Here is a 41,698-nt window from a genome sequence, read left to right on the forward strand (position 1 = left end):
CGTTTTTAACAAATAGCGATTAGTGAACCGCGAATAGCGAACCGCGAATAGCGAATAGCGAACCGCGATTTAGTTTGAATTTAAGAGGGGTTTCCATCCATGTTCCCCTATCACAGCGTTTTTAACAAATAGCGATTAGTGAACCGCGAATAGCGAACCGCGAATAGCGAATAGCGAACCGCGATTTAGTTTGAATTTAAGAGGTATATTTTTTCATGAAAAACTTAATGACACGAAAAGTCGTCCTCGGCGTGCTGATGACGCTGGTGCTGGGGTTTGGGGGGCAGGGGGTTGTAGAGGCACTAAGTGATCTTAGTCAAGATGGCCTCCCAGATGATCTTACTAATCAAAATGTTGAACTAACTTTGACAACCATTACCGCGCCGCTTAATCAACCTACTATCAGGGAATCTGTGAATGTGAACGTTAATGGGGGTGGCGCGAATTTCGTAGTTGGTGATAGCACGAGGACTTCGTATACTTGGACAGAAGATGATTCGGACCTGTCAGATGGAACGGACGGAAGCCTAACTATTCCATCGTTGACAATTTCCATTCGGAGCCCTGGTGAAATAACTGTTAGAATCAGCGATACCAGCTCAGTATCTTCAGCAGATCGGCAACCAGAAATAGTTCGGACTTATTACGCAGTGAAAAATCCGCTGGATGTTTCTTTGTCAGATAATATTCGATTCCGTGGCGTAACCAACGGTGTTGGATATCCCTACGATCACCGACAAGATATACAGATTTATGGTGGAGACAGCAGACACAACTTGGTTACTTATACACTCGACAGCAGTTTTAATACAGGTGCTCTCTATGTAAAAGAGGGTAACAACCGTGCAAGATTTGGTGACGACTCTCTTGAAACTTCCAGTGCTGCTCAAGTATGGCTGAGTATGGGTGCCAGAACTGATCTAAATACTGCCCTAACTGCTGGGGGTACTAACTTGGTTACTGTCAGGGTTGAGGGCAACGGGAACGAAACAACCGCTGTCTATATCTATGGGCGTCCTCGATTGTCCGTGATAGTAAACGAGTCTATTGATGAGGACAGTCCTGATCAGTCCGGTGGTGTGACCGTCCCAAGTGCCTTTACTGCTACGGTGAGGGATGAGTCAAGTGACGAAGGGGCAGCAGTCCCGAACGTTCCAGTCAAGTTCGAGGTCAAGGATAAAACCATAACCGGTGGGAGGCTATTCCAGACGACTGGGACGACTATCGTTGACTCTTTGAATAGGGAAATATCTGAACCAATGCAGGGCGTTAGTACGCTGTACGTGCGAACTGCTCGTGCAGCATCTCCTAGTGCCATAGTTGATTTCCAACTTGGAACTGCCGGCAGAAAACAGGTAGTTAGTGTGAGTGCTGTAGGTAAGAGCGAAGATGTTCCTGCGTATGCTAATATCAATGCTGATCGGACGTTAAGGCTAACTGGTCGGCAACGACGAGGCACCACGAACTTATATGATCTGAGGATTGTTGTAGAAGACGATGGAGAACCCGCGCCGAACGTAGAAGTAAGTTTCTCTGTGGTTAAAGGGAGTATTCCGTCTCAGGTAGCTGCTGACCGTACTGGTGTTGTTCGGGTCGTTTATGATTCAATGGGTAAGTCAGATCCTTTGACGATTGTTGCGCGTGCCCCCAAAACAGGTACAGACGTTGATGCCACTGATGTTGAGAAAGTTGAGTTAACCATTAACGTCAGCGGGGGCAGCGTAACACCACGGGATAACCAGAATGACAACAACCAAGGCACCGGCAGGGATGCCCTCTCCTTCAACTTGGGAACTTCTATCACGGGTAACGAGGGAGACCAGATTACCCTTGAGGCACGGGCAATTGATCGAGATGGACAACGGGCACCGCAAGTGCCGGTCACGTTTACCATCAGCGATTCTGATGTAGGTACCCTCTCTGCGACTTCTGTGAATACCAATAGCAACGGTGTCGCGGGGATAACCCTCACCCTCGGCGAGGAAGACGGGAGTATCACGGCATCTGCGTCCGGATACGACTCGGCAACGGCGACTATCACGATTACACCCGCACCTGCGGGTTTACAGGTCGCTTCGGGGGATAACCAAGACGGGGAACCGGGATCAGTGCTTTCTTCTGCCTTCGTGGTCCGGTTTGAAGATACCGAAGGCAACCCGATTTCAGGGGCGGAGGTTACCTTCACAGTCGAAACCGGAGGCGGCTCGCTCTCAAGTTCAACGGATACTACCGACTCGGATGGAGAGGCGGAGACAACCCTCACGCTCGGCACGCAAGGGATGCGGAATACCGTCCGGGCACGCGTGGATTCTACGGCATACCCGAACGTCGGTTCTGCGGTCTTCACGGCAGAGGCGACACGCGGTCCCGAGGCAATTGTCGTCGTCGATGGCGACGATCAGATTGGACAGGTCGGTAGACTCCTCGATGAAGACCTGAGCGTCCAAGTCGTGGATAGCGACGATAGCGGTGTGTCTGGGGTGCTCGTCCGCTTCCGGGTTACTGAAGGCAGAGGACGACTCTCTCGCAACAGTGATCGCACGGATCCCGATGGGTATGCCGAGGTCGGGTTCACGCCGACGGCTGACGGTGAAGCGGTCGTTGAAGCGTATTCGACGGGACTCACTTCGGCATTCTTTACCATCAACACAGGCGAACCCCCCGATGCGATTACGATCGTCTCTGGGAATAACCAGAACGGTCGCCCCGGGGCTCGCCTCGCCAATCCGCTCGTTGTTGAAGTTATCGATGAAAATGACGATCCTGTTTCAGGGGTCACTGTATCCTTTTCGGTCACCGCAGGGGGCGGGAGCGTGTCTCCGGCAGCTGCCACGACGAACAGCAGTGGACGGGCACAGACGCGACTGACCCTCGGGGATGACCCCGGTGAGAATACCGTCCGCGCCAGCGTTGCAGGGGTCTCCCCCGTCTCGTTCAAAGCGACTTCCGGCATGCAGGTGCACCTGAACGCTTCACAACGTCCACCGATGTATTGGATCAGTAAGGCAGATGGCACGCTGTATCGGCTGGTTGATGATGCGATCGAAAGTTTGGCACCGAACGTCACAGGTATCACGAACATCGCCGTAGATGCGGCAAATAACGTCCTGTATCTCAGTGTGCAGACGGGTGAGAACCGCGGTGAGATCCGGCGGGCAAACCTCAACGGGGGCAACGTCCGGACGCTAAAGACGCTCACTGCTGTGCCACGCGGGATAACCGTCGACTCTACAGGCGATACGCTCTACTGGGCGAACTCACGCGGGCGTATCCAGAGTATGCCGACGGCAGGGAGCACGAAACTGACGAATGTGCTGGAGAACCTTCGCAACCCGACGATCGTTGTCTCTAATGGGCATCTGTATTGGACGGAGTCTATTGGTCGGATCCGTCGGATTAGTCTGACAGACGCACAGCAGACGATCCAGAACATCGCCACGGGTCTCGGTGAACCGTTAGGGCTTTCCATTGCGAAAGGGAAGGTCTATTGGATAGAACGGGATGCTGATGGGTCTGGTTCTCTGAATCGTTCTAACCTCGACGGGTCTAACGTGCAGGCGTTGAAGACGTTTGCGTCGGGTGTGCCGACCTCGCTTGCCGTGGACTCGGGTGACAACAAGATTTACTGGACGAAAGGTGCTGGGAAAATCCAACGTTCTAACCTTGCGGGTAAGTTCGTGAGAGACGTTGCGTCTGGGGTGATGAACCCGACGGGGATTGCCCTGAGTGTTGCGGCGACGGATGGGCAGATGGCGACGACGCAGCCCGGGACTCGGAATACCGAACAAGCGAACAACGCACAGTCGACCTACTCACGGTATGACATCAACCGCGACGGTGCGGTGAATAACGCCGATACACGGGCGGTTGCTGCAGCCATCGGACAGAGCGGTGCGGACATCGCGAACCCACGCACCGATGTAGACGGCAACGGCATGGTGGATGTGACCGACCTCATCCTCGTCTTGGGGAACCTCGATGACGATGTGGCTGCCCCGACGCTTGCGATTGATGTCAAAGCACTTGACATTGATTTCGATCGGGTGCAGGAGCAGGTAGAGGTGTTATTGGCATCGGGTGATGCGTCGATCGCGGCGCAGCGTGCGTTGCTGTATCTGCAGCACCTGTTAGCATCGGCACGTCCGGATGAAACGGTGTTGTTGGCGAACTATCCGAACCCGTTCAATCCAGAGACGTGGATACCGTATCACTTGTCCGAAAGTGCTGATGTGAAAATCAACATCTACGATGCGCAAGGCGTGTTGGTGCGTGCGTTGACCGTGGGTCATCAGTCTGCGGGATACTATACATCTCGGAGTCGTGCGGCGTATTGGGATGGTCGGAACGCCTTCGGTGAACGCGTTGCGAGTGGTATCTATTTCTACCAATTGCAGACGGACGAAATGTCGCCGCTGCGGAAGATGGTTATTTTGAAGTAGCGGATCGCGAACCGCGGATCGCGATCCGCAGTTATCAGTACTGAGAACTAAGCGTTGATACGCGATAATTATAGTAGATTCCAAAAATAAGTTTACACTACAAGCGAAAACCCATGCTCTGCTGGCGAGGTTTCCTAACCTCGCCACTGTAAAGTTAATTATGGGTTCCACTATAAAAAAAGGCGGCATGTCATATAGGTCATGTTGCCTTTTTTGTAAAAAGTGGCAATAGGGCACAAACTATGGTAGATCTTAGAGTTATTTATACACTTGGTATTGGCGAGGTTAGGAAACCTCGCCAGCGGCAGCACGTGATGAGTGGGCAGCCACAAGGGCTGCAATGGATAGACACCTTCAGAGAACCCCAGAAGAATCAGGCAGCACGCGATGAGTGGGCAGCCACAAGAGCTGCCCCTACAAGATGTGTATTTATTTTTAGGATCCACCATAAATAGCACTGTAATGTGTTACTTTTTTGACTTTTTTTGATATTTCACGGACATTTTCTGATATTTGTTGACTTTTTTTGATATTTTTTGTATACTTTTAAGTGGCAGCCTTGATGCTTTGAAAATGGGCATCATCCTCACAGAAACTGCCTCAACCTTAGTATTATATAGTGTATAATTAAATATATTCGGACTTATGAGATTCAGTTTTCAAAATCGACCCAAAAGGAGGTTTCACCATGCCCAGCAATTCAAAAGGCACTATTTTGACAGCTTGCGAAATGTCTTTTAACGGTGCAAGCAACACTGAAATCGCAGCACACTTCAAAGTCACCGATTCAACAGTCTCGCGCTGGCGGAAGAACCCTGTTTGGATCGACTTTGAAAACGAGCTCATCGCCGCCTACAAGGCAGCAGCACTCAAGAAGCAAAACCCGAATGCGGCTGAGGTGGATAGCGAATAGCGAATAGCGAACCGCGAACCGCGAATAGCGAACCGCGATTAAAAAAAATATAGCGAAGGAATAGTCGACATCTTCCATCGCTACATTTATGGTAAACCTTAGAATTAATTAGACATTCAGCACCGGTGCGGTTAGGAAACCGCACCTACCGGGGTAGGGTAAAATGTCTGTTTATTTTTCAGGGTTACCATAGTCAGTTACGCGCATTACGCGCATGGCCCCTGACCACCAGTATTTTAGTTTGAATTTAAGAGGTTAATGTCATCCTAAAAAGACAAGATGAGTTTATAGCGTCGTCCCAGGACGTCCTGAAAAATATCCAAAGAGAAGAAAGGCGGCATGTCATATAGGTCATGCCGCCTTTTTTGTAAAAAGTGGGCAATAGCACACAAACTAACAGTTTGTGCTACAAATGTAGCATCGAATTTCGATTCTCGACAACCCATAACTCATAACCCACCACCCATAACCCACCATTAAAATTCTTGACTTTTGGCCGAAAATACGCTATACTTTAACCCAGAAAAATCACACAATCGGAGGACATCTATGAAGCCCTATCTACTCATAATTTTACTGACACTTGCACTGGCATCCACACTACACGCAGCGTCCGAATATACGATCACAAATAGACACCGCGTCATCGAAGAGACGACCCTGAACGACAACACTGTTCCTGTCGGCACAAAACTGCCCGCTGTGAGTTTCACAACACTCGACGGTAAGACACAGAACTTAGAGATACTCACCAAACAGGGAGCCGTCGTTGTCACGTTCCTTGCAACCGAATGTCCCGTCGCGCAACGTTATACAACACGCCTAAAACACCTCCATGCCGAATTTCCGACACACACCTTCGTTGCTATCTATCCCAATGAAAACGATTCCATAGACGAAGTGAAGGCACACGTCGCGAAGTCGGAATATATGTTCCACATTGTGAAAGATGCAACAGGCAAGCTTGCACGCATTTTCGGCGCAACAATGACACCGCAGACATTCGTTGTCGATACACAACGCACACTACAATACCGGGGTGCGATTGACGATAATCGCTACGAGACGCGGGTCAAACACCACTATCTCCACGATGTCCTCATCGCAACGCGCGACAACGCATCCGTCCCCGTTCAAGAGACGGCTTCGTTCGGCTGCACGATCCACTTCCCTGAAGCCGCACTCCCCGACGAGGTCACTTATAGCGAACACATCGCCCCGATCCTCCAGAAACAGTGCCAAGCCTGTCACCGTCAAGGCGAAGTCGCGCCGTTCACACTCGCTGACTATAGCGATGCGAAGGCCTGGGCGACAGAAATCGCAGCGTATACACAGGCACGGCTCATGCCGCCGTGGAAACCCGCGCCGGGTTATGGGCACTTCAAGAACGAACGCCGTCTCACCGATACCGAGATTGAGATGATTGCGTACTGGGTCGAATCCGGGGCACCCGCAGGCGACCTCGATGCTGTGCCACCTGCACCCGAATTTCATGACGATTGGGCACTCGGTGAACCCGACTGGATCGCGGAGATGCCCGTTGAGTATGAGATTGAACCGGAAGGCGAGGACGAATATCGGCAGTTCATCATACCGACGAACTTTGAAACGGATATGTACATTCAAGCCGTTGACGTGCAACCCGGCAACCGGAAGACCGTCCACCACGTCATCCCTTATCTTGATGTGAATGGCGAGGCGCGTAAACTGGACGCAGAGGACCCGAAACCCGGCTATGTCACAGAAGGCACGGGCCCTGGGTTTGACACTGTGGGGTCTCTTGGGGGTTGGGCACCTGGGATGACACCGATTGTGTTACCGGAAGGTATCGGCTATCTCTTACCGAAGGGTGCGGACATCGTTATGCAGGTGCATTACTATCGCACAGGTCACCTCGAACGCGACCGCACGCGCTTGGGGCTCTACTTCTCGAAAACGGAGGAGACGACGAAGCTGCGTATCGGTGATGCGACGAACAGCAAATTCGTGGTGCCACCGGGTGCGGATTGGTATGCCGTTCAAGCGCACGAAGACTTCAAGCGGGATGTCTATCTGTTGGCGACGATGCCCCACATGCATCTCATCGGGCGGGATATGCGTCTGGTCGCGACGACACCGGAAGGTATCCGGCACGATCTGATATGGATTCAGGATTGGGATTTCAATTGGCAGGACATCTATCACTATCAGGAGCCGTTATTTTTGCCAGCTGGCACGCGTGTGGAATTGGTAGCACATTTTGATAACTCGGCAGCGAACCCGACGAACCCGAACGACCCACCTGTTCCGGTCGGTTGGGGTGAGAAGACGACGGATGAGATGTGTATTGGGTTTTTGTATTATGTGAAGGCGAGCGAGTTTTCGCCTGTTTCCCTAAAATAATAGCTGGCAAGGTAGGTGCGGTTTGTAACCGCACCGGTCTTCCGTTTCTCCTAAGATATGTAGGTGCGGTTTGTAACCGCACCGGTCTTCCGTTTCTCCTAAGATATGTAGGTGCGGTTTGTAACCGCACCGGTCTTCCCCAAGAATAATACCTTATGAACACCCTCCCGAAATACCGCAGCCATACATTGCGGGCAGGCAGAGCCTCCATACCAGGAGCATACTACCATATCATAATCGTTACACATCAACGAAAGCGCATCCTTGCAGACGACAACGTAGCGTCAATTATTTTCAGAGCATTTAATTGGTTAGAAGTGGAAAACCGGTTAGAGCGGATATGTATTATGGTGATGCCTGACCATGTACACACGGTTATTAAACTTGGGGAAGGGCAGACGCTCACCAAGGTTTTGCATTCTATGAAACGGTTTACTGCGCGTGAGATTAATAAATGTTTGTCGCGGGAGGGGGTTCTTTGGCAAAAAGGTTATAGCGATTGGGGTATTCGGACAGAGGAGGCGTTGAATAACACTATCCGTTATTGCTATATGAATCCTGTAAGAGAGGGGTTAGTGAGATCGGCGCGGGATTATCCATATTGGTGGTGTAAATTTGAGATGGAATAGTTCTGCATTTCACCCTCAGCCGGTGCGGTTAGAAACCGCACCTACTGGGTTTAGGAGAATCTGTCTTCTTTTTAATGGGATCCGGTGCGGTTAGAAACCGCACCTACTGAGTCTGGAGGAGCCGTTAAAAAACACCCACCTCACAATAAAGAAGCGACCGTAACCTTCTCCAAATGTTCCCGCTGCGATTCCCGTAGATCACCCAACACACGCTCACGCGCCGCAGACGATACATCCAGCGCAAGATGTCCCGCTATGTTTCCCTCCACCGCGTCCACAACCTGCTGCAACGTAATTTCCGCCAACCCACGCGCCGGCAAAAATCCGATCGTGTCCCCGTCCACCTCATAGATCAGCCGTGCCGCCTTAAACCGTTCGAGACACTGATCCACGATGTCTTCAGAGATACCCGAAAGCGAGGCGACCTGCTCCGGTGGACACGCACCGCGCCCCTTAGAGAAGTGTTCCGCGACAATCAGAAACAAAGTAATCACATCCGAAGCGTTAAGGTAGGTGCCACCTACTGACCGAAACCGCTCCCGCGGAAACGGTGTCGAACGGAAGTGTTGCACCGAATTCGAGACCTCCGCCCCTAACAAGACGACCACCCAGGCCACGTAGGTCCAGATAGCGAAGACGACGAGTATCGCCAGCGCACCGTAAATATCGCTGTAGTTTTGCCAGACGGCTTCCAGGTACCGTCCAAATGCCAACCGTGCGGTCTGGAACAGCGTCCCTGCAACCAACGCCCCCAGCAGCGCTGCATGCCACTTGACAAACGTGTTCGGCATCGCGATGTACATCAAGAAAAGTACACAATAGACTAACACCCACGGGAAGACATGGGCAAAGACCCAGTTCGTCGCTGTTGAAAAGAACAACCAAATCAGGAGCGGACCAATGGATAACAATGTATAGAAAACCGCGTATTTTTGGAACGCTTGTACAATCGGCAGCCGATGCCGTGCCCCCCAGATGTTGTTAAAATGCTGCTCTACGGATATAAAGAGGAGTGTTGAGACGATGAGAAACAAGAGAAACCCACCGACACCGAGCCCTCCCAGATTTCTGTTGGCAAATCCTGAGAGTTCTGATACAATTTCCTCAGCAGCATACCGCGGGAGGAAGTTGTCCCGGAGCGCGACGATTAGCGGTGAATTGTCGTCTTCGACGGCACCAAACGTTTTTAAGAGGAACAACGCAACAGCGGATAACGGCACAAGACACAACAGTGTGTTAAACGCCAGCGAGGATGCTTGCTGCAAACATTTGTGTCCTATAAATTTGTGCCACACAGTCGCTGCCAGCTGCAAAGTAGATCTGCGGGCACCCGTGACATATCCCACATATTTTTCGGAAAGGTTGTTTGTAACCATATTTATGACAGACTCGAAACCCGACCTGATTTCACGCCTGAAGCGCAAGTTCAGGCAGCACCGATTATTGTCCCTCCTTGTTGGATGCCCCTATCCCGCCCCACGCTGGAACCGGTGTGTGAAACGCCTCCTTCGGCAACTCCCTCGTGATGCGAAAATCTTGGACCTCGGTGCCGGTAGGCACCGCCGTGCCCCGAATGTCATTAACCTCGAAATCGAACCGACTCCGGAAATCGACCTCATCGGCGACGGGCATTTCCTCCCGTTCAAAGAGAATACCTTCGACGCTGTCATTTCTGAAGCCGTGCTTGAGCACGTCCACTCACCGAACGGCGTTGTTCAGGAGATACACCGTGTGCTGAAACCCGGTGGCTATGTCTGTGTTGCCGTCCCGTTTCTACAAGGTTACCACGCCTCACCGCACGATTACCAACGCTGGACAGTCTCTGGGATCGTCCAACTCTGCGCCGCCTTCACCGAGATCGAAAGTGGGGCATGTGCAGGACCGACTGCGTCCTTACACTGGATTTTTCGGGAGTACATCGGGCTGCTTTTTTCTTTTGGCAGTCTGCTTCTCGCGAAAGCCATCTCTCTGCTTGTCGGGTGGCTAACGTTCCCGTTTTTGATTTTAGACGCTCTGTTATCTTTACACAAAGATGCCGACATTTTAGCGTCGGCAGTCTACTTTTTTGGGAAAAAATTGTGAATCCGTGCTATCCTTAATTTAGATAGCGAGGGCGAGGTGTCCGATTAATTTCCGTTTTGCGAGGGGGGTGGCTCATTGAAGGGGATGCCTTTCGCTTCAGCATCAAGGCGACGGCTGTTCCAAGCGGCTATCTCTTGATATGCTTCCGTGCGTCCTTGCTCAAGCCCTTGCTCAAGCCCTTGCTCAAGCCCTTGCTCAAGCCCTTCCGCCTTCGCATCAGCGGTTATTTTGGCATCATACTTCTCTATTTGGCGTTTCATCAGGTTCCAAAATAACATCAGTAGTGAACCTCCTACATCCAGTAAGAAAGTGAGAAAAAAGGCGGCAGGGATGGCAGCAGCTATATCGGCAACTATAAGCCGGACACGTTGTGAGAACGTACTCACAGCAACCGGGGGTGCAGTGAAAAGATAACCAATGACCGCGAGAAGAAAAATGATAGCGTTCCCCAATCCAATGTTTTGTGCAAAACTGAAAAGTGAGGGCCGCTGCTTTTCCGCCACGGAATGCTCCTTATTGAAGCGTGATCTGCTCCTGTTCCGCTGTCTCCAAAAGGTTGCGGACAATCTCCAATGTCAATTTAGAAAGTTTCTGCGAAAATTCGGCATCCGTGAGTGTCCGATATCGCGTCGGTTGAGATGTCGTAAGCCGTTCATTCGCGATTGTCAAAGCACTGGAAACAAGCGATATTGGCACTTCGAGAGCAGTGGGAGTATAGGTCGGAGCGGTGTGAGGGACGGGTAAAGTTACGAGCGATTCTGCGGTATCCCCCGCCAAAAAATTTTCCCGTCGCGAATCAATCTCCGCTAACACCTGTTGCGCAGCGATCTGATGGGCAAATTTTTTCGATCCGGGTACCGGTTCCGGGGTCTCATAAGTCCTATCCCCGTACGCCACCGTTACCTGCCAGCTGGGTGCATCCGCTGGACCGTGCTGGGTTTCGGTATACGTCGGTTGGCTCAACCCGCGTTCCTGACAATATTGAATCAAAAGTCCTTTATAATTTTCTAAAATCTCGCCGGTAGCCGGATCTGCCATGCATCGCTCCTGTTTGTTCTAAGATCTAACACTACTGTGCCGGGGACCGCCCATCATTTTGCGGGGTTTGACTTTCCGCTGCCGTTTCATCTCAATTCTGCGGCGTTTTTCGCTCGGTTTCTCATAGAAACTCCGCTTTTTAATCTCAGTAACAATACCGGCTTTCCCGCACATCTTCTTGAACCGTGCCAATGCCCGATCAAACGTTTCGCTTGGGTTGACATTTACTTCGACTTGAACCATTTTTTTAGCCTCCGTTGGGGTTGGAATTATAAAAACATTTTATAAATTGTATCACATCTGATACGGGATGTCAAATTTTTTAATGGCGAATCGCGGTTCGCGAATCGCGGTTCGCGAACCGCTCTTGACAATTTCCTCGAACGCCGCTATACTCGTCACACGAAAAAGGAGGCAGCCCCATCTACGAAATCATCATCCTCTGCTTCGGCGCATGGCTTACCGGTGTCAGCAAAGCTGGGTTCGGTGGTGGCATTGGCATGATTGTCGTCCCGATGTTCACACATTTCCGAAGTGCACGAAACGTTATCGGACTCATGCTTCTACTGCTCTTCTCCACCGATGTCTTCTCACTCCGTCACTATTGGAACCGTTGGCACCGCCAGAGCGTCACACGTTTGATCCTCGGTTCTCTCCTCGGTATCGCCTTAGCAAGTCTGATTCTAAAGGACATCTCCGATTATCACCTCAAGAAGGTTATTGGTGGGATTGCCTGTCTCTTCGCGCTCCTGGAATTCCTGCGTCCCTACTGGCAACGATGGCTTGGGAACGCCGAACAACACGTCGAATCGGCATTCCGCTTTAAGACGTGGCAGGGGCTGCTTGCAGGTCTGTTTGCTGGTGCGTTCTCGACACTCGCGCACATGGGTGGACTTGTCGTCGTCATGTATCTCCTCCCGCAACGTTTAGGGAATACCGCTTTCGTTGCGACCACGACAGCCACCTATTTCCTGCTCAACTTCATCAAAATCCCGTTCTATTATCAGCTCGATCTTTTCTCGACGGAGATCCTCATTGAAGCCGTCGCGCTTTTACCCTTCATTGCGTTAGGTGTGCTGACCGGCATCGCGTTGAACAACCGTGTTTCGGAGCGGCTCTTTTCGAGGATTGTCTTATTCTTCCTGTTTGCGACGGGCGCGCATCTGCTTTTGGGTTAATAGCGAACCGCGAACCGCTATTTGCCAAAAAACATTGCTGCTATCTAAACCCTTGTGATACACTATAGATATGCTGACCGCCAAAGAAACGAGGTTAAAAAAACAATGACACTGAAATGGGGTGTGCTCGGTGCCGGTAGCGTCGCACAACGCAGAGCGATGCCTGCCATCAACAAAGCAAAGAACGCCGAACTTCACGCCTTACTCTCTCGTAATACCGACCGCGCAAAACACCTGGCGGACGAATACGGCGCAACCAACGCCTATACCACCGTCGATGCACTCTTGGCAGATGACGCACTCGATGCGATTTACATTTCAACACCCGTTCACCTACACTGCGAACAGGTCGTCGCCGCCGCGGAACGCGGTTTACACGTACTGTGCGATAAACCTATGGCACTCACACCACAAGAGTGTCGAGAGATGGTTGCCGCCTGTGATGCCAACGGGGTCCACTTACAGGTCTGTTTCCTCTTTCGGTTTCATTCCTGTTTCCAGCAGATCCGGGCGTGGGTAAATGCTGGACGGTTCGGGCAGATCGTCCACGGACGTATGCCGTTTTTGAAACAGTACGAACTTATGCCAAACGAATGGCGCGCCAAGCCTGAAGAAGGTGGCGGTGGATGCTTTATGGACCTCGGACCCCACAGCGTCGATTTGCTCCGCTATCTCATCGGCGAAGTCAACGCCGTCAGCGCGTTCTATAACAGTGCTGTCAACAACGCTGCTGTCGAAGAGACCGGGGGCATCGTCCTGCACTTTGATAACGGGGCGCAAGCGTTCACAGACCTCAGCTTCTCAGTCCCGCACTGTGACATCGTCTTTGAACTTTACGGAACAGAAGGCTCCGTCTGGGTCTACAACGACGACGGTTGGAAGATCCGCACCCATTTTGATGGCGAGGCGGAGTTGATCCTGTCTCAGTTTGAAGACCTTTACCAATACCAGTTTGAGCATTTTGCGGAATGTGTGCAGCAGGGTGTCTCACCCATCACGACTGGGGGTGACGGATTAAGGGCAAACGAGATCTTAGCCGCGGCGTATCGCGCTGGAAAGATAGGGCAGACGGTTTCTCTAAAGTAAGTAGGTGAGGTTTGTAACCTCGCCGTTCTTCCCCAAATAAAATCGGTGCGGTTAGAAACCGCACCTACCCATTTTATACGGGAGCTGCTATCCGCTAACAACAGATCCAGATTCTAAGAATAAAATCGGTGCGGTTAGAAACCGCACCTACCCATTTTATACGGGAGCTGCTATCCGCTAACAACAGATCCAGATTCTAAGAATAAAATCGGTGCGGTTAGAAACCGCACCTACCTATTTTATAAGGTAACCGCTGATCGCTAATAGCGACAAAATGACACATATTTCGCTTTATGTGTTTTTTAGAAGACAAATTGTCACGTCAGAAAACATGCCAAATTGTCACGCATCTCCAGCAATCTATGCCGATATGGCACTTTTACCAATTGGCACGAAAATTGCTACTGTTAACAATGGCAGCAGAGATGTTTTTGTCAAATGGGGTTTGCAACGCGGAATTACCGCACTATTTCTTTTAACTTCATTGGAATATCTCACGCTAACGTGAAACAATATAGAGGCTTTGAAGCCTTAAACCCTAATTTTTTATGCCAGATACAAGGAGGAATCCACTAAGATGGCACTTGTACCCCTTGGCGATAGAATACTCGTCAAACGTTCAGACAACGATGAACAGACAACCAGCGGTGGGATCATTATCCCCGATACCGCTAAGGAAAAACCGCAAGAAGGCGAAGTCGTTGCTGTTGGAAGCGGCAGACTTCTCGACAGTGGCGAACGGCAACCCGTTGATGTCGCAGTCGGAGACCTCGTGCTTTTCGCTAAGTACGGCGGCACCGAAGTTACTTATGAAAATGACGAATATCTCATCTTGCGCGAAGATGATATCTTAGCCAAAGTTAACTAACGGAAAGGAGTTAAACACATGGCAGCAAAACAACTGGCGTTTGATGAAGAAGCACGGAGCGCGATTAAAAACGGCGTGGATCAACTCGCTGACGCTGTTAAAGTTACATTAGGCCCTAAAGGACGGAACGTCGTCCTTGATAAGAAATTCGGGGCACCGACGATCACCAAGGATGGCGTTACGGTCGCGAAAGAGGTCGAACTCGAAGATCCTTATGAAAATATGGGCGCGCAGATGGTCAAAGAAGTCGCCTCTAAAACCAGCGATGTCGCTGGCGACGGAACCACAACTGCAACCATTCTGGCACAGTCCATCTATCGTGAAGGTCTGAAGAACGTCGCTGCAGGACATAACCCGATGGCACTCAAGCGCGGTATTGAAAAAGCCGTCCACGCCGTCGTAGGATCCATCCAAGGTTTGAGCAAAGAGGTTTCCGAGAAGACCGAAATCTCGCAGGTCGCCGCGATCTCCGCGAATAACGACGGTGCTATTGGTGATCTCATCGCTGACGCTATGGAAAAGGTCGGAAAAGATGGGGTTATCACTGTTGAAGAGGCGAAGAGCCTTGAAACTACCCTCGATGTCGTTGAAGGTATGCAATTCGACCGTGGCTATCTCTCACCTTACTTCGTTACCGATCCCGATCGGATGGAAGCCGTTTTAGAAGATGCCGCGATTCTCATCCACGAAAAGAAAATCAGTAGCCTTAAAGACCTTGTGCCGGTCCTCGAACGCACCGCACAACAGGGCAAACCGCTGTTGATTATCGCTGAAGATGTCGAAGGTGAAGCACTCGCGACTGTCGTCGTCAACAAGATTCGCGGGACACTCCGCTGTGTCGCTGTTAAAGCACCCGGCTACGGTGATCGCCGTAAAGCCATGCTCGAAGACATCGCTGTCTTGACAAACGGACGCGTCATCTCTGAAGACCTCGGTATCAACCTCGAAAACATCACCTTAAACGACCTCGGCAGTGCCAAACGCGTCGTCATTGACAAAGACAACACAACTGTCGTCGAAGGCGCGGGCACAACCGAAGCCATCCAAGGACGTATCGATCAGATCCGTAGGCAGATTGAAGACACAACCTCCGACTACGACCGCGAAAAATTGCAAGAACGCCTCGCGAAACTCGCGGGTGGTGTCGCTGTGATTAACGTTGGTGCGGCAACTGAAGTCGAGATGAAAGAGAAGAAAGCGCGCGTTGAAGACGCTATGCACGCCACACGTGCCGCCGTTGAAGAAGGCGTTGTCGTCGGTGGCGGCGTTGCACTCGTCAGAGCACAAGCTGCGCTTGATTCACTCGAATTCGATGACCCGACTGAAGAGGTTGGTGCCTCTATTATCAGACGGGCACTCGAAGATCCGCTCCGTCAGATTGCGAAGAATGCCGGACAGGAAGATTCCGTCATTATCGCGAAGGTTAAAGAAGAAGGCGGAAACGTTGGCTACGATGCGCACCAGGAACGCTTCATTGATATGTTTGAAGCCGGTATCCCTGATCCGACGAAGGTCGTCCGGGTGGCGTTGCAGAACGCAGCAAGCATCGCAGCGTTGATGATTACCACCGAGACGCTCATTGCGGAACTCCCGGAAAAAGAAGCACCGGCACCGCCGATGCCTCCGGATGGTGGGATGTACTAAACCCTTCAAATTAACAAAAGGTGCGGTTTTTTACCGCACCTTTTTTCTTTATCTTGTTCATCCTAAAATCCTGATTCTGACAAACACCAACTTGTCATAATCCGGAGGGAACTGATTGCTGACTGCTGACCGCTGATAGCCCTTGTAACAACCGCTCACATTCCTCAAGCACCCGTGCCACTTCGATTGTGTGCATACACGGCGAGGTCCCATCTGGTAATGCCTGACACCCGTATTCAAATCCCAAATTCAGACACGGGCTGCACGGTAACTCCGCACAGACGACACCCGCCTTATGACTCCAAGGTCCCCATTGGGCGAAATTCGTCGGACCGTGCAACCCAACGACACGGGTACCCGCCGCCGCCGCAAGGTGCATCGGACCGCAGTTCCCGCTGACAACGAGAGTCGCCGCTGCAAAGAGTGCCGCAAGTTGATTAACGTCCGTCCGTCCGGCAAGCACTACTGATCGCTGTTTCGTCCACTTTGCAATTTCTTTAGAAACTTCTACCTCTCCCGGCGCACCCGTCAAAACAATTTGTCCACTGTACCGTGCGACGAGTGTGTTTGCCAAAGTGGCGTAACGTTCCGGGGACCAGCGTCGCCTCGGTTCACCGCGCCTCCCTGCTTCTGGGTGTAGCACAAAAAGGGGTTGTTCCAGTGAGATACCCTCTTCTACCAAGGTTTGATGCACCCATGTCTGTTCCACTTCGCTGTACCAGACTTCAAGCCCGAATTCAAGCGTTGAGCATCCCAATCGTGCTACAAGGTCTAAGAAGTTCCGAACCTCATGCCGTCCGGCGGTGTGTGGCACTGATGTTGTGAAGAGGAAATGGCGATATTGCCCGTGCGTCCGAAACCCAATCCGCATCGGGGCACCGCTTGCATAAGCGAGAAGCGCGCTCAATCGGGGCCAATGCTCCAGATCAATTGCCCAGTCGAAGCCTTCCTGTCGGAGCTGTGCAAACAACTCCCGTTCCGGCGTACGGAAACGGATACGTTTATCAATATACGGGCAGTGTGTCAAATAGTTCAGATTCGTTGGTGAGGCTAATATCGTGAATTCTGCGTTAGGAAAGGCGTGTCGGACAGCACGGATAGCAGGGATAGCCAGAATTGTATCACCCAATGCAGAGAGTTGAATGAATAAAATCTTTTTCGGTGTATCAGGTACCAGTGGGCGTGTAGGGAATAATCGGAGTAATAAATTGAGGGGAATGCCGAGATAACGGTCTAAGGACTGTTGAAGACGGTTCGACTGCATGACCTACAATATCCTAAACATGATTAACACCGCAGACTATGGCGATGCTGTGTCATACCCGTACAATTCGATCTCGGCGATGTCGGCGAGTGCCGTCGTCGGTCCGGTTATAAAATAGCGGTATCGTCCGCGTCGGATATTGCCGTCAGAGGTCTGCACGTTCTCCCGCCGCATCTGGACATTCTCACGTCTACGCGCCGCGTCCTCCGTTGTCCGCCGCACTACCACTTTAATACCTGATGTCATAACAACTTTGTTGAAGCGGATGTCGATGATTGGGTCTTTGTTGCTTCGGCGGTCGTAGATTTTATCCCACTCCCCACGGGAATTAAAGGCGTGAAGTTCAAACTCCTCAAGGTTCGTAGAGTGAATCACAATGCGATAGATTGACTTCTTTTCTGGAAGGTAAACAATCGCCTCTGATGGGATGTCGATGTCCGTTCCTGCGCTACCAGACCCCTGCTTGCGTTGGGATTGACCAATAGTTTCTGGGTTATCATCAATAAATGCCGGATCGCTTGCCGTTGCCCCCGGCAAGAGGGCGTAGTTCTCGCTCCACTTCTGTCCGAGGGTGCAACCCCAGCAGAAACACAATATCCCCAAGAGCATGTATTTGCAAGTGCTGAATCCGTTTAAGTTTCTGCTCACGGTTGCCTCCGGATTTGACTGTTCATCTCATCAATCTGTTTCAGAATGTCCTCTTTTGTGAGTGATCGCACCTTAAACTGTAGTTCCGTAAAGAAGGGCACCAAATCCTCACCCGCTGCTTTACTGAGATAATAAACAAGAAAACTCGTCCGCATTTTGCCCTCAAGTCTTTGGTGGAGCGCGTCGGCTTCCATCAACTCGAAAACCTTGATATAAAAATCGTTGCCGTACCGTTCGCGCAACTCAGAGACGAGGGTATAAGAATATCTATAGCGCCACTGCGTCAGGGGACCGCCATCGAGGTGGCCACCCCAGTTCTCCAATTGATTCACACCGTCGAGATCAACCCTTAAATCCCCTTTGAGGCTGTCAAATTTCGGATGTGTTCCACCCTGAGCATATTCTGTCTGAATTAGCACGGCGATGCCTTCGGAGAACCAGACGGGTAGGAAATAGATATTTGTAAAAGCGTGTGTCAACTCGTGTGCCCGGACGCCGTGCTTCTCATACATCGCCAGCGGAAAATCCATCTTAATCCCATTGACAAATTTCAGGTACCGCCCGTTCTGGAATCCGTAGCGATAGTTTGTTGTCGTCGTCGCGGCGAGTCTGGTGCCTTGATAGATGTCGTGCAACGTCACGTGGATTTTATGCTGCGGTCGGAAACCGAAAAGTCGGTTCATTGCGTCGTAGAGGCTCTCCATATAACCGAGGGCACTCCGAGCGAACGACTCACGCTCCTCGGCGGAGTCGAGTTCTGGATGCCCGTACAAATCTTTCGCGAAAGTCAGTGTGTAATGATCGCTCGTACTGTACAGCGCGTCGGGTTGTCTAATTTCGATTGTTGCATTCGAGGGTCTGAGCATCAGCGAACCGGCATTCCGCTCTTCGAGTATCCGTTTCTCACGACGTTGCTGTGCTTCCTGTAACGCCGTACAACCGTTGCCAACAAACGCGGCAATAAACAACACGACCGTAATTCGCATCCAGACTCGGTAGGCACGGTTTCCTAACCGTGCTGGGATCGAGAAAAAAAGGTTCTGACTATTTCTACGTTTCACGATTCGCCTCTCAAAGCGGCACGGCTCTTGATTTATCACCAATCCGCCGCATGGTAATATCTTGGACAAGCGTTGGGTCAGGTAGCCCTGTTTCAGCGAGTCGGTGTTCCAAGAACGCCTCCATATCGCCTTTCAGGCGTGCAACGACGATGTCCGCTTCCTCAGCAAGGTTGTAGACCTCGTCCGGATCCTCTTCAAGGTCATAGAGTTCCAAATCCGGCGTGTTGTAAACGGCAGGTGTCCCCCCTGTCTCAACAATCAATTTCCATTTTTGCGTCTGCCACCCGCGTTTTTTCATCCAACCGCATTCTGTGAGGTAGATAGCCTCCGTCGTTCCAGCGTCGCTCCCGTTCTCCATCAGGCTCCGCAGGCTGCTGCCCTCCATGTTTTCACGTTCTGCGATTGCTGTCAACCCCGCATAATCGAGGACCGTCGGCGCAATATCAGTGAGCCGCACGAGACCACCGAGCCGTTGCCCATCGGAAATAAGCGCGGGACAGTGAACGATTAAGGGAACATGACAGTTGGTCTCATACAACCCATGGTGGTCATACCAGAGTTCGTGTTCGTCAAGCTCCTCGCCGTGGTCTGCTGTGATGATGAGGAGCGTCTCCTCAAGTTGTCCGCAATCTTGTAGATATCGGAAGAGTTGCGCTAGACAAGCATCCATATAAGCAATCGAGGCATCATACTGAGCGTTGACATACCGCCTATCCCGCCAGAGCCGTTTCTTGGCGATGTTTTCTGGATCTGTCGGATCCGGCGTGCACATCCACTGTCGGAAGTAGTCCGTAAAGGGTTCATGAGCATAGACAGCGTCCATACTTCGATTGTTCGGATCACATTCGTCACCGCTGTAAAACATCCGTTCAAACGGGAGCGGCGGCAAATATGGGGTGTGTGGATCCCAGTAGTGCAGAAAAGCGAACCAAGGTTTATCCTGCGCTTGTGCGAGATCCAACAATTCTATTGCCGTTTCGTTAACCGCCTCCGCCTTACGAGCGTTCCGATAACTGTTATCCCATTGGTAGCCTCGGTAATGCGTTTCTGGAAAACCTCGCTGAAACCAACGTCGCAAATTATCCGCAGCGACGGTAAAGTAACCCGCCTCGCGCAACAACTCGGGCACAGTCTTTATATCGTCTGATAAGTCCAACGTCCCACCTTGTGTGATGATTTGGTGGGACAAGACATCCTTGCCAGTGAATATTGTTGTATGTGCGGGGTGCGTCGGGATGTGCGGACTGATACACTTCTCAAAAAGCGTCGCTCGTTCCGCAAGCGCGTCGAGATGAGGCGTTGTCAGATTGTGATGCCCGTAGCAACTCATACTCGATGCCCGCAGCGTATCTAATGAGATAAGGATGATATTACGCAAGAACGCTGTTCCTCCAATCGCGAGTCGCGAGTCGCGAACCGCTATTCGCTAATAGCTAATCACGAACTCCTAACCGCTGATGGTTAATCGCCTGCAGCGACCTCCGCTGTTGCGGTCTGTGCCTCACGGATCGCTTCACACAGATAGGTGATCCCTTCGGGGATATCGTCCACGTGGCAATAAGCGTACGCCAATCGGATCGCTTTCACTGGCGCGTTTGCGTAGTGGAAGGCACTCCCGTTGCTGAAACCGACCCCCTTCTCCGCAGTGAGTTCACGGAGTTTGTCAAGGTCTGTGGTCTCTGGTAGATCTATCCAGAGGAAGAGTCCGCCTCGCGGGCGGGTCCATGTACAGATGTCGCTCACATGCTTATCAAGTGTCTCCACCACAGCGCGACATTTCGCGCCTACAGCAGCATTCGTCTTTACAAGATGTGCTTCGAGGTGCTCCATAAAGAATTCGGCAACAATCGCGCTCGCCAGCGCGCTCGTCCCGCCGTCCCATCGGTTCTGATGGATTTGTCCGTAGTACGGTTCCCGCGCCACGAAATAACCTTGTCGGACCCCTGCGCCTAAGATTTTTGAGAAAGTGGCGATAAAAATCACACGGTTCGAGGTATCCAGTTTAAAGAGCGAAGCGGGTGTCGGGGTGGATGTAAAGTCGATGTCGCCGTAGCAGTCATCTTCAACAATGAGTGTGTCGTATGCCTTAGCCAATTCCAGCATCCGTTTCCGCCGTTCAAGCGAAAGGATCGCACCTGTCGGGTTCTGATGGTTTGAAGTCGTATAGATGAACGACGGACGGATATTCTTGCGTTTGAGTGCTTGCAGTTTGGATTCCAGATCGTCCATATCCATACCGTCAATATAGTCCATACCGACACCCTCAATATTGGCTTTGAAATGCCGCATAATCCCCAAGGTACCACTGTAGGTGTATTCCTCTGTTAGCACGGTATCTCCAGGATTGATGAGCGTTCCGAGCACCAATTCCAGTGCTTGCATAGAACCGGAGGTGATTGAGATGTTGTCTATCGGCAGTGGGACCCCTTCACGCCGTTCAAACCGCATAGATGCCAGTTCCCGTAGACCGCGATAGCCGGATTCACCGGGATAATTAACCAGATCGCCTCCCAACTTACGAAGTGCTTTTGCACTCGCCTCAATTAAACCTTCCGTCGGAAACGTATACGGATCCGGACGCCCACCTGTAAAAGCAAAGTCTTTCATAGTATACTCCTTTTTCTCAGCAGATGCCATATAAGCGTAATTATAACAGACTTATGAAAAAAAAACAATAAGGTGAATTCTGATTTTTGATTGCAACAAAGAATCGTCTATGATAAAATAAATGAACGCCATAAGGTGATGTAACTGTAAAACTTGCATTGGTGCCAAAGTGAGTTCGGTATGAAATAGAATACATAGGTCGGAGGTGCCCTTGAAAGCATTTCTGCGAAAACATCGAGAATTTTGGAAAACAGGAAAGACAAATTTTGCGCTTACCGTAGGTTTGAGGCTTGGAAGCCTCTTTTTCGGCTATGCTATTTATGAAGAGGTAGGGGCTGGATGGAAAGGATATAAATCGTTCCGTATCGTGCTAACCGATACATCAGTGTTTATCCCTGTTGGTGGATTAGTCGCTGGTGTTCTAACGCTCATAGGAGATTTAATGATGTTATGGTCAGATAGATCAGAGAAACGGATTCAAGAAGCCGCTGCCAAAGCCGCTGCCGAAGCTGCTGCCGAAGCCGCTGTCAAAGCTAGAGCCGAAGGCGTTGAGGAAGGCAAAAAGGAGCTCGCTCAAAAGGTCCTCGCTTGGAACCTTCGTCGAATAGAGGCAGAAAGAAGGAACGAGCCTTTTTACGAACCGCCTCCAACCGAGTAGTGTGTAGCCCGAAAAATACGGAAATGGCAACCCAAAACTCGCTCCGAAATCTCACATTTGAACCGATGTGCTTATCTGACCTACAACAGGTCCTGGACATAGAAAACGAATGCTTCGAGGACCCATGGAGCGCGACCTATTTTACACTGTCCCTGAAGCGACCGAGATCTTATGATTTTTTTTACGTTGCGCGGTGCGAAGACACCATCCTGGGTTACATCGTGTTCGCTGTTCTCTATGAAGAAGCGCATATTTTAAATATTGCAGTGCCAATTGCCTATCGCGGACAAGGTATCGGCAAATATCTCCTCGCTTCAGCTTTAGAGATGATAGCCGCACACGACGGACGCGAGGTCTTCTTGGAGGTCGCTGTCAATAACTTACCAGCACAATACCTCTACAGACAGTTCGGGTTCCGCATCTATGGCACCCGCAAAAACTACTACGGTCGTCATAAGGACGCTTACCTTTTTCGCAAAGGAGCACCAGAAACCGATGCTACTTAACATTTTAAGCCAGACCTTTTCAGCCACTGAAACCCTCTCACTCTCAACCCGCCGACAGGAGGCGCGGACGGCTGGCAGGAACGGTTGGCGTATCATTGAAGAAGAGGTCCACTGGAACCCCGCTGAAACGGCTATTGTCGTCGTTGATATGTGGAACGAACACTGGTCTTGGGGTGCGACAGAGCGCGTAAATGTGATGGCACCTCGGATGAACATCGTGCTTGGACGGGCAAGGGAAAGCGGCGTTCATATTATCCATGCACCCTCCGACACAATGGACTTCTACGAGGCGCACCCGGCGCGCCAATCGGTCTTAGCATTACCACATGCTCAACCGCCACCTGAACGGGAATTACCTGATCCACCCTTGCCTGTTGATGCCTCCGATGGTGGTTCAGACACCGGCGAAACCGATACCTACAAAGCGTGGCACCGGCAACATCCTGTCATTGAGATTGCTGACGCAGATGCCATCAGTGATAACGGACAAGAGGTCTACAATCTTTTTCATCACAAGGGTATTAAGAATATCATCTTCATGGGGGTGCACACCAATATGTGTGTCCTCGGACGCTCTTTTGCGATTAAACAGATGGTTCGTTGGGGTTTCAATGCCGTTCTTGCACGTGATCTCACAGATGCGATGTATAATCCGTTTAAGCCGCCTTATGTTAGTCACGAAGAAGGCACGCAGCTCATCATTGAGTATATTGAGAAATTCTGGTGTCCCACAATCCTCAGTGGTGATTTAACAACTCCGAAAGCCTAATCAACATTCCTTTGAATCTTCCCTTAAATAGGTAGGTGCGGTTTTTAACCGCACCGTTCTTCCCAACCTCACCGATTCTCCTTACTCAATCCATTTTCCCAATCATCTTGTAAATCCTGATTCTGATAAGAAAATAGCTGTTGGCAATTAGCAAATACCTACCACCTATACCCAATACCTACCCGATTACTGACCGCTGACAGCCGACCGCCATATAGTGATTTTAGTTGCAATTTGACGGGAAATGTGGTATCATACATAAAGAGTTAATGTGGTTAGAACCGATCATTCAAGTTAGAGGAGCTGCAAGTGGAAATATCTGTCTTAGTACTTAATGCAAGTTATGAAGCAATCAACGTTTGCAACCTCCGGCGTGCGATGAAAATGGTTTTCAAAGGCACCGCACAGACGGAAGAAGTCTCTGACCTTAAGATTCATTCACCCAGTGCTGCAATAAAAGTACCACATGTAATTCGTTTGGTGAACTACGTGCATGTCCCACGGAGTGTCGTCAAATTTTCACGGAAGAATGTCCTCGTCCGAGATCATTACACGTGTCAGTACTGCTATGGTGAGTTCCCAACAGCACAACTCACGCTCGACCATGTGATACCGATTTCGCGGGGTGGACAAACGAACTGGGAAAATGTTGTGACGGCGTGCAAGAAATGTAATAATAAAAAAGGAAATAAAATGCTCTACGAGACACAACTCACACTCGCACGCCAGCCCAAAACACCATCAATATTAACGTATTTACAACTCAACCGTCATTTTCGAGGATGCCATCCGTCGTGGAGAAAATATCTGTATCTCAATTGAATCATGCCAGATCCGAGAAAACTAAAAAAACGTTCGGAATTCCAGCGTGCCTATCAAGACGGCGGTAAGTATTGGAATCGCTATTTTGTGATATACGTACGACCGACAGGCTTCGAGCATTCTCGATTGGGGATAACCGTTAGCAAAAAAGTCGGAAACAGCGTCCAAAGGAATCGGGTTAAAAGATTAATTCGGGAGTCGTTTCGGCACTTATGTCCTCACCTACAGGCAGCTTATGATATCGTGGTTGTCGGTAGAACTGCAGCGACTCGGCTTAAATGTCAGGAAGCAGCAAACGCGCTCTGTAGTTTATTCCGAAGAGCCTCTATCTTGAATAGCGCGAATATCACCACAACGCCGTGACGCAGGAACCGAAGTAGCCGATGAGGAACACAGGCGTGTCAGACTGTCAGCAGCACTTGGAAGTTATGAATCAATGCGGGCACCAGCAAACGTGCCGCAAAACATATATGGCGGCTGTACTCGTCCAACCGATCCGTTTTTATCGCCGTTTCATTTCACCGCTGCTACCCCGTTCATGTCGTTTCTATCCCACATGTTCCCAATACGCACAGCAGGCATTAGAACGTTACGGGACGCTCAAGGGGACCTGGCTAACTCTTAAACGACTTTCAAAATGTCACCCATATCATCCGGGTGGCTTCGACCCGCTGAAATAGCGGCGTAGACACGCCACGTCGAAAACGGTTGGTCTCAGAAGTACACATAGATGAGGAGTACCTAATTTCAATGGGAGTACGTTATATTCTCGCACTCGTCCTAATGATTGCTGTCATGATTGGATGGAGCCTGTTTTTCGGTAACCGGTTTGCGCCCGAGCCAGACGAATCCGCAACGACCGAAACAGCCCCATCATCTGATACACGTCAAGTGCCACCCGATGACGCGACACAGACGGCACCCGACGGAACCGAGGCATCCGTCGATACAGATCTCTGGACTCCTTTACAGGAAAGCCCGGATGACGCAAAAGTTAGCGTTCACACCGATAGGTATAGTGTCGTGTTCAACGAAAAACTTGCAATTGCCAAAGTGTGGGAACTCAATCAGTTTCCAGACCGGACCGTTGACATCGATGAACCCCTGAACCTGATTCCAGAGAACGCGCTGAGCTGCCTCGCACTTCGCTTCGCAAATGACCAACTGCAACTCGACTTGCTTAATGCTTCATGGCGCGCGGACAAGCCTGAAATCGATCTCACAGCGGGCGAGGGTGTAGAAACACTCACTTTCCGAACAATCATCGCAGAAAAACTGCAGGTTGCCAAGCAGTTAACTTTCATCCCTGGCACCTATTTTGTTAATCTGGCAATTACCTTCCAAAATGTCTCTGATGAACCTTTACTTATGGGTGGAAATGAACCGGCGAATGGATATGAACTCCAATGGGGACGCGGTATCAACGCCGACCTCCTACCTCACGAAAAGAAAAGTGGGAAACGTGGGCGACGTGGTAAAGAGGGCGCGAAGGTTTACACCGGCGAAGGGAATCCTGTGCACAAACTTAAAGACGAACAGGCTTTAACGACTGTGCTTTGGGCAGGACTTGATAGTCAGTACTTCAGCGCGCTCATGATCCCTGACCCGGAAATCGCGGCAACATATAGACTCACAGAGACTCCCAATGCGAGTGCCGGTGCCGATGTCGCTGTCGTCGCACCCACAGAGACAGTTGGGCTCGTTGTTCCGGGTTTTTATCTTGCATCTCAGCAGAAAGCCAGTCACGAATTCCGGCTCTATGTCGGACCGAAAGACGACAAAATTCTGAAAACGATTGAGGCACCCAACGCGCCAGAACTATCGCTACATCTTTCCAAAGTGATTGACTTCGGATTCTTTGCCCCCCTTGTTTGGGGCATGCTCTGGCTATTCCAAGGATTTCACGCCGTCTTCAGAAACTATGGGCTCTCAATTATTCTGTTGACTGCCTTGGTGAAGGTTATCACTTATCCGTTTACCCGCAAGGCGCACGCCTCGATGAAAAAGATGCAGAAACTCCAACCCGAACTTTTGGAATTGAAGGAGAAATACAGGGACGATCCGCAGAAGCTTAACCGCGCCACAATGCGGCTCTACAAGGAAAATGGTGTCAATCCGCTTGGGGGTTGTATCCCGTGGCTTCCACAAATTCCGCTCTTCTTCGCACTCTTTTCGCTCCTTGGCGGCGCAGTAGAACTCCGTGGAGCACCTTTCCTGCTCTGGATTCAAGACCTTTCCGCACCCGATACTTTGTTTGAATTGCCCTTTACGATTCCGCTGATTGTCACACAGATAGATGCCGTTCGACTGCTACCTATCATCAACGGATTAACAACTTGGCTTCAACAGAAATTCGTCGGCAATATGACACCAACAACCGACAATACCCAAATGAAACTGATGCAATTCATGCCAATTATCTTTATCTTCATTTTTTACAACTGGGCATCAGGATTTGTATTGTATTGGTTGTGTAACAATGTGTTCACTATAGCACAACAGTATCTACAGAACCGAAGCGCGACGGACGAAGACCTATCGGGGTCTGCAGATACTAAAAAACGGAACACTTCCAAACGGAAATAGACTTAGTCCATAGTCATACCCCGCGTCAACGACTTCACTGCCGGAAACGTTTTATACGAGGAGGACTCAACCTATGCAACATTATATTCAAGCTGAAAGCGATACAGTGGAGGAAGCAATTGAACAGGCACTCAATGAACTTGAGGCGACTCGCGAGCAGGTTACAATTGACATCATCAGTGAACCCACAAAAGGTATCTTAAATTTCGGCGCGAAACCTGCCAAAGTCCGAGTAACAATGAAGCAAGATGTCTCTTCGGCACCCGACACGATTCTCAGAGAGTTGCTCAGCCGGATGGGAATTGGTGCCGAAGTGGAATCGGATTTCGTTGATGGCAGCACACATCTCAATATCCACACTGACAGTCCTGCCCTCCTCATCGGGAAGCATGGGCAGACGCTTGATGCTATTGAACGCCTCCTCAATTGCATTGTTAATAAAGCCTCTCTCGTAAAAAGGCGGGTTTTTGTTGACACCGAGGGTTACCGGGAACGCCGAGAAGAACGGCTCGTCGAAATGGCACACCAAATGGCGGAGCAGGTGAAGTATACCAACCGGGAGGTTGTCTTGGCACCAATGTCGGCGCGTGACCGCCGCATCATCCATGTCGCCTTAAGAGAGGATGATATTGTATCCACCTATAGTCAAGGCGAGGGAGACATGCGTCGGGTTGTCATCACAACTAATGGTTAATGGTTAATGGTAAAGAAAACGTCGTGGTAAGGGCGGGTTTTTCTAATAACTAAAGGTTTTAACCAACAACTACAAGCGAACCGCGAACCGCTAAAAAAGATGAAATTCCACGATACCATCGCAGCCATCGCAACAGCACGCGGCGAAGCGGGTATCGGCATTGTCCGAGTCAGTGGACCGCTCGCCCTGCCGATTGCTACCGATTTATTCCGATCTCCGCGGGCTGTATCTCCCGCACAACTACCGACGCATACGCTTACATACGGACACGTTGTAGATACTAACGCATCCGATGCCGTAATTGATGAAATTTTACTCGGCATCATGCACGCGCCAAAAACGTATACCGGAGAAGATATCGTCGAGTTTAATTGTCACGGTGGGATCCTTCCCCTCACGGCTGTATTGGACTTGGTAGTAAAGCAGGGCGCACGGCTCGCAGAACCGGGTGAATTCACAAAACGCGCTTTCCTTAACGGTAGACTTGACCTTGCACAAGCGGAAGCCGTCGCTGAACTCATCGCCTCGAAAACGGATCTGAGCCGAAAAATCGCAATAGAAGCACTCGCTGGGAAGCTTTCTGAGACTGTCAATCAATTCAATGACCGACTCGCAGCCCTGCTCGCAGAGATTGAAGCGTCTGTTGATTTTCCTGAGGAAGACCTTGATTTCATGAAGGTAGAGGCGCAGCTCGAATGTGCCCGCACCGTTCAGACAGACTTAACGGTGCTTCTTGAAACTGCCGATGAAGGGAGACTCATCTCGGAGGGTGTCAATGTCGCCATATTGGGTAAACCAAATGTCGGAAAATCCAGTTTACTTAATGCACTCGTTGGAACGGCACGCGCTATCGTTACAGATATCCCTGGCACGACACGCGACACAATTGAAGAGGCTATTAACATCAATGGTATCCCATTGAAACTTTTTGACACCGCTGGTATTCGACAGACGGATGATATTGTTGAACAACAAGGCGTTCAACGGAGCAAAGCCGTCTTAGACAAGGCAGAATTGTTACTCTTGATGTTCGACGCATCGCAACCTTTAAACGATGCCGATAGGGACCTCTTGCAGACAGCACAATCGCAGAAAGCAATTCTTATCTTGAATAAGACAGACCTACCGGTTGTGACATCAATGGCTGCATTACTGACGCACTGCCCAAAAAAGCGGATCGTTGAGACAGTGATCCCCCAAGGTAAAGGACTCGAGGCACTAAGGACCGCTATCTCTGAGGAACTGCTTGGTGATAAGTTCGTTGTCGGGGAATCGCCGATTGTGACCAACGCACGCCATCAGGACGCACTCAGGCGTGCACACAATGGACTCAATTATGCGATAGAGAGTCTCGCGAACGGTATGCCTCCGGAACTCGTTGCTGTCGATTTGCGAATCAGTCTTGATGCCCTGGGCGACATCGTTGGCAAGACGACAACGGAAGATATTCTCGATAGGATTTTCTCTCAGTTCTGTGTCGGGAAGTAATATTTGTCGAGGCGAAGGAAAAAATGAACTTTTATCGTGGTATGGTGTGACTGTTCTCTGCGGACGAGTAGAGGACATTGATACTAAACACAATATCACAAAGGAGCTACCCATGTTAGGCGCAAAACAACAGTGGTGTCCTCGCTGCCAAAGACACGTACAAACAGAGCAGAAACAGTCTCATATTGGCAAACAGAAGAAACTCGTCAAAATTGTTGTTACTTGCGGTAGGTGTCGAATAACATTATCAAGCAAAACAACGAGTGCAGCTGCGGTTGAACAGAATCAAAACGCTGCAGCTGAAGAATAGTAATGGAATTTTGGATTAGCGTATTTATCTAACACACAAGGAGAGAACATTATGTTTAAGCCCGTTTTTCACTGGACCGCCGCATATCTGACAGGATTCATCGTTCTGTTGTTGATAGTTGGCACAGTCCCCGCGCTCGTCGCGAGTGAAGAGATTCAGTGGCGTGAATCCGTAGAGGTCACCCTGAAGGAAGCCGAGGAAGCCGACAAACCTATCATGATGGACTTCTATACCGACTGGTGAGGGTTCTGTAAGCGGCTGGATGCCGAAACGTTTACAGATGCCCGCGTCGTCACCCTCGCGGAAAATTTCATTTCCGTCAAAGTAAATCCAGAGGACACAGAACGTCCCATCAATGAGGAGATGCGGAGCCGATACGGAGTCAATGCTTACCCGGCAGTCCTCTTCATCAGTCCAGACGGTGGACTCATTAAATATCACTCAGGATTCCTACCGCCTGATCAATTTACGCCTGTGATTGAAGATGCCTTGAAGGTGGAGTCTGCGTTCCAAAAGCAGTTGGAAGAATTGGAAGCGAAACCGGATGATGGCAAACTCAACGCTGAGGTCGCGCTCATCTATTTGGAACGGAAGCAGTTGGAAAAAGGAGTCCTGTTCAGCGAGAAAGCGTTTGAACACGATCCGAAAAATAGGTCGAAACTCATCCCGAAATTGCACAACCAGTTGGGACTCACTTACGGCACGCTCCTTGAAACCGCCGGTGCTGAAAAGTCAGAGGCGTATTTTGAGAAGTCGGTCTCTCACTTCAAGGTGCTTATAGACAAGTATCCGAATAGCGATGTTTATGAACCTGCCCAGTATTACCTCGGTGTGACCTACGCCATTAAGGAACATTATGAGGACTCGATCGCAGTGCTTGAAAAGTTATCGCACCACGCCAAGGATGCAAACATCAGGCAGAGTGCTGAGGCAATGCTCGAACGGGTCAAAGATTTGGCAAACGCCGATGAATAGTTTTTGATAGGCGTGGTCTCAGACCGCGCCTATAAACGCAGTAGCTCCGATACCTCTTCCGAAGTCAAAAGTCGATGCGCGCCTAATGGCAGATGCCCTAACTTCAAAGTGCCAATCTGTACCCGTTTCAGACGGATGACGGGATGTCTCACGGCTTTGAACATCATCCGCACCTGTCGTTTTTTCCCTTCATGAATTGTTACCTCAAACGCTGTTGAGTGCCCATCTTTGCTTATTTTCAGTCGTCTGACCTTTGCCGGTGCCGTTGTTCCACTCGGAATCTTGACCCCTTGACGGAGCTTCTGAATCACGTCGTCGCGCGGCACGCCTTTCACCCACGCGATATAGATTTTCTCTATCTCATGGCTTGGGTGTAGCAGTCGGTAGGCGAAATCCCCATCGTTCGTGAAGAGTAGCAACCCCTCGGTCTCCAAGTCTAAGCGTCCAACTGGATAGATTGTATCCGATAGGTCCCGAACGAGGTCCATAACGGTTGGACGCCCGCGTTGGTCGCTGCGCGTTGTGATACAGCCCGCCGGTTTATTTAGCATTAAATAGATCTGCTCTTTCAACGGCTCAACGCGTTTGCCTTCAAATTCAACGACATCGGTCTCTGTGTCGATTGGGTGTCCTGGCACCAGAATAGGTTCGCCGTTAACGCTGACGGCACCAGCAAGAATGCGCTTTTTCACCGCCCGCCGAGAAGCGATACCTGAGGTAGCAATATATTTTTCAAGTCGCATCGTGTCAGTCATTCTTCTATGTGCCAGCCCTTAGCCATGGCGATGCGTCGCAACCCGCCATCTGGGTTAACAGCGACGGGATGCCCAAACAATTCCAGTTTGTGAGCATCGGTGTGATGGTTTCCGTAGGCGTAAGAGTGGTTTAAGTTGAACCCGTGTTCAGCGGCGAGTTGTTGGGTGAGTTTGGCTTTGTTTTCGGCATACGGGTGGAGCCCAATCCGTTGTCCCGTACATCTTCCGTCAACCATCTCCAGTTGGTGTGCGACCATTAGGTCGGTCTGGAAGTATGCATGAAACGGTTGAACGAGAAAGGACAATGAACCCGACATCAGGATAACCGTCCGTCCTTCGGCGCGATGGTGATATATCAATTTGGAAATGTGAGGTGCTATGCTCGGACGAAGCGTTTCGGTGAAGCAGCGTCGGGCAATCTCCTGAAGGTGTGTCTGCTCCAAACCGCGAAGGTAAATCTTATTAGGTTTTGCTGCTCGAAGAGATTTAACCTGCAGCAGATAGGATACCCACGCCAGCAAGTTCGGTATCGGGATCTCACCGTGGCTCAGCAGATACCGCAGGAAAACCTGTTCTGAGGAGAGGCGGATAATCGTGCCGTCTAAGTCGAAAACAGCACACGTTTTAGTGTCTCTCATGTTATCTGTTGCCCCAGTGCTTGTCGATATGCTTTGACGGCAGCTTCCATCCCGATGTAGAGTGCATCTGCCATGAGATGATGACCGATAGAGACTTCCTGAAGCCCTGGTAAGTCCTGCATCAACGGCAAATTGTCAAGGTTCAAGTCATGACCGGCATTGATCCCAAGCCCTAAATCCATCGCCTTCAGTGCCGCGTTCTTTAGCGATCCGAATTCGTGTTCAACTTCTGTCTCGGTTTTTGCCATGGCGTAAGGCGCAGTATAGAGTTCAATGCGATCCGCACCGATGTCACGCGTCATCGTTATCTGCTCGACATCCGTTCCACTAAACAGACTGACACGGATACCCGCATCTTTCAGGGCTGCGATGATCGGTTTCAACGTATCGCCATCTTTGTGAATGTCCCAAACGGTATGGCTTGTTACCTCACCCGCCACAACAGGGACGAGCGTGCACTGCGTCGGTTTCGTCTGAAGTACCATATCAATGAGGTCAGGTCTCGGATCGCCTTCAATGTTATATTCGATAGCAGGTGATTTTCGGGTGTTGATTTCTATTAATCGTTCGGCGATGTCCTGCACGTCTGTTGGTGTGATATGTCGTTGGTCTTCGCGGGGATGCACCGTGATCCCCTGCGCGCCAGCAGCGACGCAAGTATCAACTGCAGTGCGTATGTCCGGAATATCGCCACCTCGTGAGTTTCGCAATGTTGCGACTTTGTTTACATTTACACTTAATGCTATCATTTTTTCTCCATCAGGACTTACGCAAAATTGGATCAGAACGCCCATTTTGATATGATGAAGGCACTTTCTATCAGGGTTCGGTGCGGTTAGAAACCGCACCTACCAGGGGAGTGCGTAAGTCCTGTCCATTACGCTTTTTGATTGACCATACTCGTAAGGATACCAAGAATTTTTTCACATTGCGCAATTTGATAGACGGTCAAATCAACGTACACAGATTTTTCCGCCAATTTAAGGAATAGCCAGTCTGTCCCTGATGTGACGGCTCCATAAATGCAAGGAATGTTATTTCCTTTTTCTCCGTTAAAGCGTTGGGCTGCGAGCATCTCGGCAATACACTGTCCGAGTCCGCCGGTCAAATCCTCTTTCTTTGCTTCTACAAGGACGATGACGGGGGCATCTACAAGCAATTGCCTTGGAGAGAGGCTTATGAGGAAGTCGCATACACCCGTCAAGCCGTTTTCAGCATCAACATTAAAGTCGATCCCAGAAAAGAGACTGATACTGCCCTTGCAGTGTTCGCGAAGTTCAAACAACACATCGGCGACAATCAGTTCTGATCGGGCTTTCTCTGTGTTTATAGCAGTGGCTAAGGGCACCTTTTTTTTCAGTTCCTCTGTAAAATGAGATCTCGGAAGCACTGACTCTATTTTGGAAAAGAGCCCTATAGCCTCAACCGTTTCTAATTGAAATGTCGTACGAACTTCTGCTAATGTAAAGTTGCTATAAGCCATTGTACCCCTCCTTTCGCGAATCACAACGTGATTAAGGAAAAATACCGAGCTGCATATAGGACTTCGCGATTCTGTGGATGGCATTGATGAACGCCGCTGTGCGGTAATCCACGTCGTCATTTTTACTTTTGTGTTGCATACGGGTTTCACGTATCTCTTGATAGGCGTTTATCATCGTATCCTGAAGTCCAGAGTTTACGAGATCTTCTTCATCAGCACCGTGTATTATTTCGAGTTCGTTGTCCGAAAACTGGTAGCCAGTGGCTTTTTCGACGGCACGGCGCATTGCGTGTTGTGTCTGGTCCTCAAAACGTTTGCCGAGCCTTCCGAATCGGACGTGTGACAAATTACGGAGCCACTCGAAATAGGAGACCGTCACACCACCGGCGTTAAGAAAGGTGTCCGGTATAATCATAATCCCGCGTTCTTGAAGGATTTTATCGGCATCCGGTGTCGTGGGTCCATTCGCAGCTTCTGCAACAATGGAGGCTTTGATTCGGGGAGCGTTTTCCGCTGTCAGTTGGTTTTCAAGCGCAGCTGGCACGAGGATATCACATTCTAATTCCAGACCGTCGTTCGGATTCTCAATAGACTGGGCACACGGGTACCCGCGGATTGAACCGGTTTCTTCACGATACATGGCGACTTTTTCTACATCAAAGCCTTGTGGATCATGAATACCACCGTTTCGCTCAATAATCCCCGTAACGCGTGCGTCTGCCTCCATCAGAAACTTGGCAGCGTGGGAACCGACATTTCCAAAACCTTGGATGACCACGTTTTTCCCGTGTAAACCCGGAGAAAGCCCAAGCTGCTTCATATCCTCTACGATACTGCATGCCTCTTGCAAGCCGAAGACAACACCGCGTCCAGTCGCCTCTTTCCGACCATGAATCCCGTTTTGTGTGATTGGTTTGCCTGTTACACATGCGATGGCGTTAAGTTTATCGGGTGCCATTGTGATATAAGTATCGAGGATCCACGCCATCTCGGTCTCACTCGTCCCGAAGTCCGGTGCGGGGACGTCTATCCCAGGTCCGATGTAGTTCTTCTGAATTAATTCATAGGTATAACGGCGGGTGATCCGCTCCAATTCGCTTTCCGAATATTCGCGTCGGTCCAGCTGGATACCCCCTTTTGCCCCACCAAACGGCACGTCAACGAGGGCGCACTTGTAAGTCATCAGTGCCGCAAGTGCCATAATTTCATCTTCGTTGACAAGCGTGCTATAACGGATACCCCCCTTCGTGGGTAGAATATGGTGGCTATGTTCTGCCCGCCACCCGTGGATAGTTTGAATAGTCCCATCGTCCCGCTTTATCGGGAATGTGAAATGGCAGGAGCTGTTACAAATCTTTATCTGTTCCAAAAGTCCAAGGGGATATTCGGTGAATTGGGCAGCTTTATCAAAATCCCTATTTACTTTCTGGAAAAATGAGAAACTTTCTGCCATGCTACTTCGACCTTAATGTAGTGACGGGCGAGGCACGGGGACCTCGCCCTACAATAATTTAGACCTGAGATGGCGAGGTACGGAGACCTCACCCTATAGTAGTTTAGATTTCAGGGACGTAACATGAGACCCTTCACCCTAAAGAACGATTTTACCGCTGCCTAATGAATTTCTGGAGTCGCGCGTCTGCTTGAACTTCGCCGACATACATATCGCCCTTTGAATCTAACCAGATCCCGTGTGGACATGCGAAAAACTCACCGGGGACGGTACTCCCACGTTCAGAACCCCATTGGGAGACGACTTCACCGTCCAAGGTCATGATTGTAACGCGCTGCTCTAATTCGGCGATATAGACAAGATCCTCTTCGTCGATATAGATGGTGTCTGGCTGCCGGAGGTCTCCCCACTCTTCGATGTACTCTCCATCGAGCGTAAAGAACTGGATCCGGTTGTTCTCACGGTCAGCGACCATAAGTCTATTGCGCGGATCGACTCTGACGCAGTGTGGAAGATCAAATTCCCCAGGTCCCGTCCCGGGCTGACCCCACGACTTAATCAGTTCACCATCAGGCGAGTATTTATGGACACGGGCATTGCCGTAACCGTCAGTGATATACATTTCACCATCGGGTCCGATTGCCAGGTCCGTCGGCTTATTGAAGGGTTCTCCGTCTGCGCCGGGTTCATCGGGTGTGCCGAGTGTCATTAGCAGTTCACCTTCCGGCGTAAACTTCCGCATGACGTGTGTGTCCCGTTCCGTGCAGTAGATGTTATCGTCGGCATCGATAAAAATCCCGTGTGCGTCCTTGAGGATGTTATCACCCCAAGAGGTCAGAAAGTTGCCATCGAGGTCGAAGACGACCATCGGGTGTTCGCTCCGACTGTAGACATAAACACGATCCTGTGAGTCAACGGCGACAGCAGGAACCCAGCCAAATTCCCAACCCTCTGGGAGTGTCCACCAATTTTCTTCTACCGTATACTGATGTGTGCCTTGTCCAAAAACCATAAGTTTTCCCCCAACTCTAAAAGGATTAGCATTCATTTTAGCAGGTTTATGACAATTTCTCAAGTGGAATTTGGTTTTCGTTTACCGCATTTTTATATTCGCTGTCTGCGTGTGCGCGTAGGTTATGAAAACTGTGGGGAAGTCTGTGGAAAGATGATAGAATACTTCATTGCTACTTCGCTTGAAGGTTATGCTCTCTCGGATATAGGAAATCTGTAGCCCGTTGGGGAAAGGGTTGGGCAAATGAAGTATAAATCGGAAGGTTCAGTTAAGGTTCAAAGCAAGGGTGCGATTTGACTTCGCACCCTTTTGCCATTTTCTTGGAGATTGCTAATGTTTGGCATGATATGCACTCGCTGAGGCGTTACAGGTATAATACGAATGCCCCTTGCCACAGACGGCATCATGGTCACCGGCTTTACCCCCGCAACCCGTCCACCCGTGTGCACCACACATCGCTGCATCGTCATCAGCTTCTTCATCAGAGTCATCGTCATCCGAGTCGTCGTCCGCATCGGAGGCATCATCGTCGTCATCCGAGTCTGGATCTGAATCCGCTTGTGGGGGTGGTGGTGGCGGCGGTGGCGGCGATGGCGGAGCAGCTTTATGCTTTGAATGTCTCTCCGCTGCATCCGTATTGCACGTATAATATGCATGCCCCGCAGCGCACGTCGCATCATGATCCCCCGCATCCCCACCGCAATCCGTCCACCCATGCGCCGGACACGTCGGCTGCTTCTCAGGGAACTTGTGCGTATGTCCCTTACACGTCCAATATCCCGAGGTCCGCTCACACGCATCGCCATTCGCATTCGTCGCCGAACACGACGAGACAAACGAATGATCCCCACTCGCAGACTTCGTATGTCCACACTTGCGAACGCCTTCCGAGGAATCGCCACCCTTGTTGTTGGAATCCGAATCGGAGTCCCCATCCTTGTTGGAATTGGTGTTCCCATCCTTGTTCTGATTAGCACCCGATTGGTCCTTGTTGTTATTAGTCTGCTTTGGCGGTGCCTGCGGCGGGGCATCCGAGGCGGTATGTGCTTCATGCGCGGCTTTTGCCGTCAAATTACACGTGTAATACGTGTGACCCGCAGGACACGTCGCCGCATGTGAGACCGTCCCACCGCAACTCGTCCACGCATCCGCACGACAGGCAACCTGCTGGCGGGTAGACCCCTCCGAATCGTCATCTTTGTGCTTCTGCTCCTGAGAACTTGAATCTCCCGGATTCTGCCCCGGCTCCAGCGGGTCTGGGTTCGGAGCAGCATCCGAGGCGGTATGTGCTTCATGTGCGGCTTTCGCCGTCAGATTACACGTATAATACGTGTGACCCGCAAGACACGTCCGTTTATGAGCAGTGCCGGTGCCATCGCAGCCCGTCCACCTCGCAGCAGGACACGGACGCGGCTCCGAAGGATACTTATGCAGATGCGGGGGATCGGCACACAGGATCATCCGCCCCCCACTGACCGTGCACGTCTCCCCCTTGTCATTGCGAGGACACCGCGCCAGACCATGCCCTAAACCCTCATCGCAGAAATAAAACTGTTCGCTACAAAACTCACAAGACACCCGCAGATGAATCCCCTTTGAACCCACAGCATGACCACACGCCAACGTCTCTGCGGATGTCGCTTTATCACAGACCCCGACCCCGTGTTTATCCGACTCTGTGCACGACCAGAAGTGCGTTTTACACACAGCACACTTCACATAGTGCGGTTGACCGATGTTGGGATCCGAGGGCGTGGACTCTGCACCGAAAACACTCGGCAGCACATTCAAAAACAGAACACCGCATAAAAATAGAGAAAAAACTTGTTTCATTTCAGAAACTCCTTACTTTTGAAAATCGTGAAAACACCCCACTCTATGAGCCCGAACCCGAACCCGAACCGCTGATGTTATGAGGCAACCCACATTCCGGACAGATATTCTCCGCGGACACTGACACCCTTGACCAGGTATGTGAACCGTGACGCGCACATTCCCAAACCATCTCATGACAGACCTGAATAATCAAACTCCCATCAGATTGCTTCGCCGTCTGACCTACCGAACCACACCGCACGCGTTGACCATGCTTCCCCGGTGAACCGGCTGCGTATGTATGCTTCTCCTCACCCTCCGGACAGGGACCCACTATGCGATGATCCGCAGCATGCCGACACGCCGTGACGGTGCCGGCATTCGGGTTTGGACACGTGAAATATAACCCACCTTCGCATGTCTTACCCGTCGAGTGCCGCGTTTCCGCACATACAACACCGTGATCCCGATAGACCTTCTTGTTTATTTTCACAGCTTGTTGTGATATAGGATCGGGCGGTATTATCGTGGTATCATCATAAGGTGGTTGGAGCGATTCCATACACCCACGACACGCTTGCGTCTCTGTAGAGGCTTCCGACTGAGAGGGTGGGTCTATCTCGCGGGTATGATCGGGAAACTTCGAGGCAACATCTATCGGTTTGGCTTCCTCGTCATCGAATATAGGCTTCTCACCTTCGGGCAACGCCTTTTCCCACGCCGCCAGTTTCTCGTTGACCCTCTCTGCCTGGGTTTGAACCACGGCTGTCTGATCTATCACTTCTGTTTCGAGATCATAAGCCCCTTGCTGGAGCTCCTTCAACGTCGCCTGCAAGCCCTTATCCTCAATCGCAGTGTTGATGATCTCCGCAACATTCTTGCCAGCAACGATACCCGCTGCCGTCTTCGCAGCTATTGCCGTCGCCGCAGTTCCAGATAAAATCGCAGCCGCTACGAGAGCGACATTTCCTAATCTCGCAACTTCCGCAGCCGAAAGTTTGCCATCTATCTTCTCAATACTCGATTTTGAAGCGGTTAAATCCGTTTTAATCTTCATCAACTTACGGTCTTTCGTGCCGAGATTCGTCACGGCATCTCGATAGGCTTGCTTTTCAGGGGTTTCTGTGCTCCCACCTTGAGCAAATCCAAGCCGTACAGTGTGCAAGCAAAAGACAAACAACACAAAAGTTGTTAGAAAAATTGGTCTGTTTTTCATCGTTGCCTCTCCTGCAATTGACCCCGCAGAGCCTCGATCTCTTTTGAGATCGCCTTCTGTTGTTCAAGAAGCTTGATGACTTCTGTATCCAGTACCTCAGACCTATCTATCTTTGATGTTACCAGGTCCCCTAGTTGTTTCCACTCTTCGAAAAGGGGTGCCTCGCGGCGTTCCTTTTCTTTTTTCAAAAGCCACTTATCCGTACGGATCGCAGACATTTCTGCCGAGAGCACCTCTTGTTTGCGCTGGAGTTCTTTTGCCTCCTTTAGAAGTTTTCTTGACTGAGTAATCTTTGGGTCGCTAACGCGCGTGAGTGCGTTATATTCAACCCTAAGTTGCTGGATTTTCGCCTCAAGTGCTTTGCGTTCTTCAGACGTAAGGGGATCCAGAGCAACCCCTTCACGCTGTGAACCCGTTCCCGAGGCACTGGGTGCATCAAGGGTGTCGTTCCGTTCGGATGCTGCTTCCCCGGATGTAGGGGTTTCCATCCCATTTGCTTCATGCGGTTCAGTATGGAAAGTGCCATCCTCATGAAAATGCCCACCTTGTGCGGTCTCATCATCAACTTTCGGTGGGACTTCGGTATCTTCAACTTCTACGGGTTTGTAGACCTTGATAGGGGCTTGCTCGGAAACTTGCTGGCCTCGCCACACACCAATACCTATTACAATCAACAATACAATCAAAATCGGTAGCCAAAGCTTCTTGTTCAACATAACTTATCTCCTTTTTGCGTTGAGAAAAATATCCGTTTTGAGTGCTAAGACGACCCGCTCACCTGCTCCTTCAAGTGTTGCCTGTTTTGACTTGACCTCATCAAGGAGGTTCTCAAGGTCCTCTCCCTTTTCCCAAAGTTCTACTTTCTCTGCCGAGATAATCACCTGACTCCCAACAGTAACGGACCCGGCCGAAATTATCACCGCTGTTGCGGTGCCGCCGCTGATATACGTTGCAAACGAAGCACCCGCAATACGAATCAAGTTAATCAACGAGTTTACCGTGGTCTGATCTATACTCGCTTTATTCTCATCAATATCTTCGCGAACTTTTTCGACCTTCCTAACAGCCTCGTTGTGGTTTCCAACAGCGTTTCCCAGACTCTCTTCTGATGTCATATACGTCTGATGCAGTTTGTTTGTGGAGAGTTCCTTGTACTTCTCTATCGGGTCATCGTCTTCGCCTGCTGCTGCCGCAGCGAACAGAAAGGGGCCTGTGAGAAGCAGACACAGCACATAGAACAGACGAACAACGCTCAAATTGTTTCTTTTCATTGTGTGCCTCCTTGTGTTTCGGCTTCCGCGGCGCGCTGTTGTTGCTGTTGGGCGCGGTGAAGCTGACGAATTCGACGACGCTCAGCCATAATAGCCATATAATCCTCATGTTGTCTCTGTAGCTCGTCCATGTGAGCTCTGAAAGCAGCCCATTTCGCTTCCAGTGCCTTTTTCGCCGCTAAATATGCTTCTAGTTCGGCTTCTGTCCGTTCTGGCATAGCAAGAACTCGCTTATGTTCCGCTATAAGCGCGTCATGCCATGCGTTCCGTGCAAGGAGCTCTTCGGGAGATTCAGGATCCGGAGGAAGAGGAGGCAGGCGCGGTAGGTCACTAGGGGTGCCCTGCTCCGATGCGGCTTCGGACAGTGCCACCCCAGAGGGATGCGTCTGTTTTTCGGAGAGACCTAAAGGTGTCGGGGCCGCGGTTTCTACATCCGCCGGCAACTCAACGCCACCAGAAACAGCCGCCCCGGCGGGAGCAGGGGTCTCATGGGAGCCGGTGTGCCACTCGTCGCCGTGCCAGTGTCCGCTCTCAGCGGTCTCGCCCGGGGGGGGCGGTTTTGAGGCGTTCAGCCTCTCTTGGGTGCGTTGGAGGTCCCGGTCAGCTTGGCGTTTGACGGTGTTGAGATACAACAGACCACTGGCAACAAAGACCAATACCAACACGAGTGCTGTGAAAATACGATTCTGGGATAACAGTCGATTGAACATGCGTTTATCTCCTTTTTGCGTTGAGAAAAATATCGGTTTTGAGTTTCAAGACGACCTGCTCATCGTCTCTTTCAAGTGTGACCTGTTTTGACTTAACCTCTGTGAGCATCAAACCCGCCATCGAATCCCCGAGAAACACCTCGCGATATTCACCTTCGGGCAACGCCTTTTCCCACGCCGCCAGTTTCTCGTTGACCCTCTCTGCCTGGGTTTGAACCACGGCTGTCTGATCTATCACTTCTGTTTCGAGATCATAAGCCCCTTGCTGGAGCTCCTTCAACGTCGCCTGCAAGCCCTTATCCTCAATCGCAGTGTTGATGATCTCCGCAACATTCTTGCCAGCAACGATACCCGCTGCCGTCTTCGCAGCTATTGCCGTCGCCGCAGTTCCAGATAAAATCGCAGCCGCTACGAGAGCGACATTTCCTAATCTCGCAACTTCCGCAGCCGAAAGTTTGCCATCTATCTTCTCAATACTCGATTTTGAAGCGGTTAAATCCGTTTTAATCTTCATCAACTTACGGTCTTTCGTGCCGAGATTCGTCAGAGCCTGGTGATAGGCTGTTTCTTCAGGGGTTTCTGTGCTCCCAACTTGAGCAAATCCAAGTTGTACAGTGTGCAAGCAAAAGACAAACAACACAAAAGTTGTTAGGTAGTGTTTACATTGTGTAAGTTATTGACATTTTTGTTAGGTTTTG

The 41,698-nt window shown here is 50.5% G+C and carries 44 protein-coding genes; 23 read left to right on the plus strand and 21 right to left on the minus strand.

Annotation, left to right across the window (positions count from 1 at the left end; all coding sequences use genetic code 11):
• Positions 1 to 215: 215 nt before the first annotated feature.
• The 5 genes from OXN25_07295 (at position 216) to OXN25_07315 (ending at position 8,363) form a co-directional block, all read left to right on the plus strand.
• The gene (locus OXN25_07295; protein ID MDE0424654.1) at positions 216 to 4,439 is read left to right on the plus strand and encodes an Ig-like domain-containing protein; all 4,224 of its coding nucleotides are present in this window, start codon (positions 216 to 218) and stop codon (positions 4,437 to 4,439) included.
• A 242-nt stretch (positions 4,440 to 4,681) separates the two neighbouring features.
• Positions 4,682 to 4,894, plus strand: coding sequence for a hypothetical protein (locus tag OXN25_07300; GenBank protein ID MDE0424655.1), 213 nt, complete (start codon positions 4,682 to 4,684; stop codon positions 4,892 to 4,894).
• A 233-nt stretch (positions 4,895 to 5,127) separates the two neighbouring features.
• Positions 5,128 to 5,352 carry a helix-turn-helix domain-containing protein gene (locus OXN25_07305; GenBank protein MDE0424656.1) on the plus strand — a complete coding sequence of 75 codons (225 nt, stop codon included), beginning with the start codon at positions 5,128 to 5,130 and terminating at the stop codon, positions 5,350 to 5,352.
• A gap of 549 nt (positions 5,353 to 5,901) precedes the next feature.
• The gene (locus OXN25_07310) at positions 5,902 to 7,734 is read left to right on the plus strand and encodes a redoxin domain-containing protein (protein MDE0424657.1); all 1,833 of its coding nucleotides are present in this window, start codon (positions 5,902 to 5,904) and stop codon (positions 7,732 to 7,734) included.
• Positions 7,735 to 7,889: 155 nt separating this feature from the next.
• Positions 7,890 to 8,363 carry a transposase gene (locus tag OXN25_07315; protein ID MDE0424658.1) on the plus strand — a complete coding sequence of 158 codons (474 nt, stop codon included), beginning with the start codon at positions 7,890 to 7,892 and terminating at the stop codon, positions 8,361 to 8,363.
• 140 nt (positions 8,364 to 8,503) lie between these two features.
• Here OXN25_07315 and OXN25_07320 read toward each other — a convergent pair whose 3' ends face one another.
• Positions 8,504 to 9,739, minus strand: a complete 1,236-nt coding sequence (locus OXN25_07320) for a YihY family inner membrane protein (GenBank protein ID MDE0424659.1) — start codon at positions 9,737 to 9,739, stop codon at positions 8,504 to 8,506.
• Positions 9,740 to 9,743: 4 nt separating this feature from the next.
• Between OXN25_07320 and OXN25_07325 the strand changes: the two genes are divergently transcribed.
• On the plus strand, positions 9,744 to 10,445 hold the full coding sequence (locus tag OXN25_07325) for a class I SAM-dependent methyltransferase (protein MDE0424660.1): 702 nt from the start codon (positions 9,744 to 9,746) through the stop codon (positions 10,443 to 10,445).
• A gap of 44 nt (positions 10,446 to 10,489) precedes the next feature.
• Here the strand turns inward: OXN25_07325 and OXN25_07330 are convergent, their stop codons facing one another.
• Genes OXN25_07330 through rpsU form a run of 3 tightly spaced genes read right to left on the minus strand, consistent with a single transcriptional unit; the run spans position 10,490 to position 11,726 of the window.
• Entirely contained in the window at positions 10,490 to 10,948 is a 459-nt protein-coding gene (locus OXN25_07330) for a hypothetical protein (GenBank protein MDE0424661.1), read from the minus strand.
• Positions 10,949 to 10,958: 10 nt separating this feature from the next.
• Entirely contained in the window at positions 10,959 to 11,483 is a 525-nt protein-coding gene (locus OXN25_07335) for a double-stranded RNA binding motif domain-containing protein (GenBank protein ID MDE0424662.1), read from the minus strand.
• Positions 11,484 to 11,501: 18 nt separating this feature from the next.
• On the minus strand, positions 11,502 to 11,726 hold the full coding sequence (rpsU, locus tag OXN25_07340; protein ID MDE0424663.1) for a 30S ribosomal protein S21: 225 nt from the start codon (positions 11,724 to 11,726) through the stop codon (positions 11,502 to 11,504).
• A gap of 194 nt (positions 11,727 to 11,920) precedes the next feature.
• On the opposite strand from rpsU, the gene OXN25_07345 reads away from it, so the two are divergent.
• The 5 genes from OXN25_07345 to groL all read left to right on the plus strand — a co-directional run bounded on the left by OXN25_07345 (position 11,921) and on the right by groL (position 16,259).
• A complete protein-coding gene (locus tag OXN25_07345) occupies positions 11,921 to 12,661 on the plus strand; it encodes a sulfite exporter TauE/SafE family protein (protein ID MDE0424664.1) in 741 nt (246 codons plus the stop codon).
• A gap of 105 nt (positions 12,662 to 12,766) precedes the next feature.
• Positions 12,767 to 13,747: a Gfo/Idh/MocA family oxidoreductase gene (locus OXN25_07350; GenBank protein ID MDE0424665.1), complete on the plus strand. Its 981-nt coding sequence runs from the start codon at positions 12,767 to 12,769 to the stop codon at positions 13,745 to 13,747.
• Between the two features lie 331 nt (positions 13,748 to 14,078).
• Positions 14,079 to 14,255 carry a hypothetical protein gene (locus OXN25_07355; GenBank protein MDE0424666.1) on the plus strand — a complete coding sequence of 59 codons (177 nt, stop codon included), beginning with the start codon at positions 14,079 to 14,081 and terminating at the stop codon, positions 14,253 to 14,255.
• A 69-nt stretch (positions 14,256 to 14,324) separates the two neighbouring features.
• Positions 14,325 to 14,615, plus strand: a complete 291-nt coding sequence (gene groES / locus OXN25_07360) for a co-chaperone GroES (GenBank protein MDE0424667.1) — start codon at positions 14,325 to 14,327, stop codon at positions 14,613 to 14,615.
• Positions 14,616 to 14,633: 18 nt separating this feature from the next.
• Complete coding sequence (gene groL, locus OXN25_07365) at positions 14,634 to 16,259, plus strand: chaperonin GroEL (GenBank protein ID MDE0424668.1); 1,626 nt, start codon at positions 14,634 to 14,636, stop codon at positions 16,257 to 16,259.
• A gap of 94 nt (positions 16,260 to 16,353) precedes the next feature.
• Here groL and OXN25_07370 read toward each other — a convergent pair whose 3' ends face one another.
• From OXN25_07370 to OXN25_07390, 5 genes are all read right to left on the minus strand, one after another.
• The gene (locus OXN25_07370; protein MDE0424669.1) at positions 16,354 to 17,523 is read right to left on the minus strand and encodes a glycosyltransferase family 9 protein; all 1,170 of its coding nucleotides are present in this window, start codon (positions 17,521 to 17,523) and stop codon (positions 16,354 to 16,356) included.
• 36 nt (positions 17,524 to 17,559) lie between these two features.
• Positions 17,560 to 18,171 carry a hypothetical protein gene (locus tag OXN25_07375; GenBank protein MDE0424670.1) on the minus strand — a complete coding sequence of 204 codons (612 nt, stop codon included), beginning with the start codon at positions 18,169 to 18,171 and terminating at the stop codon, positions 17,560 to 17,562.
• Positions 18,168 to 19,232 (minus strand): hypothetical protein, encoded by a 1,065-nt coding sequence (locus OXN25_07380; protein MDE0424671.1) that lies wholly within the window; start codon positions 19,230 to 19,232, stop codon positions 18,168 to 18,170. Before OXN25_07380 ends, OXN25_07375 begins: the two co-directional genes overlap by 4 nt.
• Before the next feature lie 10 nt (positions 19,233 to 19,242).
• On the minus strand, positions 19,243 to 20,610 hold the full coding sequence (locus OXN25_07385; GenBank protein MDE0424672.1) for a sulfatase-like hydrolase/transferase: 1,368 nt from the start codon (positions 20,608 to 20,610) through the stop codon (positions 19,243 to 19,245).
• 83 nt (positions 20,611 to 20,693) lie between these two features.
• Entirely contained in the window at positions 20,694 to 21,839 is a 1,146-nt protein-coding gene (locus OXN25_07390) for a PLP-dependent aminotransferase family protein (GenBank protein ID MDE0424673.1), read from the minus strand.
• Between the two features lie 211 nt (positions 21,840 to 22,050).
• Between OXN25_07390 and OXN25_07395 the strand changes: the two genes are divergently transcribed.
• From OXN25_07395 to OXN25_07450, 12 genes are all read left to right on the plus strand, one after another.
• Positions 22,051 to 22,497, plus strand: coding sequence for a hypothetical protein (locus OXN25_07395; protein ID MDE0424674.1), 447 nt, complete (start codon positions 22,051 to 22,053; stop codon positions 22,495 to 22,497).
• A gap of 23 nt (positions 22,498 to 22,520) precedes the next feature.
• On the plus strand, positions 22,521 to 23,003 hold the full coding sequence (rimI, locus tag OXN25_07400) for a ribosomal protein S18-alanine N-acetyltransferase (protein ID MDE0424675.1): 483 nt from the start codon (positions 22,521 to 22,523) through the stop codon (positions 23,001 to 23,003).
• Positions 22,993 to 23,772 (plus strand): isochorismatase family protein, encoded by a 780-nt coding sequence (locus tag OXN25_07405; GenBank protein MDE0424676.1) that lies wholly within the window; start codon positions 22,993 to 22,995, stop codon positions 23,770 to 23,772. The genes rimI and OXN25_07405 overlap by 11 nt, the downstream gene beginning before the upstream one ends.
• A 309-nt stretch (positions 23,773 to 24,081) precedes the next feature.
• On the plus strand, positions 24,082 to 24,594 hold the full coding sequence (locus tag OXN25_07410; protein MDE0424677.1) for an HNH endonuclease: 513 nt from the start codon (positions 24,082 to 24,084) through the stop codon (positions 24,592 to 24,594).
• A 3-nt stretch (positions 24,595 to 24,597) separates the two neighbouring features.
• A complete protein-coding gene (gene rnpA, locus OXN25_07415) occupies positions 24,598 to 24,957 on the plus strand; it encodes a ribonuclease P protein component (GenBank protein ID MDE0424678.1) in 360 nt (119 codons plus the stop codon).
• Positions 24,958 to 25,064: 107 nt separating this feature from the next.
• Positions 25,065 to 25,274, plus strand: a complete 210-nt coding sequence (gene yidD / locus OXN25_07420; protein ID MDE0424679.1) for a membrane protein insertion efficiency factor YidD — start codon at positions 25,065 to 25,067, stop codon at positions 25,272 to 25,274.
• Between the two features lie 70 nt (positions 25,275 to 25,344).
• The gene (yidC, locus tag OXN25_07425; GenBank protein MDE0424680.1) at positions 25,345 to 27,180 is read left to right on the plus strand and encodes a membrane protein insertase YidC; all 1,836 of its coding nucleotides are present in this window, start codon (positions 25,345 to 25,347) and stop codon (positions 27,178 to 27,180) included.
• A 73-nt stretch (positions 27,181 to 27,253) separates the two neighbouring features.
• Positions 27,254 to 27,874, plus strand: coding sequence for a protein jag (locus tag OXN25_07430; protein MDE0424681.1), 621 nt, complete (start codon positions 27,254 to 27,256; stop codon positions 27,872 to 27,874).
• Positions 27,875 to 27,973: 99 nt separating this feature from the next.
• Positions 27,974 to 29,362, plus strand: a complete 1,389-nt coding sequence (gene mnmE / locus OXN25_07435; GenBank protein MDE0424682.1) for a tRNA uridine-5-carboxymethylaminomethyl(34) synthesis GTPase MnmE — start codon at positions 27,974 to 27,976, stop codon at positions 29,360 to 29,362.
• Positions 29,363 to 29,474: 112 nt separating this feature from the next.
• Positions 29,475 to 29,672, plus strand: a complete 198-nt coding sequence (locus tag OXN25_07440; protein MDE0424683.1) for a hypothetical protein — start codon at positions 29,475 to 29,477, stop codon at positions 29,670 to 29,672.
• Positions 29,673 to 29,723: 51 nt separating this feature from the next.
• Positions 29,724 to 29,915: a hypothetical protein gene (locus OXN25_07445; protein MDE0424684.1), complete on the plus strand. Its 192-nt coding sequence runs from the start codon at positions 29,724 to 29,726 to the stop codon at positions 29,913 to 29,915.
• A gap of 120 nt (positions 29,916 to 30,035) precedes the next feature.
• On the plus strand, positions 30,036 to 30,647 hold the full coding sequence (locus OXN25_07450) for a hypothetical protein (protein MDE0424685.1): 612 nt from the start codon (positions 30,036 to 30,038) through the stop codon (positions 30,645 to 30,647).
• Positions 30,648 to 30,676: 29 nt separating this feature from the next.
• On the opposite strand, the gene OXN25_07455 is transcribed toward OXN25_07450, so the two are convergent.
• The 12 genes from OXN25_07455 to OXN25_07510 all read right to left on the minus strand — a co-directional run bounded on the left by OXN25_07455 (position 30,677) and on the right by OXN25_07510 (position 41,622).
• Positions 30,677 to 31,390 carry a pseudouridine synthase gene (locus OXN25_07455; GenBank protein ID MDE0424686.1) on the minus strand — a complete coding sequence of 238 codons (714 nt, stop codon included), beginning with the start codon at positions 31,388 to 31,390 and terminating at the stop codon, positions 30,677 to 30,679.
• 8 nt (positions 31,391 to 31,398) lie between these two features.
• Complete coding sequence (locus tag OXN25_07460) at positions 31,399 to 32,040, minus strand: HAD-IB family hydrolase (GenBank protein MDE0424687.1); 642 nt, start codon at positions 32,038 to 32,040, stop codon at positions 31,399 to 31,401.
• A complete protein-coding gene (locus OXN25_07465; GenBank protein MDE0424688.1) occupies positions 32,037 to 32,789 on the minus strand; it encodes a pyridoxine 5'-phosphate synthase in 753 nt (250 codons plus the stop codon). The genes OXN25_07460 and OXN25_07465 overlap by 4 nt, the downstream gene beginning before the upstream one ends.
• 128 nt (positions 32,790 to 32,917) lie before the next feature.
• Positions 32,918 to 33,523, minus strand: a complete 606-nt coding sequence (locus tag OXN25_07470; protein ID MDE0424689.1) for a hypothetical protein — start codon at positions 33,521 to 33,523, stop codon at positions 32,918 to 32,920.
• Between the two features lie 31 nt (positions 33,524 to 33,554).
• Positions 33,555 to 34,976, minus strand: coding sequence for a Glu/Leu/Phe/Val dehydrogenase (locus tag OXN25_07475; protein MDE0424690.1), 1,422 nt, complete (start codon positions 34,974 to 34,976; stop codon positions 33,555 to 33,557).
• Positions 34,977 to 35,127: 151 nt separating this feature from the next.
• A complete protein-coding gene (locus OXN25_07480) occupies positions 35,128 to 35,988 on the minus strand; it encodes a peptidyl-alpha-hydroxyglycine alpha-amidating lyase family protein (GenBank protein ID MDE0424691.1) in 861 nt (286 codons plus the stop codon).
• Between the two features lie 330 nt (positions 35,989 to 36,318).
• Positions 36,319 to 37,821: a hypothetical protein gene (locus tag OXN25_07485; GenBank protein ID MDE0424692.1), complete on the minus strand. Its 1,503-nt coding sequence runs from the start codon at positions 37,819 to 37,821 to the stop codon at positions 36,319 to 36,321.
• Between the two features lie 43 nt (positions 37,822 to 37,864).
• Positions 37,865 to 39,019 (minus strand): hypothetical protein, encoded by a 1,155-nt coding sequence (locus tag OXN25_07490; protein ID MDE0424693.1) that lies wholly within the window; start codon positions 39,017 to 39,019, stop codon positions 37,865 to 37,867.
• On the minus strand, positions 39,016 to 39,735 hold the full coding sequence (locus tag OXN25_07495) for a hypothetical protein (GenBank protein ID MDE0424694.1): 720 nt from the start codon (positions 39,733 to 39,735) through the stop codon (positions 39,016 to 39,018). Before OXN25_07495 ends, OXN25_07490 begins: the two co-directional genes overlap by 4 nt.
• 3 nt (positions 39,736 to 39,738) lie before the next feature.
• Positions 39,739 to 40,290, minus strand: a complete 552-nt coding sequence (locus tag OXN25_07500) for a hypothetical protein (GenBank protein MDE0424695.1) — start codon at positions 40,288 to 40,290, stop codon at positions 39,739 to 39,741.
• Complete coding sequence (locus OXN25_07505) at positions 40,287 to 41,000, minus strand: hypothetical protein (protein MDE0424696.1); 714 nt, start codon at positions 40,998 to 41,000, stop codon at positions 40,287 to 40,289. The genes OXN25_07500 and OXN25_07505 overlap by 4 nt, the downstream gene beginning before the upstream one ends.
• 4 nt (positions 41,001 to 41,004) lie before the next feature.
• Positions 41,005 to 41,622: a hypothetical protein gene (locus tag OXN25_07510; GenBank protein ID MDE0424697.1), complete on the minus strand. Its 618-nt coding sequence runs from the start codon at positions 41,620 to 41,622 to the stop codon at positions 41,005 to 41,007.
• Positions 41,623 to 41,698: the final 76 nt, after the last annotated feature.

This window comes from Candidatus Poribacteria bacterium (assembly GCA_028820845.1).
Lineage (GTDB): Bacteria > Poribacteria > WGA-4E > WGA-4E > WGA-3G > WGA-3G.

Bases quoted from the DNA above. Each gene is read 5' to 3' on its own strand.
- OXN25_07310 (MDE0424657.1), top strand. From the start codon at position 5,902: ATGAAGCCCTATCTACTCATAATTTTACTGACACTTGCACTGGCATCC.
- OXN25_07320 (MDE0424659.1), bottom strand. From the start codon at position 9,739: ATGGTTACAAACAACCTTTCCGAAAAATATGTGGGATATGTCACGGGT.
- OXN25_07470 (MDE0424689.1), bottom strand. From the start codon at position 33,523: ATGGCTTATAGCAACTTTACATTAGCAGAAGTTCGTACGACATTTCAA.
- OXN25_07430 (MDE0424681.1), top strand. From the start codon at position 27,254: ATGCAACATTATATTCAAGCTGAAAGCGATACAGTGGAGGAAGCAATT.
- OXN25_07300 (MDE0424655.1), top strand. From the start codon at position 4,682: ATGGTAGATCTTAGAGTTATTTATACACTTGGTATTGGCGAGGTTAGG.
- OXN25_07480 (MDE0424691.1), bottom strand. From the start codon at position 35,988: ATGGTTTTTGGACAAGGCACACATCAGTATACGGTAGAAGAAAATTGG.
- OXN25_07440 (MDE0424683.1), top strand. From the start codon at position 29,475: ATGTTAGGCGCAAAACAACAGTGGTGTCCTCGCTGCCAAAGACACGTA.
- OXN25_07295 (MDE0424654.1), top strand. From the start codon at position 216: ATGAAAAACTTAATGACACGAAAAGTCGTCCTCGGCGTGCTGATGACG.
- OXN25_07475 (MDE0424690.1), bottom strand. From the start codon at position 34,976: ATGGCAGAAAGTTTCTCATTTTTCCAGAAAGTAAATAGGGATTTTGAT.
- OXN25_07405 (MDE0424676.1), top strand. From the start codon at position 22,993: ATGCTACTTAACATTTTAAGCCAGACCTTTTCAGCCACTGAAACCCTC.
- OXN25_07465 (MDE0424688.1), bottom strand. From the start codon at position 32,789: ATGATAGCATTAAGTGTAAATGTAAACAAAGTCGCAACATTGCGAAAC.
- OXN25_07325 (MDE0424660.1), top strand. From the start codon at position 9,744: ATGACAGACTCGAAACCCGACCTGATTTCACGCCTGAAGCGCAAGTTC.
- mnmE (MDE0424682.1), top strand. From the start codon at position 27,974: ATGAAATTCCACGATACCATCGCAGCCATCGCAACAGCACGCGGCGAA.
- yidD (MDE0424679.1), top strand. From the start codon at position 25,065: ATGGCGGCTGTACTCGTCCAACCGATCCGTTTTTATCGCCGTTTCATT.
- OXN25_07335 (MDE0424662.1), bottom strand. From the start codon at position 11,483: ATGGCAGATCCGGCTACCGGCGAGATTTTAGAAAATTATAAAGGACTT.
- rnpA (MDE0424678.1), top strand. From the start codon at position 24,598: ATGCCAGATCCGAGAAAACTAAAAAAACGTTCGGAATTCCAGCGTGCC.
- OXN25_07445 (MDE0424684.1), top strand. From the start codon at position 29,724: ATGTTTAAGCCCGTTTTTCACTGGACCGCCGCATATCTGACAGGATTC.
- OXN25_07505 (MDE0424696.1), bottom strand. From the start codon at position 41,000: ATGTTCAATCGACTGTTATCCCAGAATCGTATTTTCACAGCACTCGTG.
- OXN25_07490 (MDE0424693.1), bottom strand. From the start codon at position 39,019: ATGAAAAACAGACCAATTTTTCTAACAACTTTTGTGTTGTTTGTCTTT.
- groES (MDE0424667.1), top strand. From the start codon at position 14,325: ATGGCACTTGTACCCCTTGGCGATAGAATACTCGTCAAACGTTCAGAC.
- OXN25_07355 (MDE0424666.1), top strand. From the start codon at position 14,079: ATGCCAAATTGTCACGCATCTCCAGCAATCTATGCCGATATGGCACTT.
- OXN25_07495 (MDE0424694.1), bottom strand. From the start codon at position 39,735: ATGTTGAACAAGAAGCTTTGGCTACCGATTTTGATTGTATTGTTGATT.
- groL (MDE0424668.1), top strand. From the start codon at position 14,634: ATGGCAGCAAAACAACTGGCGTTTGATGAAGAAGCACGGAGCGCGATT.
- OXN25_07315 (MDE0424658.1), top strand. From the start codon at position 7,890: ATGAACACCCTCCCGAAATACCGCAGCCATACATTGCGGGCAGGCAGA.
- OXN25_07390 (MDE0424673.1), bottom strand. From the start codon at position 21,839: ATGAAAGACTTTGCTTTTACAGGTGGGCGTCCGGATCCGTATACGTTT.
- OXN25_07350 (MDE0424665.1), top strand. From the start codon at position 12,767: ATGACACTGAAATGGGGTGTGCTCGGTGCCGGTAGCGTCGCACAACGC.
- OXN25_07460 (MDE0424687.1), bottom strand. From the start codon at position 32,040: ATGAGAGACACTAAAACGTGTGCTGTTTTCGACTTAGACGGCACGATT.
- rimI (MDE0424675.1), top strand. From the start codon at position 22,521: ATGGCAACCCAAAACTCGCTCCGAAATCTCACATTTGAACCGATGTGC.
- rpsU (MDE0424663.1), bottom strand. From the start codon at position 11,726: ATGGTTCAAGTCGAAGTAAATGTCAACCCAAGCGAAACGTTTGATCGG.
- OXN25_07500 (MDE0424695.1), bottom strand. From the start codon at position 40,290: ATGAAAAGAAACAATTTGAGCGTTGTTCGTCTGTTCTATGTGCTGTGT.
- OXN25_07305 (MDE0424656.1), top strand. From the start codon at position 5,128: ATGCCCAGCAATTCAAAAGGCACTATTTTGACAGCTTGCGAAATGTCT.
- OXN25_07450 (MDE0424685.1), top strand. From the start codon at position 30,036: ATGCGGAGCCGATACGGAGTCAATGCTTACCCGGCAGTCCTCTTCATC.
- OXN25_07485 (MDE0424692.1), bottom strand. From the start codon at position 37,821: ATGAAACAAGTTTTTTCTCTATTTTTATGCGGTGTTCTGTTTTTGAAT.
- OXN25_07370 (MDE0424669.1), bottom strand. From the start codon at position 17,523: ATGCAGTCGAACCGTCTTCAACAGTCCTTAGACCGTTATCTCGGCATT.
- OXN25_07455 (MDE0424686.1), bottom strand. From the start codon at position 31,390: ATGCGACTTGAAAAATATATTGCTACCTCAGGTATCGCTTCTCGGCGG.
- yidC (MDE0424680.1), top strand. From the start codon at position 25,345: ATGGGAGTACGTTATATTCTCGCACTCGTCCTAATGATTGCTGTCATG.